The organism is Bacteroidia bacterium (assembly GCA_040880525.1).
In the GTDB taxonomy this organism is placed as follows: Bacteria; Bacteroidota; Bacteroidia; order CAILMK01; family JBBDIG01; genus JBBDIG01.
This window is the reverse complement of sequence record JBBDIG010000052.1, coordinates 1-57,671: the sequence shown is the minus strand read 5'-3', so window position 1 is coordinate 57,671 and position 57,671 is coordinate 1. Positions and strand designations below refer to the sequence as shown.

Sequence of the window (57,671 nt, the reverse complement as noted above, 5' to 3'; positions counted from 1 at the left end):
AGTGTCCATTTGACGTTGTTGCCTAAAGCACGGGCGGAATGGATGGATCCTGTATTGGAGAAGCAAATGGAACTGGCGCAGGAAATTTCCTCGCTCACCCTTTCGTTGCGGAAGCAGCAAAAGATCAGGGTGAGGCAGCCGCTGAACCGGATCATTATTCCGGTATTAAACCCTGAAAACCGCAGCCACATTGAACGGGTAAAGGATTTGATTTTGAACGAGGTAAATGTAAAGGACCTTGAATTTATTGATGATACTTCAGGTATAATTGTCAAAAAACTAAAGGCAGATTTTAAAAAACTGGGGCCGAAGTTTGGAAAACAAATGAAGGCTGTGCAGCAGGCTCTGCAGGAACTTTCGCAAAAGGAAATTGCACAGCTTGAGGTGGAAGGCTCCATTTCATTAGCGATAGAGGGTGATACAGCCGTGGTACGGTTGGATGAAGTAGAAATACTTTCGGATGAAATGCCGGGCTGGCTGATTGCCACCTCAGGTGGGCTCACCGTTGCACTTGACGTTACGTTGACGCCAGAATTGAAGAACGAGGGCCTTAGCCGCGAATTGGTAAACCGGATCCAGAATTTGAGAAAGGAAAAGGATTTTGATGTGACGGATCACATTAAGATAGAAATAAAGCAGCAGGAGCCATTGGCACAGGCGGTAAAACAGTATAACAGTTATATTTGCGCTGAAACACTGGCAGATTCCCTGGTGCTGACAGATAGCTCAAATGGCAGCGGGTTCGATACAGTCCAGGTTGAAGATTTGAACGTTTTAATTAAACTAAAAAAAGCTAAAAATGTCAGAACAGAATAAAGCATCAGACGCGGGAAAAGAGAAAACCCGCTATAGTGATCAGGAACTCCAGGAATTTAAGGGATTGATAAATAAAAAGCTTGATAAGGCCCGGAACGAGTTAAACTATCTCCAGGATTCTATTAAGAACTCAAACGAGAGCAACAATGAAGATGCGGGTGTGCAGAATATGATGGAGGAAGGCACTTCCACTTTTGAGAAAGAGCAGCAGAGCCAACTGGCAGAACGCCAGCGCAAATTCATAAAGAATCTGGAAGATGCACTCATGCGCATCGAGAATAAAACCTATGGCATTTGCCAGGTTACCGGAAAACTTATCAGTAAGGAAAGGCTGCGTGCGGTTCCCCACACCACCATGAGCATGGAAGCCAAAATGAGCCAAAAGAAATAACTTGAAATATCTGAAGCCGCTGCTGCTTGTTCTTCTTGTGCTTATTGCAGACCAGGTGTTAAAGGTCTGGGTAAAAACGCACATGTATGAGGGGCAGGACATTGTTATATTTAAAGATTGGTTCATCCTGCATTTTATTGAAAATAACGGGATAGCCTTTGGAATGGAATGGGGTGGGCGCACTGGAAAACTGTTTCTTACGCTTTTCCGTATTGCCGCTGTTTCCGTTATCGGTTATTTTATTATCAGACTAATTAAAAAGGAAAGTGCAATGGGGCTGGTACTGAGCGTGGCGCTGATTTTTGCCGGTGCGCTCGGAAATATCATTGACAGCGTATTTTATGGGCCTATTTTCGGATACGAGAATTTCTTTTACGGGAAAGTTGTAGATATGCTGTATTTCCCGGTTTACCATGACTTTTTACCGGAGTGGATTCCTTTTGTGGGTGGCGATTATTTTATCTTTTTTCGGCCGGTATTTAATATTGCGGATACGGCTATTACTACGGGGGTGTTTGCGATTCTATTGTTTTATCGTAAGCTTTTCTCTGAGTTATAGGGGCTTAGGCACGAGGGGCATTGAGTTTTAGACACAAAGACTCACTAAGATTATTTTTTGGGTGGGATTTAGACACAAAGGCACGAAGGCTCTAAGGATCACGAAGGTTAATGTTTTTATTTTATTTATTGCTATTAATAAATTATTAAGGTAATTGTGTGTTTTGTTAAAAACAATAATTTTACAAACATTTAATTTTTATTTAAATATTAAAATCCAGTTGAACTGTGAAGTGCTTTGCGGATGACGGGTTTTTCAATATTTTTCCGGTAATGGGAAGCTTTTTATATTCGGCACATGAATGCTGCTTATGTTGCGCTTGCTGCGCTGGTTTTGCTTGCACTGGGATACCGGTTTTATGGTCGCTTCCTGGCGCGCCATGTATACCGTACTGAAACCGGAGACGAGGAGCCGACTCCCGCTGAAGTTTATAATGACGGTACTGACTATGTTCCAACGCCCCGTGGAATTGTCTTTGGACATCACTTTTCATCAATAGCCGGGGCTGCTCCTATTCTTGGACCGGCCGTAGCCGTGGTATGGGGATGGCTGCCTGCGCTGCTCTGGGTGGTGCTTGGAACCATATTTATGGGAGCCGTACATGATTATGGTGCGCTCATTATTTCGGTTAAGCATAAGGGCCAAAGCATTGGTGCCGTTACAGAAAAGATCATCGGAGCGCGGTCGCGGATGCTGTTTCTCACGGTCATCTTCCTGCTGGTGTTTATTGTGATTGCCGTATTTGCCTACATTATTGCCAATCTGTTTATCCTGTACCCCGGTTCTGTTATCCCCATCAATTTTGAGATCATCATTGCCATTATTATCGGCTACTGGACGCACTACCGGAAGAAGAATTTGCTGCTGCCTTCTCTTGTTGCACTCTTGCTGCTCTACTTTATGATCTATGTTGGGTTTGAGTATCCTGTGAGGCTGCCGGAGTATTTATGGCTCTTCGGTTCCGAAATTATGAGTTGGATACTTTTCCTGATGATCTACGGATTTATTGCTGCTGTCTTACCGGTGTGGGTGCTGTTGCAACCGCGCGATTACATTAATTCGCACCAGCTCATTGCTGGGCTGGCGCTTATCTATGCAGCAATATTTATTTCCGGTCCGCAGATGGATGCTCCGGCTATTAATTCCGGTCCGGTGGATATGCAGTGGTTTCCCTTTTTATTCATCACGATAGCTTGTGGAGCTATTTCCGGATTTCATTCGCTGGTGGCCTCGGGCACTACCTCCAAGCAATTGGCAAAGGTGAAAGATGCGAGGCTTGTAGGCTATGGCGGAATGACGGGCGAAGCAACGCTGGCAGTGGCGGCAACTATCGCTGTGGCAGCAGGATTTTCCGGGTCGGAAGCCTGGCACCACCATTATGAAAATTTCAGTTATGCTTCAGGCCTGCAGGGTTCCTTACAGGCTTTCGTGGAAGGAACGGCAAGCTTTCTCTCCGCTATCGGGATCAACCAGACGATGACGGATGGGCAGGGAGCGCAGCAGTCGCTGGCTGCGGTGTTTGTGTCCGTGATCGTCATCAGCTTTGCAGCTACCTCGCTGGATACGGCAGTGCGCATTCAACGATACATTATAGGCGAAATAGGTGAGGCGGTGAACGGCAGGAAATTTTTCCAAAACCGTTACGTGGTTACCGCAGTGGCGGTGGGCCTGTCCTTCCTGCTGGTGATCACTGACGGCAGTGGCCGGGGCGGTTTGCGGTTGTGGCCTCTCTTCGGATCTACCAACCAAATGGTAGGATCACTGGCGCTGCTTGTCATCTCCGTGTGGCTTTTCAGGCTGGGCCGCAATATGTGGTTTACATTGCTGCCCATGATCATCATTACGCTTATTACATTTATTGCAACAGTCGCCAACTTCCTGCATTATTTAGATGAACAAAACCAGTTACTGGTATTTTTAGCTTTTGTGATCGGGATATGCCAGATCTGGATTATCGTGGAGGGTATAAGGATTTTCTTCGACCGCTCACCAGACACCGAACAAGATATATTATGAAAAACCTTTGGGTATTGTTATTACTGGTATTACCGATGCATGTTCTGGCCCAGGATGAGATCAAGCCCTTTTATGGCCAGGAACTGAGTTTTGGTATTAATTCGCCCGGTATTGATATACGGCTTGAATCTGATGAAAAAGTGCAGCAAGTGAGGGGTGAAGAGCTATTCTGGAATATTGCCTACAAGATTAAATTGACCCCGGAGCAGACGATGCGCATGGGCATTAACTTCAATATTCTTCCTGCTGCTTCGCAAAAGTATTGGGTGCGCGGGCTCAATGCCGGCTACCAGTATCAGTTCAATTCGCCCAGTATGCGCTGGCAATGGTTTATTGGTGGCGATGTTGTATTCTTATATGATGTTACTTACACAGGTGAAACTATTGACACCCTGAATCCTGTAGCCCTGGTAGAGCGGGAATGGGAGATCGGATTGGGTCCGGTAGCGGGCGTTCAGTTCCGCATTTCTCCGCGCTTCTCTGTTACCTCTGAGGTGGGTTGCTATGGTGCATTCCGCAACTCGCGCATCAGCACAGATGAAATACCACCTCTGGAGCAGAGCAGCAGCAATGATTTTACCTTCAACTTTCACCGTCTGTTCAGTGTAGGTTTCGGCTACCATTTTGGTGCCTTCACCCCTGCTCCGGCAAGGGACGAAGCCCCCGATGAACCGGATAATGAATGAGCGCGATGAAAGATCTTCCTGCGATAAACGTAAGCCAGGTGCGCAATGAGAAGGAGCGGGAGGAGGTTTTCATGATCCGGAGAAAAGTTTTCGTTGAAGAACAACAGGTGGCACCCGATGAAGAATATGATGAATTTGAGAATACCAGCACCCATTATATTGCAACGATAGATGATATGCCGGCAGGCACTGCCAGGTGGCGCGAAACCGGTTCAAAAGTCAAACTGGAGCGTTTCGCTGTTTTGAAGGAATACCGTGGCAAAGGCATCGGCAAGGCACTCGTCAATGCAGTCGTTTCAGATGCCGGCCGGTTGAACAAACCTGTTTATCTCCATGCTCAGTTGCCGGTTATTAAATTTTATGAGAAACATGGATTCAAGGCAGAGGGAAAAATTTTTGAAGAAGCAGGAATTCTCCACAGGATAATGTTCTTAGGCAGCCCGGCCGCACTGCGCTCTTCTCAAAGGACAGCTTTATAATCCTCTAACCTTCAGATTATCATATATTATTTCTTAGATTAGCTGATTCCAAAAGGATAAATCCTAACCTAAGAAAACAAGCATGGCATTTTTCCGGAGGGTGCCCATTCTCAAGGCTTTTCTGCCTTATCTGGCAGGATTGCTCAGCGCAGTTTACCTGGAACTGTTCACATTTCCGCTGGCCTTTGCAGGGGCTATTACGTTTGCTGTGGCCGGGCTCCTTTTCCATCTCGTTACGCTGCCGACAGGGATGGTCTGGCTCAAGGGTATTCCCCTGCAGGGATTCATGTTTTTCCTGGGCGGACTGATGATCCTGTTCAATACCGCACCATTACGTCCCGGTTTTTATGGCCATCATCTTAATGAAAAATATAGCCTGGCCCTTGTGAGCCTTGATGAGCCGCTGGCCCGGGGGGCTAAAACCTATAAAGCAAAGGCGAATGTCTTGGCGCTTCTCGGAAAGGAGGACTTGAAGCCGGTGAAAGGCAAGGTGCAGCTTTATCTCAAAGTTTCGGACACGGCCGGTTTACCGGCTTATGGCGAGGTGCTGGCCGTGAAACCATACTTCCGTGAAATACCGCCACCCATGAATCCCGGTGAGTTCAACTATCAGCAATACATGTATTTTAACCAGGTTTATTACCGGAGCTTCCTGAAGGAGAGTGACTGGCGGCTTACCGGCCTGCCGAATCAGAAAAACGCGTTAATGCAGCAAGTGGTCAGCATCCGGGAAACGCTGCTGTCATACCTCCGAAAGCATATCTCCGGGCAGGATGAATTTGCGGTGGCCTCTGCGCTACTCCTGGGCGTTAAAGATGAGATCAGCAACGAGGTAAGGCAAATGTATGCAGCTACCGGAGCCATGCATGTGCTGGCTGTATCGGGCTTGCATGTGGGGATTATCTATGTGTTTTTTCAAGGGTTGCTGGGATTTTTTAAAAAGGTGCGTTATGGCAATTACCTGCGGTTCGCTATTCTTATTGTTATTCTCTGGTCCTATGCTTTGTTGACGGGCCTTTCACCTTCCGTGATGCGGGCTGCCACCATGTTTACATTCGTAGCTTTCGGGCAAAACCTAAAACGCTACACCAGCATCTACAACTCCATCTTCACCTCGGCTCTGTTGCTGCTCCTCATCAATCCTTTTCTCATTATGCAGGTCGGATTTCAGCTTTCTTATGCGGCTGTGCTCGGCATCGTGCTTATTCAACCAAAACTTTATGCGCTTATTCCTTTCCCAGAAAAGGATAAAAGCATACCTGTTATTAATATCAACTGGAAGCTGTGGCTTCCGGAGAAGGTGTGGGCGATTACCACCGTTTCGATTGCCGCACAGATCGGCACATTCCCATTGGCACTGCTATATTTTAACCAGTTCCCGGTTTATTTCCTGCTCTCCAACCTGGTCGTTATTCCGGCAGCGTTCTTCGTCCTTTCTACCGGTTTTCCAATGCTCTTCTTTGAAGCGGTTAATTTTGCCCCACTGCTTTGGCTTTCTTCACTTTTGTTAAATGGCATCCTTTCCGGCCTTAATTCATTTATTGCCTGGGCCAATTACCTTCCGGGCGCACTCCTGAGCCAGTTGTACCTGAGCATTGCTGATACATTCCTCGTGTATTTTATAATTGCTTTTTGCGCTGCCGCTTTCTTTTTACGAAGCAGCCGGTACGTATTGGCCACATGCTTTTTTGCAATAATATTCCTGGCGAAGGAAACGGTGGCGAAATGGGAGGGAGTGCAGCAGCAGGAAGTAGTGGTGCATAACATTGGCGGGAGCACCGCTTTTAATTTCATCCAGCAGGGGGAAGGATGGTTTGTGGCCGATTCCGCACTGCTGGCGGAGGAGAGCAAACAGCAATTCCACATCATGCGGCATTTATGGAGCAACGGCATCAGGGGAAGCAACTGGCGCAAACAATGCCTGCACGAAAGTCCGTTGAACTACGGGCAACTTTGCATCGAATTTCCATTTATTCAATTCGGGGAAATATCATTTCTAATAGCCAACGAAAACCAACAAACCCCGGTAAATAAAGTGCGCGTGGATTATTTATTAATAAAAGGAGATGGTCCAAAAGATTTTTCCGGTTTTCTTAAAAAGGTGGATTGTCGGCAAATCCTCATAGATGGAAGCAGTAGCTATTATGCGCGCGAAAAATGGATGGCAAAACTAGAAGAAATGAACCGCCCCTACCGCAACCTCGCAGAGGAAGGAGCACTGGTACTACAAGCACAAGCAAATTAAAATAAACTTGAGTTATTTATTAATTTCAAGGATTAATGGTTAATGGTTATTATTATTATCTTAATTTTAAAACTTAGTGCCTAAAAACCTTTTCTCATTTTATAGTAAATAATCTTAGTGAAACTTTGTGTCCCTCGTGTCTTTGTGGCAAAAATCTCTAAATCCCCCTACCCAATAATTCAAACATAATAATTAAAAACTTAGTGAAGCTTTGTGCCTTCGAGCCTTAGTGTCTAACCCCCCCTAAACAAAACACACATTTATTTCCTTCACCTTTAACAACCAAAAAATCAGTATAAATGAAATATCTTATCCTACCCCTTATTTTATTCTTCTGGCAACCTGCTTTGTGCCAGAAGCAAACGATCACGGCTAAAGAGGGCACCATCACCATCACCCCGGTTTTTCATGGATCGCTGGTTTTTCAATGGAATGGAAAGACGATCTATATTGATCCCTACGGAGGCGCTGAACGCTACGAGGTCTTGCCGCCTCCTGACCTGGTGCTGATCACCCACACGCATGGCGACCACCTGGACCCCGGTACGCTCAATGAACTGGATCTTACTAATGCTGAATTGCTTGCACCCCAGACGGTAGTGGATGGATTGACCGGAGTTGAGTTTAAGCGGAAAACCGTCATCAGCAATGGGGAAGCTACAAATTGGAACGCGGTGAAAATAGAAGCGATCCCAATGTACAACCTCCCCGAAGGTGGGCGACACAAGAAAGGAGATGGAAACGGATATGTGCTGACAGTTGGGGACAAGCGCATTTATATCTCTGGGGATACGGAAGGCACACCGGAAATGCGGGGCCTGAAAAATATAGATGTGGCTTTTGTCTGCATGAATCTGCCATACACGATGGATGTGGAGCAGGCGGCTGACGCTGTGCTCGATTTTAAGCCCGCCATTGTTTACCCTTACCACTATCGCGGAGCCAACAACCGGTTCAGCGATGTGGAAAAGTTCAAAACCCTGGTGAGCGATGGGAGCAAAAAAATTGAGGTGCGGTTACTGAACTGGTATCCGGAAGTGGAAGATTAAAGCCCCGTCCCGGCCGCCATTGGAGAAGGCTTTCATCAATTGTCTTCTCCTCCGATTTTTACAACCTTGGTGAACCAGGTTTTTTCGCTGGAACTCAAACTCAGATAATAGACTGCGGGTGAAAGTCCGGAAAGATCAATCCGGATTTCTTCCGGGTTGCGAAAAGTTCTTCTTTGAATCACATTGCCGGTAACGCCATAAAGCACCATTTCGAATGACCGGTTTCCGGTAGCCGGAGGAACCAGATATACGAAATCTGTAGCAGGATTGGGGTAGACCAGCAGCGCATTTCCGGGCGTTTCCGCCTTATCTCCTATGCCTGTAATCAATGCCGTATCCCTGAAATGGGCAAGAAGAAGCTTGCCGTTGGAGCTGGATTCTGAAACGGGTACTGTGTCCAGGATGCCATCAACTAGGAGGTTGAAGGCAGCATATATATTTCCTTTCCCATCCGAGGCAACATCTTGCAGCCTGGGTTGAGGCTGCGAAAGGTTTTTCGCCCAGATGCCATATCCATTGCTATCAAGCTTTGCCAAAAAACTATTCTCAGCGGTTCCATACAGCAAAGCCCCATTCAGGCTCGCAAAAGTATGATAATGTCCCGCTACCAGTATGTTGTTATCATCATCTACAGCAATGTGCTCAAAAATCCCCGAATACTGATTGCCATAAGCATTCAGCCATTCCATTTCGCCATTGTCCTTAAAGGCAGCAATAAAGCGCAGTTGCGTGCCACTTGAGTCGGTACTGCGGATGGTGTCGTTCTCAAACACTACGAAAGCTGTGTCAGAAGAACCGATAGCACTGGTTATTGCACTGGCTAATAATATTCGGTTGCTCCGCGATTGGGTCAGGTAATAATTGCTCAGTCGCTTGTTTAGCGGAAAAGTGCTGAACCAATCAAAGCCCCCGCTACTGTTCAGCCGTGTTAAATAAGCCTCGTCATCATAAGCGGCATGGTGGGTATTGCCATTTATTTCCACACTATCCTGAAAATAGGAGAAGCTGTACCACCGGTGATCATTTCCATACAATAACCTCAGGTGCAGCGGGATATTTTTTGCCAGCAATAAGTTGCCCAGGGTATCCATCTTTATAATGAAATTTTCTCCATCCTTTTTGTGTACCGTAAAACTTCCTAAGACAGTACTATCCATAAAAAATGAAAATCCTCCATTTAAATAGAACCAATCCGATTCCAACAATACCTCATTCTGTGTATAGGAATGAAAACCAATGCCCTCGAAAGTTTTATACCACCGGAGCTTGCCTGTAGATGACAGCATCAGCAGGCCGCTGGTTAAAGTATGAGCACCTGCCCTGGCGATCCATACAGAATCCTGCCCGGAAAGAAAAAGGGCTGAATCAGCCGAAAAATGAAAGGAAAGGATAACTCCCTGTTTGGTCATCAAAAGGGTATTAAAAGAGGCACCGGTTGAAGAAGTGATTACTGCCCCCCAATCTAGCTCGTGCTCCGGCCCATACCTGGCGATAAAATAGCTTGAGGGCCCCCCGGAGAGCGTTGGATATATTGCCGGTTGCACACTCCAGGGATTCAGGTTTACAGGACCAAGATATTCGGCTAAAACGAAAAGGTTCCCCTGCCCGTCAGGCGCTGTCCGCATATTCTGAATATTCGATTCCCCTCCAATCGCAGTTATTTTATGCAGTTCCTGTGCATCAAGAGCGACCCAGGTTAGAAAAAGTAAAGACGGAAATAATATTTCTTTGATTGACATTTGGTTGTGGGTTATAGTTAGTTTGATACTTCAATAATAATAATAATAATAATAATAATACATGATTTTCATAAAATAAATTTCTACGTTTCAATATTTTAATCATTCATTCTTCCACAATTGAAGTAGCTGGTTCCTTCTCAGTTTCAACCACTTCATAGCCCATATTTTTCCCTTTTTCAATGGCCCGTATTCCTTCCTTCATCCAAACCGGCATTGGGGCATTTTTTAGATAATGATCAAAAAACTGCTGCATCCTGATGCTGAGGTCTTTCATGTTGGCGCGTTTCGTCAGGTTGTGGCCATCCCTATTATAGTTAAGCATCCACACCGGTGACTCCAGCCTGCGCAGCGCCATAAAAAGTTCTATGCCCTGATACCACGGCACGGCTCCGTCATTATCGTTGTGCATTATCAACAGCGGTGTCTTCACCCTGTCAGCCTTAAAAACGGGTGAATTCTCAATATACAGATATGGATTCTCCCAGAGTGTAGCCCCAATCCGGCTTTGGGTTTTTTCATATTGAAACTGCCGGCTGAGGCCACTTCCCCAGCGAATGCCGCCATAGGCACTGGTCATGTTGCTTACAGGTGCGCCAGCCATTGCCGCCCTGAACATGTTTGTCCGCGTAATCATGTAAGCGGTTTGATATCCGCCCCAGCTTTGCCCCTGCAATCCTATTTTATCAGCATCCACAAACCCTCGATTTATTATACTCATGGTTCCGCTCATGATGGCATCGTAGGCACTCTCTCCGGGGTAGCCCACCTTATAGCTTATATCCGGCATGAAGACGATATATCCATTGCTGGTGTAGTAACTAGGGTTAATGACTGATCGGCTGGGGCTGGGAACGTAGTGCCGGTGCAGGTTATCGCTCAGTCTCTCATAATAGTAAACGATCATCGGGTATTGTGTTGCGGAATCGAAATTGGCGGGCTTATAAAGAAGTCCTTCCATGTTGTCGCCATCGTTACTGCGCCAGGCTACCATTTCCGCTGATCCCCAGAGATACCGCGCTTGTTGCGGATTGGTTTCGCTTATTTTCTCCGGGTTTTCAAAATCCAAATGGCTCACCCACAGGTCAGGATATTCCTGAAAGCTGGAGCGGGTATACATGAGGCGGTTGCTGTTCCGGGCCTTTTGCAGGCCATTGAACATATAGTTGCCTCTGATGAGCAACTCGGGATCGTTGTTCCTGCCGTAAGCTATTTTAAAGTAACCATCGGATTTGTCAGCCTCATTAAATCCCGAAAGAATCAGCGGCTCAAAGGTAAGCAGAAACGGCACCTCCCGGTTCAGCTTGTGAAGGCGGAACCTTACCTGCTGGCTGCGGCCCATACGGTTTGTCAGGCTCCAGGGATCATCCTTCCCATCCGGATCTGTTACCCAAATATCGTAGCGGTCATATATCAGAAAAGCCTCGTCATCCTGCGTCCAGCCGGCTGCACCATAGCTCCACGGTTCCCTGGGTTGATCTATCAGCTCGTAATAAAATTTGGAATCAATGCCGCGTGTAAGGTTGGAAAGTTTCCCTGATTTTACGTGGTGTGCCAACCATTGCTGCGTGGCGGGTTCAAACCAATAAAGATATTTTCCACCGGGAGAGAGGGAGACATTGGCCTGCGTTTTTTCCTTTTCCAATTGCCTTTCACCGGTTCTAAGGTCTACGAGATACGCATCCTTATACCCCGGCCAGTCATAGGACAGCAGTTTCCGGTATGGCAGATCTGAAACGCCCACGGCCACTTCAGCATTGGCTTCAGGTGCCAGGCGGATGTCAGGCATATCATCCCGTGCAAGCTGTACAATCCGCTTTTTCCGTGGATCATAAACGGCCATATAGCTGCGCTTCTTTTCCTTCTCTACATTCAGCAACTGCTGCGGCTGGATGTAATCATCCTGCCAGCTCCATACGTCCACACGCACTTTCTCCTCGTCCAGCAGCGAATCTTCAGGCGCAGCGGGCGGAACTGCCGCAGTCCCGAAATACAGCTTGCTGCCATCCTCGCTGAAAAAGGTTTTGCCATGCTCAGTTACTGACCATCCATCCGGCATTTCCGGAGAAGCTGAATCGGCTGTTATTATGGCGCTGTCAGCCTTTTGTTGCCAATAATACAAGGCATAAACCCGCTGCTTTACTTCCCCCGTGTCTTTGTTTGCCACAAAGGCTACTTGCTCTCCGGCTTCATCTACAGCCAGTTGCTTGTATTCACCTTCACCTCCTGAGATTTTCTTCAAACCCTGTGAAAGGTTTCCGTTTCCATTTAAATTAAGAATGTACACTCCGGCAGGGTGCAGACTATCCTTGCCGGATGAAGAAAAAGCGAGCAGGGTTCCTTTTTTCGAGAAAAGATATTCCGTAATTCCCTGGTGGGAAAGCGTGTCGCCTGTGGCAAGATTTCTTATCACCAGCACCAGATTCTCCTTATCCTTTTTCGGCTTGGATGTTTTGCTTTTTGATTTCGCCTCCGGGACTGTTGTGGTATCACGTGCTGTATCTTTTTGCGACCCCGGCATTTTTTCTTCCAGTTGGTACGCCATCCAGCCGGCACCTTCCGCAGGTATTTTATAGCTTTTTACACGCGCCACTTTTTCCGTTTGTGCTGTATTTAAATTTACAATGAAGAGTGAATCAATCGGCATTTCCTCCTTTTTCACCTTTCTCCGTTTTGCAGCTTTCAGTGAATCATGCTGGGGTTTTACCATGAATATGGCAAATTCAGAATCGAAGGAAAACTGTCCTTTTGTGCCCCTTGCGAAAGTGATTTTCTGCGCTGTTTCCAGGTTTACCAAATACAGCTTTCCATCACCCTCCTGTGGCTCAATGGTATAAAGCGCCCAGAGGCCGTCATTGCTCAGAGTGCGGCTTTTGATTGACCGCCAGCTATCATACACGTCATGCGAGAGCGGGATTTTGTCAGATTGCTGGGCTGACAGTGCGGCAAAGGCAAATAAAAAGATTAAAAGGCAAGACGGGAAAAAACGCATAGAATTGAATTGATTGAGTTGGCGGGGCAAATTAAGAAATCAGCAAGAAGCGCACGGTACGGAAATAAGCCTCGGCCCAACCGTTTTACCTTTGTGGAATATTTAAATGGTAAACATGCGGGTCATTTGTTTTTTGTTTTAATTGAGTTTTTAATTTCTGAATAAAAAATATTTTAATGATTTCCCAACGGCAACTCTTTCTGCAAAACCTTGCGCAAACCAGCCCAACGCCTTTGATGATAGAAGTGGAACGCGCGGAAGGCTCCTGGATTTATGACGTGAAGGGAAAGAAATACCTCGACCTGATCTCTGGTATCAGCGTCAGTTCGCTCGGGCACCGGCACCCGAAAGTCATTGAAGCTATTCAGCAGCAACTGGAGAAATACCTGCATGTGATGGTATATGGCGAGTTTGTGCAAAGCCCGCAGGTGCAGCTTGCGCACCGGCTGACGGAATTTCTGCCGGTAAGCCTCAATGCCGTTTATTTTACGAATTCCGGGACGGAAGCTACAGAAGGGGCGATGAAGCTGGCAAAACGCATTACAGGCCGTTCTGGCGTTGTGTCGTTTGCCGGTGCGTACCACGGCAGCACCCAGGGTGCATTAAGCATTGCAGGTGGCACAAACTTTCAGCAGAAATACAGGCCGCTCATTCCCGGCTGCACAATGATCGAATATAATCAGGAGCAGCAACTGCAGGAAATCACCCGCGATACAGCTTGTGTTTTCGCAGAGATAGTTCGAGGTGAAGCAGGCGCACTGGTGCCGCAGCCGGAGTTTCTCCATCAACTTCGCAAACGGTGTGATGAGACGGGAGCACTGCTGGTGGTGGATGAAATCCAAACCGGGATGGGCCGCACGGGGAAGCTATTTGCCTTTGAGCATGAAGGGATTGTTCCGGATATTTTGCTGCTGGGCAAGGCCTTTGGCGGAGGAATGCCACTGGGTGCTTTCATAGCATCCCGCGAAATGATGGCGGCCCTCAGCGAAAACCCGGTCCTCGGCCACATCACCACGTTCGGTGGCCATCCGGTCTGTTGTGCTGCGGGTTTGGCGGCCCTGGAGGTATTAACGGGAAGCGACAACCTTATCCCGCAAATAGCAGAAAAAGAGCAGGTATTCAGGCAAAGACTCCGGCATCCGCTCATCGAAAAAGTAACGGGAAAGGGATTGCTGCTTGCCGTCCACCTGGCATCCTTTGAACAGGTGCAGCTTGTGATCAGCAAATGCTATGAGAGGGGCGTCATCACAGATTGGTTTCTCTTTAATGACCGGGCAATCCGGCTGGCCCCGCCCCTAACGATTACTTTGGATGAAATTGAATTTGCGTGCAATGTGCTCCTGGAGGGGCTGGAGGCGGTGGAATAGGAAGTGCCAAGAAATGGGGAAATGAGCATCAGTAGCCCTGTTCTTCAGGGCAGGGTAAAAAACGAACACTCCTTTGCTCAGGGCTTCAGCCCTTTTGTATCATCACGGGATTACCGGAAAGGGCTAAAGCCCTGCAAGCGGTTCGGAGCTTTTCATTTCCTCAGACCTGAAGGACGGAGCTACTGATGGAAGTTGAAACGCTGATCAGAATTACAAATTCAATTTCTGCCCGAAACTTTTAATAACTCTTGGGGCGCCAGCTTGATGCAGTTTGCCCGAACCGGTAATGTCAATACCCAAAAACTCCATTCCCTGGGATTCGGCTGATCGCAAATCATAAGCACGGTCGCCCACATAGATTCTCCTTGCAAATTCCTTTTGTCCATGTGCTTCCTTAGCCAGCCGCTCTGCTTCAGCGAGGATGCCGGGTTTTGTAGCAGCCAGATCAGCCGTAGCTAAAGGAACACCTGCCCGATTGAAATCAATGGCCGCAAGTTTTACCTCTGCCGAACCGTGCCAGCAACCGGTAGCAATGGCTACTGCCCAATCATGCTGAGACATCATTTTCCGGAAAAACAATTTGGCTCCGGCCACTTCGCGGAATGCTGCGGGATCCTTCCGGCTATGAAAATTCAGCAACTCCACCAGCCTCGATTTTACCTGCTCCACCTCATGCGTTGCGGGCAAACGCTTTAACACATTCTTAAAGATCAGTTGGGTCAACGCCTCATCCGTCACATTTTCATAACTATCCCAATCGGTGTTCAGCACTTTTTCCTCCATCACCTCTTCTATCGCCTGAACGTAGCATTGAGTGTCAATGCCGTCTGTCTGGCTCAATGTGCCGTCAATATCAAAAATGATCAGGTTCATTTCAGCGACTTCAGGTTCTCTGCCATCATCTGCGCAATTTCCTGTTTATACGGATCGGCTTCCTTGTTCAAAGCGGTAATTATATTTTGCTGATCGGCCAGCGAATGATCCTGACTGAGTTTAAAATTCGCTTCCAGATTCACTACGAGAATGGTGAAAACGACCAGCCTTTTCATCATCCCGCTCAAATAATCATCCGGCAGGGATTGATATTGCTGCACATACCCGGGATCAACAGCATGAATAATACGGCTCATGGCGGCTGCGGCTTCCGGGCCTTCGATGATCGCAGGATGGCCGTGCGCATGAATTGCCACATAATTCCAGGTGGGGACATTTAGCCGATCCTCATAATGCATTGGGGAAATGTAAGCATGAGGTTCCCGGAAAATAACCGTGACTTCTGCATCTGGTGTAAAGCTTTGCCATTGCGGGTTTCCGCGCGCCAAATGGCTGAGGAGATGCAGTTGATCTCCCTGCTTTTCTACAACAAACGGAAGATGACTTACCAGAGCTTTGTTATTCACAGCGGAAACGAGGGTAGCGAAATTGTGCGTCTCCATGAAATCCTGGATCCGCCTGGGATCTTGTTCTCTGTAATAAGAAGGAATGTACATTTTTGATCAGCAAGAATTTTGACAAATATCAGGATTGATTTTCTTGCTACGCTCAGGATACAGACAAAACCACAAGGATAGTTTTGATGAGCGGATCGAACGTTTACCGGATAAGCGTCACCGTTCCGTGCAACTGCCGCTCGGTCTGCGAGCAGCGTGCGCGGTAGGTTAGCAACCAATAATATCCGCCAGGAGGAGCAGGACGGCCATTGATGTTGCCATCCCAGGAATCTTCCGGGCCGCTGAATTCATATAAAATTTCTCCCCAGCGATTATAAATAGTCAGGCTCAGTTCCTTCAAATTCTCAGTGGGAAGCCGGTACCGATCATTATATCCATCATTATTTGGTGTAAATACATTGGGAATTTCTCCCAGTTCCTCCACTATTTGGTCTTTCACTTCCACAGTAGCAAGCAGCGGTTCACAAGCTTCAGGAAACCATGCTTCCACGCTGTACTCACCTGGCTCCGCTACCCTTATGCTGCGGCCCGATTCGCCAGTGCTCCACAAATAATTGGTGGCACCTGGCATGGCCTCCAGCGTTGCCTCCTCTTCCTCGCATTTCTCTATATCTTCTCCCAAAGAAAAGTCAATCATGCAGGTCTCCACGCTGTCGCCCCTTATTCCGCAGATATTTATGGAATAGAGATAATAGCAATACTTCCCGTCCGGTGGAAAATCCAGGTATTCCGTGGAGGAATCCTCAATCGTAGCAATGTCTTCGGCTTCTCCGTCTGCTGACTTTCTGCCCAGCACCACTGATTTTCCGTATTCACCATTGGTTGCCGGCTGCCAGGAGAGCCTCACTTCTCCATTATCATAATTTTCATAGCAAAGGAATTCAGGAGGATCAGCCGGTGGCGGAGGAACCACGACCAAATAGAAAATGGCCGTATCGGCTTTCGGGAAGGGACATCCATTATCAACCACCCGCACCCTGACCTCCAGCGTATCCCCGGTAACATGGTCACAAGTGGGCGTCCATTCCAGGTTGGTTACGGCATTCGTAAGTCCCGAAGCCGGAGAGGTAAAAGCATAAGGCGAATCAATTTTTCCCTGATCGTCAAATATATCTCCTGTTATAGACAGATATACTGAGTCGCCCTGGTTTGGGTCCTCCGTTTCTATTGCAAGGCGAAATGTATCAGACGGATGAACGGTGTACACCGTGCCCTTCACGTTTTGCGACAGCTCTGGTATCTGGTTCGTCTGGCAAACGCCAACCGTGTATTGTAATTCACGCCTCACTTCACCGAGCTTCACGCCATTCCGGTATTCTTCCACTTTAATGGCTACAACATAAATTCCCTGCTGCGTGGGCGTTACCGTCAATTGGCCTGTGGCGGAATCAATGGCCAGAGACGGATTTCCGTCCATAATATTTTGCAGGCTGTACCCCGGGCGCCATTGCGTCAGGCTGTAAGGCCCTGAATTGATGATGGGATAATTTATCTGGCCCGGATCATTTGGTGAATTGGCTGTGGTCGTTCCTTTCAGGGGCTGCACCAGCGAATACACCAGAGAATCTCCGTCCGTTTCTGTAACATTATAATTAAATGAAAAAGGATGATTTACGCAAAGAAAAGTAAGCGGTGGCGCTGCGAAAACGGGTGTGGAATTTTCCTGATTCAGCGGTGGAATTTCCATATAAAAGGTCATCCCGGTAATTGTCTCAATTCCATTCAGCACCTCTATGTTTCGGATAATGCGGTTACGGCAACAACGCTCCCAGCTAAAGTAATATCCGTTGCTGCTGTTGAAAACTGCCGAATCGAGCTCGATAACCCGCTGGTACAGCCCGATATGCGTACATTCTATGCCAAATGTATAGCAACTCCCGCCCTGGAATTCCAGCGTGTCATTGCTTAGGATCTGGTTGAATTTGAATGTATCCACCTTCGCATGTGTGCCTTTGTCATACATTCCCACATATAGCGGAAGGTTGAAATACGGTACTCCGTTTTTACAATCGCGGAAAACTTTCAGCGTCAGCAGATATTCATTCCCCTGAAGATGTTGCAGATTAAAATCCCCTCCCACGATATGCGTAGCACCGGCCGGTAACCGGCACAGGATAAGGAAGAATATTAATAGGTAAAGGAGTTTCATTTAATAAAATAATATCCAAAGTTATACTAAGGACGTAATATGTAGTTTTTAAGTTGCCGCAAAAAATGTGAGAACTAAGACTTTAATATTCTTTAATGATATTTTGCCCGGGCCGATATGCTTTTACATTCCTTTATCTTCCACACCTCCGCACGTCCTTCCATGCGGAGAATGCTATGCCCGCAGAAGATCCCCCACATTTGATCAGGAATAAGACTGAAATTGAAAAGCGTAAAAACACCCCTTAATCACATAGAGTTGCAGCGTTAATTCTTGCTTTGATTTTCTATTATAAAGTCTTCAGGCCATCTTTATAAAATCATTCATGTAAAATGAATTTACCTTCGCTTCCATGAAAATTCTCCATACATCTGACTGGCATCTGGGCAAATATTTAGGAAGTTTTTCGAGGCTCCCGGAGCAGCAGGAAGTAATGGCGGAAATTTGTGAAATAGCTGATGAGCATGAGCCGGATGCGGTATTGGTGGCAGGCGATCTTTTTGATACGTTCAACCCTTCAGCCGCAGCAGTAGACCTTTTTTACCAAACTTTGAAACGCCTCACAAACAATGGCAGGCGGCCGGTGGTGGCGATAGCTGGTAATCACGATTCTCCTGAACGCATCGAAAATCCTGATCCGCTGGCAAGAGAATGCGGCATTCATCTGCTGGGTTTTCCTCATTCTCATCCCCAGCCCTGCCGGCTGGATTGCGGGCTGGAAATAACCCGGTCCGCTCCGGGATTTATAGAGTTGAGCATCCCCGGTTGCGCAGATCCGCTGCGAATAATCGCAACGCCTTACGCCAGTGAATTCCGGTTGAAACGCTTTTTGGGCAATGAAGATCCTGAATTGCAGATGCGTGAAATCCTTCAAGAGCATTGGCTGGATCTTGCTCAGCAATTTTGCGATAACAAGGGCGTAAACGTATTGATGGCGCACCTGTACATGACCAGGCGCGGAGCAGAGGCCCCGCCTGAACCTGAAGATGAAAAGCCGATCTTACATGTGGGAGGCGCACAGCAAATTTTTACCGAAAGCATTCCTTATCAAATTCAATATGTGGCACTTGGCCATCTTCACGGCTTCTTCCCGGTGGATAAAAATCCATGCCCGGCAGTATATTGCTCAAGTCCGCTTTGTTACAGCTTTAGCGAAGCAGGCCAGCAAAAAAATGTAGTTCTGATAGATGTTGAACCTGGCAACGCAGCAAGCTATTCAGCGGTGCCGCTTTCAAGCGGGCGCCCGCTCTTGCGCAAGGCCTTTGAAGAAGTGGACCTGGCACTGCAATGGCTGAGGGAAAATCCCACAGCTTTGGTGGAATTGACACTATTTACAGATACCTATCTGAGCGGCAAAGACAAAAGAGCACTTCAGCAGGCGCATGACGGAATTGTGCAGATCATCCCCCGAATGACCGGAATTGCCACAGGTGCGGAAGATCATCACATCATCGAACTGAGCAAAGGGAGGACAGCGCTATTCTCCGATTATTTCCAGCACAAATACGGGCAGCAGCCTGGCGAGGAACTTCTGGCGCTATTCAGCGAAATGCTGGGAAAGGATGAGGATTAACGCCTGAACAGGTTGGGCAATCATCCTTGAATTTCTGAAGCGGTGTAATGCTCCGGCCATTCCTGTACTTTTTTCAAAGCGCCTGTTCCTTATTTTTGAAGCCTTTTCATAAAAACGCGAGCGAATGGAGTTATCAGAGGTAAAATTTGACTGCAGGCATTTCAGGGGAACCATTCCATGCAAGCCAAATAAGCTAAGAGGGAAAATATGCGAATGTGATGAGTATACGCCCATCAGCAAGCGCATTCTCATCATCAAACTGGGCGCAATGGGAGACGTAATCAGGACTACGCCTCTTGTGGTTCGGTACCGGCAACTTTTTCCTGATTGCCACATAAGCTGGATCACGCTTACCCCTCAGATCTTACCCCCTGACGAAATAGATGCGATATACAAATTCGATCATCTTTCTGTCTACTCTCTTCTCCATGAAGATTTTGACATCGCCATAAATCTTGACAAAGAAATAGAGGCATGCGGCCTGTTGCGGGATGTGCGGGCAAAGGAAAAGATCGGATTCATTGAGAAAAATGGGCATGTGGATATTGCAAATCCCGAAGCGAAACACAAGTTGATCACGGGATTATTTGATCAGATTTCCATTCAAAATAAGAAAAGTTATCTGGAAGAGATCTTTGAGATCTGCAAAATGAAATTCAACTACGAGCCGTACCTGATCAACCAAAACCGCGACCTGGTTGCGAAGTGGGAATCGCTCCGCGAAAAATCAGGTGGGAAACCGATTGTAGGCCTCAACACAGGTTGTGGCCAGCGCTGGCTCACACGCCTCTGGCCACAGGAATATTGGATTGCATTGATCACCCGCCTACAGAACGAGGGAATGTTCCCCATGGTCCTTGGTGGTCCGGATGAAGAACCGCAAAACCTGATATATGCGCAACGAACCGGCTGCTATTATCCCGGCACTTATTCGCTCCCGGAATTTATGGCCATCACTGCGAATTGTGATCTTGTGGTTACAGCCGTTTCCATGATGATGCATATTGCCATGGGATTGCAGAAGCCGCTGGTGTTGTTCAATAATATCTTTAATAAACACGAATTTGAGATGTACGGGCGGGGCGAGATCCTGGAGCCTCATACCGGCTGTGAAGATTTCTATGGAACCCGCTGCACGAGAGAACGCCACTGTATGCTGGACCTGCCCGTGGATGATGTATTTAATGCAATACAAAGGCATCTTCCTGTCATCAAATGAAAATAGGCTACCTATCCACCTTTTATCCCTACAGGGGCGGCATTGCCCAATACAATGCCCGGCTTTTTCGCGCTTTTGAAAAGAATCACGAGGTAAAGGCATTCAACTTTTCAAGGCAGTATCCTGAAATTCTTTTTCCCGGCTCCACACAGTTGGTAACTCCGGGCGACAAGGTGGATGAAATACCTAACCGGCAGGTGTTGGACAGCATCAACCCTTTTTCCTGGTATTCTGCTGCTAATAAAATAAACCGGTTTCAGCCTGCCATTCTTGTGGAGAAATTCTGGATGTCATTTTTCGGCCCCTCTCTGGGAACGGTGAATCGCAAGACCCATAAAAAAGGGGTGATCAATATTGCTATTCTTGATAACGTGATCCCGCATGAGCGCAGGTTCTATGATAAAGCATTTACCCAATACTACTTAAACAGTACGGATGGCTTCATCGTGATGAGCGAAACGGTAAAACGAGACCTGCTTTCGCTGAAGCCCGATGCAAAATATGTAATGCATCCCCACCCCGTTTATGATCATTTCGGAGAAAAACTGCCGGTGCGCCAGGCAAGGGAGAAGCTGAATATTCCTGCTGACAGAAGGGTGCTGCTCTTTTTTGGTCTGATAAGAAATTATAAAGGGCTGGATCTGCTCCTGAATGCTTTAGCAAATTTGCCGGGGAACTACCACCTCATAGTAGCCGGTGAGCCATATGGCGGTTTTGATAGCTACCAGCGCATTATAGATGAAAACCACCTGAGCAACCGGCTGACCTTGCTGACGAGATATATAAATGATGACGAAGTGCCCGCAATTTTCTCCGCTTCTGATGTTTGTATTTTGCCTTACAGATCGGCTACTCAAAGCGGCATTATGTACACGGCCTACCATTTTGAAACTCCGCTGATCGTTACTGATGTTGGAAGCCTCCGGGAGTTGGTCGCCCCTTTCGGTACTGGCTCCATCGTATCGCGGCCTGATGCTGTTCTTATCACAGAGGCCATTAAAGATTTTTATAATTCAGGTGATGGCCAAAACCATAAGGAGAATATCAGGGAATTTAAAAGCCAATTTTCCTGGGATAATCTGGCTGATAAAATTGTGGAACTGGGAGAAAGTATATTGGAGCGAAAGTCATAATACAGATGAGAAATGCAGCAGCGATCTGGTAGGTTGCCGGCTGCCAGGAATTAAACCAACCCTGAAGGCCCGCGTTATTTCTCCATGAAAAAGCATTTTGTAATAATATTATTATCCACGTTATTTTCCGGATGTGCCTTCGATAGTGTGGAAACGGTAAATACCGATAACATAAATTTCAATATTTCCGAAGGTGACCGCTTATTCTTTGATAATGTGGCCCGTGCAAGCTATGAAAAAGAGGACCTTGAGGATTCCCGAATTGACGTATATCGTCATCAGCACCGGATGAAAGATACCGTTGCTCCCTACATCAATGCCGCCATAGCGCTGAACGGGATGGACAATGAGGCATACATTTACATAGAACCCTCACCGGAAGTGAAATTCAACGATTCGCTGGAAGTTCTTTGGAGCGATTTCGGAACCCGCGAAAGTGGCTCAATCTGGCTAAACACGGAGGATTATCGCAGCCAGTTCGTTTTTGCTGCGGAACTTTTCAACCATATTGCGCATAAGCACGAACTCCACTACCGCAATACAACGCGCGAAAAAATCCCGATTTTCCGGAGCGAAATACAGCAAAAGATATTTATGCAAACCATGCGGGATTATTATAAACTGATCGGGGTTATGTAGCCCGGCAGATAGTGTTGCAGTTTAGATTATTCAATGAATAGTCTTTTTGAAACGATATCGCCATTATTCATTGTCAGATTCAGAATAAAGATTCCGCGCGGCAAATTCCCAACGTTTAGCTGCACATCTCCCACCGTGCCGGCCGTTTGTTCCAGCATAATCTGGCCGTGCATATTCAATACGCGTAATTGCGAAATCTCCTGACTTTCACTGCCACGAATCCATACAGCATCTTGCGCAGGATTAGGGAATACCCGGATCTGTGATTCATTTATTTCCGATATACCCACCGGGCCAACCTGAATATAATTTTCGCGCACAATCGTGTCCGTACACATTTCCTCGTTAGTAATTCGAAGTGTAACAGTATAGCTGCCATCCACCTGATAAATTTTCGAAGGATGCTCAATGTTCAGCGAAGAATCACCATCCCCAAAATACCAGACGTACGTTCCTGTGTCAGTTCCCATATTTACGTTCGAAGTGAAATCCACGCTCAAAGGCGCATCTCCGGAAGTAGGCGAAGCGGAAAAGCTGCCATCCGGAGCCGGTAGGATCGTGAATGTAACCGTATCCGAAGAAACCTGGCATGTATCGCTATGTTCAGTATATACGCCCACTCTGAAGGTGCCGTTCTGGCGTTCTGTGAGACTTGGAATATAAATGATTTCCGTGAGACCGGCATTTCCAAATGTTCCGTCTCCCTCGGTAAACCATACAAGCGTGGCTGCTTCCGTCAAGTCAGCAGATAGCAAAAGGCTGTCTGCTTCGCAAACCTCATCGGGAGTAGTTATGCTCACAACAGGGCAGGCAACTGCTGACGTGACTGTAAAGATAAAAAGGAGCGTAAAGAGCAGGAGCGTTTTCATATTTTCTCTTTTTAATTTAATATTAATTTCCATCTATTATTAATAATTTAAAATTGAATTGGTTTAAGAAAAATTGATAAAGATGAGCCGTTTATTCCATGATTCTATTTGTTTTAAATCTTAAATTTAATTAATTGTTTATTTCCCACAGAATACTTGAATAATAAAATGGAAATCCCGATTGGTAATTAATATCCTTATTTATTGGTTCCTGTCTGCTCAATAAAGCGCAATTACAAATCGCCAGAAACCTTCAGAAGCGAGGCAGAAGTTCTTTTGATCTGCTGTTTATTTTATCGCGAATCACGTCAACTAACTGCGAACTTTGCATCCTTAAACAGGATTGTCTTTTCAACCAAATGCTTCTGATTGCACTTGTAGAGAGTGAGCCAATTAAAATGAGGGATTTCAATATCTGATATGATCTTAAAGCAGGAAACGCTAAGCAATAATCAACCGGAGTTGGAGCTGAAATTTCGGCTGCCCGAAACTGATAAACCCAGGCTCGTGGTAATCGGGGGTGGATTCGCAGGATTAAACCTCATCCGGAAACTTAAAGATGCCGATCTCCAGATTGTGCTGATTGACCGCAATAATTATCACACTTTTATACCGCTTCTCTATCAGGTATCTACCGCAGGACTAGATCCTGATTCTATTGCCAGCCCATTTCGCAAAGTTCTGGCGGGACAGAAGAATGTCTTTTTTCGTGTAGCAGAGGTGGAGGAAATAAGGCCAGAGGAAAAGTCAGTCGTTACCCATGTTGGCGCACTCAGCTACGATTATCTTGTGATCGCCACCGGTTCCCGTACCAATTTCTTTGGGCTGGATGACGTAAGCCGTTATGCCATGCCGCTGAAGTCCGTGCCACAGGCATTGAACCTCCGCAGTCTGATTCTTCAAAACTTTGAGAAAGCCTTGATGGAAACGGATCCTGACGAATTTGAGCGGCTTTCTCATATTATAGTGGTGGGCGCTGGCCCCACAGGAGTTGAGCTTTGCGGAGCACTGGGCGAGCTGAAAAATTTTGTACTTCCCAAAGATTATCCTGAGCTTAATTTTGAGAAGTTATACATCCACCTGGTGGAGATGAAAGACCGTGTATTGCCAACAATGTCTCCGGAGGCATCGAAATATGCACACATTTATCTTGAGAATTTAACCGTGGATGTAAGGGTAAACCGCACCATTAAGTCGTATGATGGAAATGTGGTGGTTTTTAAGAACGGAGAGGAAATCCATACCAATACTGTGGTGTGGGCTGCCGGAGTAAAAGGAGCTTTGCTTAAAGGCATCCCGGAAGATCTGATTGAATTTGGGCGCTGCAAGGTGGATTCATTTAACCGGTTGCCCGGCTTCGAAGATCTGTTCGTGATAGGAGACCTCTCGAATTTCCGGACAGAGGATTATCCGAATGGCCTGCCCATGGTGGCTACGGTGGCCATCCAGCAGGGTTCGCATCTGGCCCATAACTTAAAGCGATTGCTCGCAGGCGGGGAAATGATACCCTATGAATATACCAACAAGGGTTATATGGCTACTATTGGCCGGAAAAAGGCCGTGGCTGATCTGCCCAATTTAAAGGTGCATGGGTTCTTTGCCTGGATCCTTTGGCTTGTGGTCCATATATATTATCTCATCGGTTTTCGGAATAAGATCTCCGTTTTCATTGACTGGACATATAATTACATGCGATATGAAATGGGTAACCGATTGATAATAAGACCTTTCCCGGACCCCAAGAGGAAGTTTTTTAAGGAACGGGCAGCGGGGCAGGAAAATGATTAGTGCGACTACTTGAACAAACAGGCATTTCTTCTCATTTTTGCACGGACCTTATAGACAGAACCATTATTATCAAAAGCTATTATTTTTTTGTACATAACGTAGATAATTTATCATGGCTAACACAAATTCCCGGTTGACAAAAATCGGGGTATTCTATGACGGCAACTATTTCATGCACGTCAGCAATTATTACTACTACAACCATCCGCGCAAGGCAAGAATTGATCTGGGAGGGCTCCATTATTTTATCCGGAACCGAGTAAGCGAAGAGCTGAAAACAGATTCGCGTCTGTGCCAGATTGTGGATGCGCATTATTTCAGAGGGCGGCTTAATGCCCAGGATGCTTACCAGAACAACAAGCTTTTCTACGATCGCATTTTTGACGATGTGCTGATGAATGAAGGCGTCATCACCCATTATTTCCCGCTGCGAAACAAAGGCGGCCGCAAGGAAGAAAAGGGCCTTGATGTATGGCTGGCGCTGGAGGCGTACGAGCTTGCCATGTACAAAAAGTTTGATGTGGTGGTGCTGGTAGGCTCCGATGGCGATTACGTCCCACTGGCGAGGAAGCTCAATACGCTGGGTGTAACGGTGATGGTTTTGTGCTGGGACTTTGAATTCACAGATGATTCAGGCCGGGAAATCGTAACGCGCACAAGCCAGCACCTGCTGGAGGAAGTGAGCTTTGCGGTGCCCATGCATGAGCTGATCAATAATAAGCTCAAACGCAGCGACCCGATGATCAACAATCTCTTCGTGCAGCAGGAGCAACAGCGCCCGATCGTGGTTGCGCGGCCCTACCAGGAATTAGGCGATGGAGAAAGAAAGCTAAGCCAGATATTCAGCCTGCACAATGGATTTGGCTTCATTGCATTTCCGCCAAACAATCTTTTCTTTCATTATTCTGATATGGAAGAAGGCGAGTTCAATGAACTTGAACCGGGAGATGAAGTGACTTTCAGGATTGACCAGAACGACCGGGGCGAAGACGTGGCGAAGCAGGTACGCAGGGAAGACGTAAGTCATCTTTCTCCAGAGGAAGATGAAGACGAAAAGGAACTTGATGAAGTAATGGAACCTGAGGACGAAGAGAACGAAGTGGAGTAAATCAACAAGTTTCCTTCATTCGGTTTCTTTAGCTAACCCTTCTTAACCTGTTCATTCCCGGCCTTATGGATACTGCCCGCATTCAGGATCTTGAATTTGATCTTTCCTCGCCCGTTGATATTACGATTCCCCTCCGGCAGGAGAATAACCCAAATGCTTTTTACCTGCCGAAGCCAAAATTTGAGGCTGCTGTGGCCGGAAGTTTTGTGGGAGACGTGAATCGTGGCGGAAGCTGCAATGTGAACAATATTTGTCTGAGTCCACACGGCAACGGGACGCATACAGAATGTGCCGGCCACATCAGCAATGAACGTCATTTTATTAAGGATGCACTGCGGCAGTTTCATTTTGTAGCCCTTCTTCTTTCTGTAGAACCTGCGGAAGCCGGACCTGATAAGATGGTGACATTGGGAGCCGTGCAGCAAACCTGGAACCGGCTGAATCCTGTGGCGACCCCGGCCGCGCTGGTCCTGCGCACCCTCCCGAATTCTGAGGAAAAGAAACAGCGGGTGTGGAGTGGCAGCAATCCCCCCCATCTGGAACCGGATCTCGTGCATTGGCTGAATAAGCAGTCCATCCGGCATCTGCTCCTTGACCTGCCGTCTGTTGACCGTGAAGATGATCCAAATCTAAGCGGCCATCATATTTTCTTTGGATATCCGCAACAGCCGGATTTGCATAAAACGATCACAGAAATGATCTACGTTCCGGATTCTGCAACTGATGGCTTGTACCTTCTTAACTTACAAGTGCTGGCACTGGAAAGTGATGCCAGCCCGAGCCACCCGGTACTTTTTCCGTTCATTAATCAATAAAACGCCACATGTTCAGCGGTATAATTGAAACGATGGGGAAATTGCAGCAAGTGGAATCGCATGGCGAAAATCTCCGATTTCTTATCAATTGTGTGCTTGTTCCTGAACTGAAGGTAGATCAAAGCATTGCACACAACGGGGTTTGCCTTACGGTAGAGGCTGTGCATTCTGATGTCTATCAGGTTACAGCAGTGGCGGAAACATTGCGGAAAACCAACCTGCATCTTCTTCAGCCTGGCCACCTTATCAACCTTGAACGCTCTGTGACTTTACAGACCCGCTTAGACGGCCATTTGGTGCAGGGACATGCGGACACGACCGCCCGCTGTACCGCCCTTACCGAAGCTGGAGGAAGCTGGGAATTCACCTTTGCCCATGAGCCTGGACCCACCCATCTTATTGTGGAAAAAGGTTCTGTTACCGTAAATGGCATCAGCCTTACTGCCTTCAATGTTTCTCCGGGGCAATTCTCAGTTGCCATTATTCCCTACACTTTTGAACATACCAACCTGCATCTTTTAAAACCGAAGGACTTGGTGAATATCGAATTTGATTTGATCGGGAAATATGTGGCAACCGTGCTCCAACGGCAGCGGTAGTCTGCAGCGCAGGTTTCCAGGTTCCAGCTATTCCGGAAATGCAATGTAGATCCGGGAACTTCCGGTGGAAGGAATTTCTGTCTTATTTCAGAATACGATCCAGTGCAGCCTGGTATTCCGGAAAATTCCTGAGATCATTATGGGAACCTCCGGTAACCGGCACAAGCTCAGCTTTTGAAGAAATGTGCTTCAGCAATTTTTCCGAGGATTTATAATACACGATTTCATCCTGGGTTCCGTGCAGCATCACTACCGGACATTTCACGGATTTGAGGTGCTGGTCGTTTGGAAAATGATAGCTCAGCATCCACATCGGCAACGCAGGATAAATGGACTGGATGAGATCCGCAAAATTGTAAAAGGGAGTTTCCAGGATAAGCTGCTTCGGGTTATTGTCCGCTGCAATTTTGGTGGCGATTCCCGTCCCCAAAGATCTCCCGAAAACGATGATGTGCTCTTCCTGATCTTCCCTGAGCAGCTCCTGGTAAATGAACTGCGCATCCTGGTATAAAGCGGTTTCACTGAGGCGGCCCTTGCTCTTGCCATAGGTACGGTAATCTATGATCAGCAAATCCCAGCCGCGCGGTACAAAATCTTCGGCTACCCAGCCCCAGGACTTCAGGCTGCCGGCATTGCCGTGCAGGTAAAAGATTACGCCCTTCGATTTTCCCTCCGTCCTGAAATGCAGTGCATTGATGCGTACACCCGGAGCCGTCTCAAAATTCTTCTCATCAAACTTCCACGGAAATTCAAAGCGGTAATCGTCCTGAATCCGGTCAGGGTAAAAAATGAGATTTTCCTGTATCATATATAATAGTAGTAAGCTCAGCAGCACCGCACCTGCTATTCCTGTCCCAATTCTAATGAAGCTGCTGATGGTTTTTCTCACAGATCAACTCTTTTATCGCAGTACAGTAGGCTGCACTGTAAGGCCGGAGCCGCATAATTGTTTAGAAAAAGAACCATCTCCGAACTTTTTTCGAATATAAAGAAGAATCTTTTCTGGTAATACGATTTTGTTTTGGGCTGCTAAAAAAGCGCAAGTTCGCTATTCATCGGTAATGACCAGGAATTCGCTAATCATCAGGATAATATAACATAGCCTTTAATTTTAATAAATCTGTCAGTTTAATATTTGTTAGCTCAAATTTTATTTTACTTTTATTCTGCTTTTTGTTAATCCCGAATCAAAAAAACCATGAATTGGCCTTACTTCAGAAACCGCTCTCAGCCCGCATTCCCTCTCTCCTTTTGCCAGCCAAATTTATTAGCAGCGCCCCTCCTCCATTATTGTTCTGCTTTTTCTGAAACCTGCGGATTGAGCAATTTCTCCCGGCACTTCCCTATTTATTTTCCGGGTTCAAATAGTTCAGCAAGCCACAAAAAGCAGTAACGCACCTGATCGTATTAGAATAGTCATATCACCATATTAACCTTAAAACAAGAAATGATGAAACATTTTACACTAACACATGCAGCGCTGCCTTTTCTGCTCTTATCAGTATTCATAATGGCTCCGAAAAACGGACAGGCACAACTGACTGTGGATAGCCTTGAAAAGAACTTTATTATAGATTTTGACAACACACTGAGCGGAGTGAACAATGGTCAATACACAGGTGCCGGATTTGCGCCAGCTCCCTCCACCGGGCAACTGGACGCGGGTGCATGGGCAACCACAGGTATGTCAGACGGCAATTCCGACTTTGGTGATACGGAGACCGCGGGTGATTTTGCAATTGGTAGCAGTTCCGGTGGTGTGGGTACGGGTGGATTCTATGCCTTTGAAGTATCAACCGATGATTATGCTTTTGGTGTGCAGCCAACAGGAACGGATTTTAACGGGGGAAATATAACCCTGAGAATTCTCAATTCCACGGGCAGCAGAATTGACAGCTTTGACATAGCCTATGATATATATGTTTATAATGATCAAGGTCGTTCCAACTACTGGGAACTTGCACATTCAGAGGATAATGGCAATTACCATAGGGAAAGCACTTTGGATTATAACTCACCGGAATCAGCGGATAGTCTACCTGAATGGCAACCCGTAAGCAGGTCCATTACCATCACCAATATTTCAGTTGCGAACAATGCCTATTTCTATATAAGATGGTTAACGGATAATTTCAGCGGAGGTGGCAGCCGGGATGAATTTGGCCTTGACAATATCTCGATTACGGCTTATGGAAATATCATAACTGGAACAAGCTTGCTGGAAGCCGGAGCAGGTACTTTAGCTGACAAGCTTTCTTCATTGGAAAGCACACACAATCCATCCATCTTGAACTTCGATTTCAAGGTGACCGATGACGGAGATACATCGTCTACAGATGCGCTGCCTCTGATACTTGAAGCCATCCAAATTGAACAAGGTCCCGCCAATGAAATTTCTGACTGGACAGCGGCCATAAAAGGTGCAAAGCTTTCAGATGGCACAAATCATTTTGATGCTACGGCCATTAATGCCGGCAACATTCAGTTCAGCGGAATTGACACGGCCCAGAGTCAATTGGGCCATATTGCAGACGATTCAGCCAAAACCTATCAACTCAGTATCTGGCTGAAATCAGAATTTGAAGGTGATCTGCCGGATTCAATAGACGGGAAGATTTTTGATTTTGAAGTATCCGAAAAAAGTTTTTCGCTCCCATCCGCAGGCAGCAGTGGACTTCTACCATCACAAAGCATTAATAGCGGAGCTGGCCAGAATGAAGTAGATGTGGTGGCTACTGAGATTCATTTTACGAAAGTCCCTTTCATTATTGCCATAAATGTGGACTTTGGTGTAGAGATCAAAGCAACCGATGTTAATGGGAATCTTGACCGGGATGAGCAGAGCAGCGTAACCCTTGAACGGGCCACCGGGACGGGGAGCCTCTCCAGAGGTACAGGATTAGCCGAGAACTTAATAAACGGCATTTATTCCTGGAGCAACCTCCTGTATGACTCTGTTGAAATATTTTCGATAACAACGCAATCCGATTCCCTTAATAATGCCACCTCAACAGATATTGAGGCAGTTAACCTTCTGTATACCGTTTTTGATGATTTTGACAGGAGCAATACCAATACAGTGGGGATTCCCTCTTCCGGGGGCAGCCAGGCATGGGAAGAAATTGAATGTGACACTTTTAATGGCAGAATTGGTATTGAAGGCAGTGCTTTGTTTCTGTCCAATTCCATAGATACCGGAAAGGGATGTGAGTCTTGCAGTACGGCTCCCGAGATTCTCTCTTATGATATGTCAGGAGAATACGCCACGCAGTTTCATCAGGCGGAGCATTTGCTCGTTTGGGCATTTAATATAAAGCAACCTCGTAATAATCCTAGCGGCTTTCGAGGCAATAATTATGGTGCAGCAGTGGTGCTTGGTTGCGATGAAGAAGATTTCAATTCATCAAGTGCTGATGGATATGCCGTGGTAATGGGAAACACAGGAGAAGATCCCTGGCGACTCGTTCATTTTTCAGGTGGACTGAGCTCACTCGGTACCGGGCAGGCCACAGATATAGCTTCTGTACCCACAGCAGGTGTGGAAGACAATTACTGGAGCATCAAAGTAACTTACGATCCTTGCGGTGGTAGCGGACACTGGAACCTGGCAGCCAGGGATGATGGCCAATCAGATTTTAACGATCCCGTAACGGTAAACGCCACGCCATCAATCGGAAGCAATAATCTTCATTCATTAAAGGACCTGAAATATTTCGGAGCAGCCTGGTATCACGCCACAGCTTGCGATCAGAAAATGTTAGTTGACAACATCAGCATTCCGGGAGCAATTGACATCGGGCAATCCACTTATGCATGGATCGGGGCAACGGGCCACGACTATCAGGACCCTGATAACTGGAGTCCTGCGCGGACGTGTATCAGGTTATCGGATATCTTATTGTTTAACAGCGGAGGCAATGATTCTATGGTAAATGTTCCTACACAAACACTTGCACAATTCCGGATAGATGATAACACGCGGGTGGTGCTTTGTAATACTTCCGGTAAGCTAACGCTGAATGGAAGAAACGATACCGCGCTTTATGTTTCATCGGGTAGCTCGCTCATTATAGACTCAGATAATGCTTTGGAGATTGAAATTTCACAAGGGGCAAATGCATTTTTGGAGGATAGCGTAATCTTCAGGAATTCAGATGGGACCGGGCGTGCTCATCGGATACAGGGATTGGATTCAGCCAGTGTTATTTTTAAGCACGGCTCCGTCTTTTTTGCACAGTCGCTCTCCGGTAGTCCTTTTGGAAATACCGGTCAGGTCAATACTACCATTTTTGAGGACGGAGCAACCTACATTTCAGAAGCAGGCGGAAATCCGTTTAGTCTCTCACAACCCAGTTCCAAAGTAGTTTTTCATTCTAACAGCCTTTACCGGCACCAGCAATCAGGCAACCGACTTTCTCTGTCAGGAAGAACCTATGGAAACGTAGAAATCAATTTCATCGTGAACAGTACATCCGGGAGCAAGGGGAACAAGGTTGTGATGCAAGATATAACTTTGAAATCAGGTGCTGAATGGAATTTGATATTTGCCCTGTTGTCCGATAGCGCACTGGACATAGAAATACTGGGAGATCTGACGATTGAAGCAGGCGCCTCCATTTCCTTTGACCCTAAAGATACCTCCTATTTGATTTTTGCAGGAACAGGAGAACAGGTTGTCTCTGGTGATAGCGCCATTACTTTTGGAGATAATGCAGGCGTCAGGATCAACAACCAGGACCGGGTAAGGATAGAACAGGACTGGGAACTAAACGGCTTTTTTGATCTGGCGAATGGAATTGCAGATATCGGCAGCCACGGCATTTCGTTAGGACCGGATATTCTGCTCACTGGCGGAGATTTAACTACATATTTTGCCACAAGCGAGACCGGAATGCTCAGGCGCGAAATAGCCGATACCACCGCACACCACTTCCCAATCGGCCATAATCCTTATTTGCCAATTGTGATCGAATGCGAAGATTGTGACGGAGGTGAAGCAATCAGCGCTCACGTGGAAGACGGCATCAACTCGCAGCCGGACGGAAATGGTAATGATGAAACCAACATGACTGTGCTCAAGACCTGGGTGATTGAAACACCTCCCGGTACCGATTCTAATACTTATACCATTACCGTTCAATGGAATAATACAGATCAGGAACCCAATCCGGGCGAGAGCAATGCCACCAACTATGTGGGTTTTGGATATGGCCTTTCCACTGATACTGAATGGAACAAGCAGGAAATTTCGCCTGCTGATAACCCGGCTTCGGGTATTTATGCCAAAACCCTTAGCGGGATTAGACTTGCTCCGGGAGAAACCTATGTATTTGGAATAGGTGATACGACTTCACCAGTGCCAGTGGAGCTCATTTCTTTTACAGGCCGCTTGCAACAGGATGATGTTCTCCTGGAATGGAAAACGGCATCTGAGCTGAATAACAGCCATTTCGTAATAGAGCGCTCAGCAGATGCGCAAACCTTTGAAGCCATTGATCGCGTGCCGGGAGCCGGAACTACTGCACAGCCCCGCTCCTATTCTTACCTTGACCTTGCGCCCAAAGGTGAGGTTCTCTACTACCGGCTTTTGCAGGCAGACTTTGATGGTCAGGTGGAATATTCCCCGGTTGTGGTGATTTCCCGGTCTGGCGAAGAAAGGGCTTCCTTAACCGTGCTCGCCAATCCTGTGCGCTCACAGTTACAGGTGAATGTTCAACTGTCGGATGATTCGCAAGTGAGAATGCAATTGGTGGATATGACCGGCCGGCAGCGCCTCACCCGAATGATTAACCTTAATAAAGGAAAGCATTTGTTGAATATAAACATGGATGATCTGCCTGCGGGTTTTTATCTGTTCAATGCTGAAATGGACGGAAAAATATATTCCCATAAAATCTTCAAACTGAATTAAGCTCAATGCCCTGCTCCGTAGCGTATGGTTTAAACCCTATGCTACGGAGCAAATATTGGCTTTAGCCAAACGGCCGGCAATTTTAGAAACTCAACATCTTACGTCATGTATAAAAATTGGGCTTTAATACTCTTGGCAATCTTTGCTTTAAACGGATGCTCTTGCAATGATTGCTTATTTATGCTCGTACAGCAGGTAAGGGTAGTGGATTCGCAAAACAACGACCTCGTATTTGGAGAACACCGGATCTATGATTATAAGGACATCCGTCTGTTAAATGAAGAACGGCTTCCCCTCCATCTGGACATATTCATTTCTGATGGGGATTCAATCATGGAATTCTCTCTTATGAATGATAACGAGGTGTTCTATCTGGAGCTTGATTCCGGAACAACCCATACATTGATATTAGATATTGAAGAAAGGGAAGACGGCAAATGCTGCGGTACCTATTATTTCTCGCAAGGTGTAAGCGCTGATGGCGTTGATTTAGGCGATCCGCAGTTAATCGTCATTAGACAGTAATCGTTTCTCCCCCATTTATTTACACGGACACTTTACTCCTTCATCCCAACTTGCTGCAAAGAATAAAGCTGCTTGTAGAGGCCGTCTTTGGCAATAAGCTCATTGTGCGTACCCTTTTCCACAATTCGGCCTCGGTCCATTGCAATGATGCAATCTGCATCCTGCACTGTGCTGAGCCGGTGGGCAATAACGAGGCTGGTCCGGTGCTGCATTAACCGGAACAAGGCGTCCTGAACGATCTTCTCAGACGCGGTATCCAGCGCTGAGGTAGCTTCGTCCAGGATAAGGATGGGTGGGTTTTTCAGAATAGCGCGGGCAATGCTGATGCGCTGCCGTTGTCCACCTGAGAGCAATGCTCCGCGGTCTCCGATCATTGTCCGGTAGCCATTCTCGGTTTCACTGATAAATCCGTGGGCGTTAGCAGCTTTTGCCGCTTCCATCACCTGGTCTTCCGTTACCGGATGCATTCCAAAGGCAATGTTATTATATATCGAATCATTAAAAAGAATGGGTTCCTGCGTTACGATTGCGATCAGTTCCCGGAGGTCTTTCACCTTCAGGTCACGAAGATCCGCCCCGTCCAGCGTCACGCTTCCTTCCACCGGATCATAAAACCGTGGAAGCATTTCCGCCAGCGTGGTTTTTCCACAACCGGACGGACCCACCAGTGCGTACATTTTACCCTTCGGAATTTCAAGATCAATATTCCGAAGCACATATTCATTTTTATAATAATAAAAACTGAGATTGTTGAATCGCAAGGATTGCTTAAAATCGCTCACTCCACTTGCCGCAGGTTTATCCTTAATGGTGACCTCCGTATCCATGAGGTTGAAAATTCGCTCCCCTGAAGCGATTCCTTTATAGATATGGCTAAGGGCACCCGACAGGGATTTGGCAGGTTTCAAAATTTGAATGAAAAAGAAAATATATACGATAAAACCCTCAGCATCCATAGTTCCCTGGAAAACGAGCTGGCCGCCAAACCATAGGATGAGCGCCACCGTCAGTACGCCCATGATCTCGGATATGGGAGGAGCCAGCATTCGCTTATGCCATTGCTTTCTGTGCAATTTTCCATACCCGCTGTTGTACCGGTGAAATATTCTGGAAATATAGTTTTCAGCATTAAATGCTTTGATGATCCTGATCCCGGACACTGTTTCGTCTATCAGGCTCATAATGCTGGAAAATACCTCCTGAGAGCGGAATGCATCCCGCTTGAGGCTGCGGGCTATAAAGCCGATAAGCACAGCCGAAAGAGGAAGCAACACGAAAATAAACAGCGTGAGTTTCCAGCTAAAATCAAACATGAGGTACATAAATGCAATGATTGTGAGCGGATCGCGCAAAACCGACTCGAAGGTTACCGCCACGGATGATTCGACTTCATTAACGTCTGAGGTGAGCCGCGTCATGATATCGCCTTTTTTGCCGGTTTCAAAATAACTCACCTGCAATCCTTTCAGCCGGTTGAACAGATCGCTGCGAATACCCTCTACCGTCCAGGTCCTGATATTTCCGATAAAGTAGACGCTGAAATAGCTGAAAACATTCCCAAGAATATTCAGCGTCACCACACTGCCGATGATGATCAGCAGCGCATTTGTACGGCTCTCAATGGTTCCGTCTTCCACCAGGTTTGCGATGCGGAAGTTGATATACTTCAGGAGGTATTTTACGCTGAACTCATATTCAGGCGCTCTGGCAGCAATATCAGTAAGATTCTCTCCGGAGAAAAGCAACTTGAGTACAGGCTGCAACATGGCAATTGAAAAACTGCCGAATATCACAGCAAGAACGGTAAATAAAGCATGCGTGGCTATCGCGCCCTTATATGGCCGCACGTATCGCAATATTCGCCAGTATATTCTCATAGGGAGGCAAAGGTAGCAATAGAAACAGCCGTGCGGCTTTCTGCTGCGGCTTGCGGGCGTTTCAGGATTTTGTGTTTAATCTGATTAACAACGTTATTTGCACTATGGAAAGCAGACGACAGGAAAAGCTCAGCCGCTTGCTCCAAAAGGAATTAGGGCAGATATTTCTCACTCAGGGGCAAAGCATGTTCGGCACTACATTTATTTCCGTGAGCAAAGTGCGCATTTCGGCAGATCTTGGATATGCCAGGGTTTATCTCAGCTTTTTAAATGTAAAGGAACCGATGCAACTTCTTGGCGAAGTGAAAATGCGCAATAAAGAAATCAGAACTAAACTCGCGGCCATCATCAAAAACCAGGTCAGGAAAATTCCGGAGCTTGAATTCTTTTATGACGATACGATGGATTACGTAGAGAAGATTGACAAACTATTTGAAGAAATCAAAAAAAAGGATAACCCTTCAGGGGAGGAAGACAAGTAGATGGAATACGATCCAATAAAAGATAAGCTGGGCTCCTTTTTCCGGAAATCGCCCGCATTACAAGTACTCTTTTTTAAGCTCCTGGACCTGCTGCTGCTTCGTGCCTGGCACATCCATAAAGAGATCCGCGACTGGGCAGCAACCCGTTCCGGTCGCCAGCATCTACTCGATGCCGGAACAGGATTCGGCCAGTATTCGTATTGGATACTCAACAATTATTCTTCATGGAGTGTGGAGGGCGTGGATGTAAATCCTACCCAGATTGGATCCTCCAATACGCTTTTCAGAAAACTCGGTTTTGAGAATGCTCACTTTAAAGTAGCTGACCTTACCCGCTATAAAAACCCGGAGACTTATGATCTCGCTGTTTGTGTAGACGTAATGGAACATATTCTGGAGGATGTAGCGGTTTTCCGGAATGTTTATGCCTCCCTGAAACCCGGAGGAATGATGCTTATTTCTACACCGTCTGACCAGGGAGGATCAGGCGTGCAGACTGATAGTGATGAGTCGTTTATAGGGGAGCACGTAAGGGATGGATATAACGTCAATGAATTAAAAGAAAAACTCGAAACAGGCGGATTTGAGCGTGTTGAAGTACGTTATCAGTACGGCACGCCCGGGCAGATCTCCTGGAAATTATCCATGAAATATCCGATGCAGATGCTGAATACCAGCTTTCTGTTTATTGTAATTCTTCCCTTTTGGTATTTGCTCTTCTTTCCGTTTTGCCTTCTGCTCAATTACCGTGACACCTATTCCACACATCGCACAGGAACCGGATTAATTGCGAAAGCGTACAAGGAACCGGAATAGCGGCAATAGGGTGATGACATTTCTCCTTTACAGCCTCTTTAAAATTATCCTCTAAATTTGTCAGGCTACATCCCAACCGATTTATTCTTTGGAAACCTCCATCTATCAACATATCCTGAGCTGCCGCAGCAACGGCAGAAAGCTCTTCGCGCTTCTCATTGATCCTGACAAACAAAATCCTGAAAGCCTGAGCCGTTTGATGGCAGCCACTACTGAAGCCCGGCCTGACCTGCTCTTCGTAGGAGGCAGCTTGCTCTCCAGGAATAACGTACGCGAAACGGTGGTGGCAATTAAGCAGAAAAGCAATATTCCTGTGGTTCTGTTTCCGGGAAGCACCATGCAGTTTACCGAAGAGGCCGATGCGCTTTTGTTTTTGTCGCTAATCTCTGGCCGCAACCCCGATCTCCTTATTGGCCGCCATGTTGAAATCGCTCCTATTTTGCGGCAAAGCAGCATTGAGGTACTGCCTACAGGCTATATGCTGATCGATTCCGGTATGCCTACCACAGCAAGCTATATCAGCAATTCTTCACCTATTCCTCACAACAAGGCTGATGTGGCCGCCTGTACGGCAATGGCCGGAGAACTCCTGGGTTTGCGGCTTATTTATCTGGATGCAGGGAGTGGCGCCAATCGGCCCGTTTCGCCTGAAATGATAGGCATGGTTCGCAACCATGTTCAGATTCCGGTGATCGTAGGTGGTGGCATCCGGAATGAATTGCAAATGGCAGAGGCTATGGAGGCAGGTGCTGACGTGGTGGTAGTAGGAAATGCGATAGAAACTGAACCTGATCTGATCCACCGGTTCAGTACAGCGATCAGGAGCTTTAATGAAAAACCACGGGTGGAGGCGTAAGGAGAATTGGCGCCTATCCGTAAATCCTGCTTAGTTCAGGCTCATCTCTGGAGTTACCTCAGGTTTGGTAATAGAAACCGGAAGTCTTCTATTACCCATCATTTGCTGGTATGCCTTTCTTACTTTTAAAGGAGTAGCCTGAAAGTGTTTCTTGAAACGCTTGTTAAAATAAGCCTGATCAATAAAGCCACTGTTAACGGCAACCTCGGATAACCGACTGCTGGTTAAGACCATTTCCCGGAAACCTCTGAGTACTCTTTGCCTGTCAATATACTGTTGCAGCACCAGGCCTGAATACCGTTTAAAGAATTGCCCCACATAATCAGGTGACAGATAGATTTGCTTGCTGAGCATAGTAAAGTTGAGTTCCTGATGCAGGTTGTTATGGATAAAAGCCAGGAGAGTACAAAGCCTTTTGTTTCCAATCCATTTCATACACTTATCGTAGGCGCCCGCGTCCTGCTCCTTCCAGTTTCTGACGAGCAATAAAAGCAACATGTGAATAGCGGATGTGAGCACCTCCTGTGAATACAGATTGTCCGAATTCAGTTCCCGCTCAATGAGGTTCAAAATGGTTTTGATGTCTTCCGATTCCTCCATGTGAACAGGGGTGCTTTTTATAAACACATGAAGCGGAATATTCTTGACCTTAACATCCACAAACAGGAGTTTAAGCGGTTGATCATCCAGCAGATCAAGCAATTCTTCACCCATGCACTGGGATTCCGCCAAATAAATGGACTTACATGTGCCGTTTACTGAAGAGATGAAGACATCTGAAAAGGCCGGGTATGTTAGCAGTGTCTCCTTTAGCTGCGCCTTTTCGGTGTTGACCAGGCAAAGTATGTTTGAACTAATGAAGCTTGAGTTATTGTAGCCGTTTTCCACATTTCTGAATATTTTGTCCACTAAGATAGTAAATGGAAGAATACCAGCCAAACTACAAAAAGAACCGGTAACAAAATCGGAATGGAATAACGAATAATATAACCTACAAAAGAAGGCATGCGAATGCCTGTTTGCTCAGCAATGGATTTCACCATAAAATTCGGTGCATTGCCAATGTAAGTAAAGGCTCCGAAGAACACCGCCCCAACCGAAATAGCGACCAATTCTGTGATCGCACGTTGCGAATATTCAAGAACTTCAAGCTTATTGTCTATGCTTAATCCCAACTTGCCCATACCAGCAGAAAGAAAGTTGAGGTAGGTAGGTGCGTTATCCAAAACGCCAGAAAGGGCCCCGGTAATCCAGTAGAGTGAATTCACCGTAACCAGCTTCTGTCCTTCACCTGACGCGGCAAATGAACCAATAAGAGCCAGGGCCGGCATCATGGTAGCAAATATTCCGATGAACAGGTAGGCGACTTCTTTTATTGGTTCAAAATCAAATTCATTCCCTTTAAGGCACTCCGGATTTGCCGTTTTGTAGGCTAAAAATGCAGTGGCAAGCATTATGACTTCCCGGATGTAGGAAAATTTAGTTCCGTCAATTACTATGGCCGGGATCCAGTCAACGACATTAGGATCCAGAAATACAGCTCCGATCACTACTGCAAGCCAGCCGATATTTTTTACACCCCGAATGCTGATCCGTCCACTGTACTTTACCGGCTCTACCGGTGTAAATTTCTGATATTGCCTTTTATCAATGACATAAAAGATGAGTCCGATTATCGCGATTCCTACAAACCAAAACGGCCAGATAAACTCTGCCGTCCAGAAGAAAGGAACGCCCTTGAGAAATCCCAGGAATAGTGGCGGATCACCGATAGGTGTGAGGCAACCGCCCACGTTGCTTACCATAAAAATGAAAAACACAATGTGATAAGGCTGAACTCTGCCTTTATTCAGCCGGATGAAGGGACGAATCAGAAGCATGGAGGCTCCGGTAGTACCAATTATATTGGCTACGGCTGCACCAAAGATCAGCAACAACAAATTCACCAGTGGTTTTCCTTCCTTGTCTACCTCAATCAGTATCCCGCCAGAGGCAACGAATAGCGATGCGATCAGTGCAATAAAGGAGACATATTCCGCGAGCGAATGAATAGGCTGATGGGCATTATGCAACACGAAGACATAATAGAGAATGACTATCAAACCCAGGCCGGCAGCGATTACCGGGTAGTACTTATGCCAAAAATGAGGATAGAATAGCGGGCCTGTGGCAATCATTGCCAGCAGCAGGATGAAAGGTATTACTGACCACGCTGCCGGTAAACCTCCATGGCTCTCCTCATTCTTTTCCCCGGCTTCTGTTTCCGGAGCTGTGGAAATTCCCTGCGGTGGTTCATCCGCCTGGAGCGTTTCATGCGGTGCCTTCTCAGGGTGGCGGGGCCGCGTAGTATCAATTGGTGCAACCGCAGCAACCGCATCAAAAGAACAGAGCAGGCTGCAGCAAAGCGTGAGAAAAATAAATCCTCTCGTCAATCTTTTATTCATTTTCTGTATTTATCATTTTTGTTTCGTCAAAGAGATGAAGGGTACGCGTGGGGAACGCAATACTTGATTGATGTTTTTCTACAATCTCCATCACCTTATAATTCACCTCTTCTCTTATTTTCAGATAACTGGCATATTCCAGATCGGTAATAAAATATATGAGCAAAATATTCAGAGAACTGTCCCCGAAGTCATGCAGCCTTACGATGCTATCCGGGTTGGTAGATTCATGGTCATCCAGAAACTGCTTTAATTCCGCATTGATCTCGTAAATCTGTTTCGGAGTGGTGCTGTAGGTCACGCCTACCGTCATGTTCACCCTTCTGAAGGTCCGCAAAGAAAGATTGTCCACCTTCCGGTCTACCAGCATTTTGTTTGGCAGCGTGAGATAGCTTTTATCCAGCGTGCGAATGCGCGAGCTTCTGAAGCCAACATGGGTAACCTCGCCTATAATATCGTCCACTTGTATCAGGTCTCCTACCTGAAAAGGCTTATCAAGGAAAATTGCAAATGACGCAAACAAATTAGCCAGTGTTTCCTGTGCTGCAAGGGCTATGGCCAGGCCGCCAATTCCAATGCCCGCAATAAGGGATGATACATTCAGGTGGAAAACCGCTCCCAGCATAAATATGAATGCGAGGATTGCAGCCACTATTTTGCTCATTTCCTTGAAAAATGGAACCAACTGATCGTCAAGCCGGGATTCGCTTAGTTCAGCCTTCTTAAAAAGTATGGTGGCTACCACATCAATTACTCGGAAAATGAGCCATACAAAAAGCACCAGCATGAATATCTGGAAAAGCACATCTGTAAATCGCGCAGACTTGCTCCAATATCCTTCTTCGGTCAACTCTACTGGTAAGCTCAGGGTTTGGAGCGCGATGTAGACCATCAGGATGAGGATCAGCATCTCAAGCGGTGGCCGAATCAGGTTTACATATTGATTGACATGCTCCTTGTCAAAAAAACGCTGAAATGCTTTAATCAGGATTTTGCTGATAAACCGGGCGCCAATCCGCTTAAAGAGGATTGCCAAAATAATCAGCCCCCCAAAAATTAAATATGCCCTAACTGAATTACCAAAAAACTCCTGTCCTAAAAACTCTTCCATTTATTGACCTATTTTTCGCAGCGCAATTTCAAATGCTGTCTCCACAAGATTTCTGCGCGATGGGTTCTCATCATGCACTTGTTTTATTGCTGCCTTTATGCTGTTGGAAACATCCTCAAAGATGAATTTGTCCTGCACTTTTACGCGCGATTGCATGAGGTAGGCAAACACGCGCGCCATGCCAGAATTGGCTATAAAATCAGGAATGATAGCAAACTGTCCGTCTGCCGCTTCCGTTACCTCACCAAAGAATATCCGCTTTTCATGAAAGGGGACGTTGGCTCCGCTGCTGATTACTTCCACGCCTGCCATCCTGAGTCGGTCGAGGTGCTCTTTATGCACCAGCCGCGAAGCCGCAGCCGGAATAAACACATCTGCCTTGATGTCCCAAATCCGTTGGTTCACCTCATCGAATGATAACATATCAGGTGCCTCAAGCTTGTTTCCGTTTTTGTCCAAAAAGAGCTTTTTTACCTGCTCCAATGAAAATCCACGCTCATTGATGAGGCCACCCTCTTTATCAATAATACCCACAATTGCAGCACCTTCTCTGGCCAGGTAGTAGGCCGCAGCCGCAGCCACATTTCCCCAGCCCTGGATAATTACCCTTTTGCCTTTCAGCTCTCCTCCATAAATATTGTAGAAATGCACCACCGATTCGCTCACACCATATCCGGTGATCAGATCGGCCACAGTGATTTTCTGCGAAACGTCTGGCGAGTATTCCTCAAGCTCCACCACCTTTTTTACGCCCTTTCTAAGCTGGGCTATCTTGTCTACCTTTTCCTCTTCGCCAGGATTGAAGTGGCCCATTAGTACGCCCTCCTGCGGGTGCAGCAGGCCGAGGTCTTCGGTAATGGGAATCACATCCTTAACTTCGTCAATATTGAGGTCGCCACCGGTTCCATAGTAGCTTTTCAGGAGCGGAAGCACGGCTTTGTACCAGCGCTCCAGCACCTCTTTTTTCCTGGGATCGCGCGGGTCGAAGTTGATTCCCGACTTGGCGCCACCAATGGGCGGCCCACAGAAGGAGAACTTCACCTCCATTGTCTTTGCCAGTGAAACGACCTCTTCCTTGTGCAGCCCTTTGCGCATCCGCGTTCCCCCGCCTGCGGCCCCGCCCCGCAATGAGTTGATCACAACCCAACCTTCCGCTTCCGTTTCGGCATCTTTCCACTCAAAAACTATTTCCGGTTGCTTGTTCTCGAACTTCTTAAGCAGCTCCCTCATATTCGGCAATAAAAATGTTTTTCGAAGAATTCCCGGGTTAGCTCCGGGAAAAACGCTGCAAATGTAGAAATTTTAGTAGCGGGATATAGCGGGGTTTTCCGGGCCAAAATGTGGTGTTATATCGCGACTGGGATAAAATTTTGAAATACAAACAAACCTTTCAACTATAAATTTCGAGATTACGGAATATCAGGAATTTCTTGTGCGTTAGCCCTTGCAAGGGTTTTATGGCTGCTTTACAGCCGGAAATTCCTTCATCGTCAAGGATTTATTTTCTGTCTTCTTATGTGCCGAAATTAGCTAAGTTCAAGACATCCAACATCCTCAAATTCCCTAGAGCTAAGAAACTCGTGTATGGCATCAAGGTTTTTTAAAAAGAAATTAACAAACACTTGCCTGGTCATATTTCCGGTTCGCAACCAAATGATTTTTGGCGGAAATCCCTTTATTATTTGCAACTCATAAAAATCAATATCAAACGTTACAATGGCGTAATTATTCAGGTGAGCAAAATCCCATATTCGGTAATCTTCGGCATTCAGCAGCCCAACAAATTTCAAATGAGTGATTTCAGGCACTGCAGGCTGCAGATAGCGAACTGTCCTAAAAGAAATATTCTGATCAAGTAAAAGCTTCATCAACTGGCGTATCTAAGCAACCCTGATATTGTGCTCCCTGTCCGCGGCATAGGCAAGACAAGCGTTAATATCCTCCTCTGTCAGTTCAGGAAAATCCTCGATAATGTCCTCTTTTGTCATGCCTTTTGAGAGCCATGCCAGTACATCGTAAACAGTTATTCTGGTGTCTCTCACACATGGTCTGCCGAAACGCTTAGCAGGATTTATTTTTATCAGGTCTTTATATAATTTCATAGCAGTAAACTTTTATTCTTCTCTGCTCCAAATATAGCAATATTGCTTCCTGAACAGTACAACCTGGATTCTAAAATGCAAGTCTGGATTTGCGGGTTAGGATTACCCCGGCAGATCCCCCCGTTGGCGCGCGTTTAGCGATAGCGTATGGGCAATAATAATCAAGCAAAATATCTTATTTAAGACAAAGGGAGAAGTAAATTGGATCTTTGAGATCTATTATCTTTCTCCTATGGAATTATTTGAATGGAACCCGATTTTTCTATCGTTTGATCATAAAAACCCTGAGCGCGGAATATGTAGTCAAAAGTTCCATTCAGCCTCTCTCCCTTATACGTACCATCCCACGGACCTTCTCCCTCATAAACCTTTTCCCCCGTCCGGCTGAAAATTTTGATTTCTGAATTGAATAGACCCGAAGAATACCAATAGAATTGATCGTTGATAAAATCTCCATTTGGAGAAAAGGCATTGGGAATATAAAGGGTATAATCAGACACGTTGATTTTTTTAGGTGCTATTAATATTGCTTCTGGCTTAAGAAATCCTGTTGCTTTGATTCCGGATTTTTGATGTATAGATATCATAGTTTCTGATTCGAAGAGCAAATCCTCATCGCGACTTGGATCTTCTAACGAAAACCATCCGAAACTTTTTGAGATAATATTTACCAGGTGAAAATCTTCATCCAACTCCAATAAATTATAGCCTTTAGGATTGGCCCCTGCAGCCGTTAGCTCTTTCTCCAGGGAGGTGTTGAGGTTCCCGGGGTTATACCCATAAAATGTGATGTAGTGTCCATTCTCAAGCCTGGTAAAAAACTTAAGTCGTTCCCTAAGTGCTGAAATGGGTTCTATCCTCACTGACCCGGCTGAAGAGAAACGGTAAATATTATAGGATTTGAGAGCAGGAACGGGTTTCCCATCAATAAGAAGGGGATAAGTATTTGAAATATTTCCCAACCCCATTTCTGAATTTAGGGCTGAATCATTGGAAAGAATACAAAACATCTGTTGACGTTGGTAATCCCAATGGCAGGAAAATTCCTGGAAGTTCGTGGTCAAAGCATGATACCAATTAAAGGCACCCGTACTCAAGTTTAAGGAGCCCAAAAGATATCGGGAAGTGTGATGGTCTAACGTATCCTTAAGAAGGGTTTCAGCGTTAATCCAAATACCATTATGCGTGTAGTCGTTCACGAAGAAGATTTTTCCATTTACCTCTTTGTGAATAAACCTGATTGAATGAGCCTGATCATAAAACGCCTGATCAGAATCTAAATAATTGTGCGACATGATTTTCAGCCATCGCAGTTTCATCCCAAAATCAAAGCTTACAATGAAGTTATTGAACAGACTTGGCTTGTCTCCAACAGGCAAGTATTTGGAATCCTGCAAGAGCAGGCTGTCCCGGAAGCCACCCGTAAATAGCGGTCCCTCCAACGTCATCTGGAAATCATGAAAGATAAGACCAGGAATTATCTTGAAATTATCAACTTGGCCATTGAATTTGATTTTGAAAAAGGCTGTAGCATAATCTGGTGTGGCATATTCCTGCCCTTCAAAAAAAAGGTAGTGCTGAAAAACAACTGCACAATAGATGTAACCGTTTAGAACTGAAATCCCGGCTTTCTTGAAATATTCCCCTGAACCGGATATAATCCAATCATTATTTATTGCATGGTCCTGAATTGTACTACTGATTATAGTGAAATACAACGAATCTTTCGATTGATGATTTAAAGCGAAGTTTTTGTCTCCTATTCTTATCTGCGAAGAATCACAAATGGCTACCACAAACAAACGTTTGCCTTCAACAGCAAAGTCTGTGATGCCATTAGCTGGAGACGTGGAGTATAGTTTCGGAGCACCTCCCGCTAACCCCTCGAATAAAAAAGTATCGGGTGGTATTCCAATATCCTGGGCATTTATTGGAACGCTTAATAGTAAAAAAAAGAAAATCTGGAACACCACCCGTATTAAAAACAGCATTTCAAAAAATGCCTTAGTCTTCATAGGTAAAATACTTATTGATTATGAGTGCAATTTAAGGGGAAATACCGGAGAATAATAAGGATTAGAGCTCCTCACCTATTTTTAGCATCAGAACATTGACGCGAGTTTATAAGTCAAGATCAACTGATAAGGAATTTTATTTTTCAGAAACTCAAGATTACCGATACAAATCTAAATATCGCTCAAAAGAATAATAACGACCACGCTGAGAACCGGAAATTTCTTTTAGAATTCCCATTTTCTCCAGATGCTCTATGAGGGTATATGAGGTTGGCAGCGATTTGCCGGTGACCTGTGACACGGCCTGGGCATCAATTAACGGCCGTTTGTATAAGTAATCGAGCACTTTTTGTGCATTCGCTGCACGTGGCCCAAGTTGCTGAATGTCCAGTTCCACCTGGTTCTTGAGTTCAAGAACGTGCTCAAAAGTGGTAATGGAATTCTTAGCGGTTTCGATTATGCCCGTAAGGAAGAACTTCAACCACCGCTTCATATCATGGTTTGTCCTCACCGCCATCAGGTTATCGTAATACTGCTGGCGGTGGCGTTCAAAGAAATCAGAGAGGTATAGAATCGGTTGTTTAAGAATATTCCTGCTCACCAGGTAAAGCGTAATCAATAACCTGCCTATTCTTCCATTGCCATCCAGAAATGGATGTATCGTTTCAAATTGGTAGTGAATGATGCCAATCCTGATAAGTTCCGGTACATATATCTTCTCATTGTGAACGAATTTCTCGAGGTCGCTCATGAGCTTAGGAACATCATGGTGCGGGGGAGGAATAAAGACAGCATCCTGCAAAGTCGCTCCACCAATCCAGTTTTGACTGGATCGGAACTCACCGGGCAAACGATGCTGCCCTCTTACGTCCTGCAGCAAAGTTTTATGGGCGAGCTTTATGAGCCGGGAACTGAAAGGAACCGAGGCAAGCTGGGGAATGGCCTTATGCATTGCTGCAATGTAATTCTGTACCTCCTCCCAATCGTCACGTTTTTCAATAGGAACCGCTTCCCTGGCCAAAAGTGCTTCCTCAATATTGGTTTGTGTCCCTTCAATTTTACTGGACTGTGTAGCCTCCTTGAGAACGTGCATGCTGATGAAGAGATCAATGTTAGGAACGTAATTGGAAAACATATCCAGCCTGCCCAAATGGCGATCTGCCAGGCTCAACATCTGTTGCATTTCAGGATCATGAAACTGCCACTCCCGGTTGATGAATGTGGGTTGGAAGCTATGATAACTGCCCTGGCTAACGTACGTACCTGCCTTGAAACGATCCATAGCTTTATTTAAGTGAACCTAAACAAAGGTACACGCTATTTAAGTTTTTCGGCAAATATTTAAATAAGGCGTGTGCTTAATTAAATTGGGGCGATGAAATTTAAACAAGCCCCATTGCTTGAAGTTATGCTGTCATCTGGCTTTAAGACTTGTATCGCTTGATATCGGCTTCTGAAGTGTGCAAACTATCTTCCCCAATATCGGTACGGTCCCTAAACATGAATCTGGTGGAAATGGATAACCGTTCGTAAGGTGCGGTTGTCGGCTGCATCGTAGGAGTAGTGGCCGGTTTGAGAACTTACTGAAAACAGGTTAGCGTATTTGTTTATGGATATGTGATTGTGTAGTTCTGTGCTTTTAAATCTTCTTCCCTCAGATCATACCTTTTAAGCACCATGTTTCTATTTCTGATTTCCTCCCATCCCACTAAGTCCACAGAATCAGCATTGAAAATATAGACACTCATTCTACTGCCATTTAATACTTCATTGTAAAATGAGGAAACTGTATATGTTGTAATGAGAATTTCACTGGTACCTATTTCTACTTCTCTAAGAAAAGGTTCAGTTTCAGACAAAGTTGTATCAGGAAATATATCAAGCCCACCATTTTGTGCTCCCATTCCTACTGATCCGTAAATGCGTAGAGTAGAGCTGTTTTTTAGCCAAACAACCTCTTCGCTTTTCATTACTGACTTTTCACATTCAGCAGAAAGCATAATCAAAGAAAACATCAAAATCATAATTGAATTCCTGTTCATAGCACTAATAAATTAATTTTATGGTCAGCGACCGTTTACGCGCGTTTAGCAATAGCGCAATGCCTGCCTCTTGCGTGCAACCGGCACCGCACGCGTTACTCTTCGCTAAACGCGCGCTAACGTAGGGAGTACAGTTGCCGGCTGCATCTTAGGTATAGTGTGCCATTTGGGAGAAAGTCCAAAAAGGAATTAATAAAATGCAAGTTACAACAATGTAGCTTTTCATAATTTTTTATTTTGGGTACATCTTTATACCTCTCATTGTGGAGTCAGGAGGATAAGTTAATGTATAATTTAGTTTCTCTAAATCCGTAAGGCTGACATCATATCGTTTCAAAATTTTGTAATCAGATTTAATGTCATTCCAGATAAATTTAGATACTGTATCGCTATGCAAGACAAAGAAAGATAAAGTATCCAAAGGAAACTGGGATGCAAATATTTGCGCCCAAGTTACATCTCCCCCTGCCACTGCATTTTTGCTACCAGGAAGGATTTCGATGCTAATTCTATCACTCACTTCCGGCAGTGAAGTGTCAGGATAATGCAAACCAAACTTTCCACCTTGGTTTATTATAGTTCTTACGGAATGATTTGATTGGTTTTTAAGAAATAAGGGATAATCCTTATCCATCGCAACCCTTTCACAACTAGTTACCAAGATAGATATTAAGAATATTTTGAGCATTTTCATTAAAATCATCTTCGCCTTCTTGGAAAATATGTCTCGTATGTTCCAACTCCCCATATAGTCGTGTTCCAATTTACCCCCCGTTGGCGCGCGTTTAGCGATAGCGCAACACGTGCCTCTTGCCGTAGGAAACGCACCACATCTCGCTCGAAGTATCATTGCAGAGAATCATTATTTTTATCATATTCTTAGTAATAATGCTTCAAGGATCAAAGTCCTTAAAGGGGAATGTGTATCGCCTGAAATCTCCACAGACCTCCTTATCCCCATGACAATTCAAGACCTTAAAAGTGTTTAAATTAATATCGTATAGATATACCCGAAAACTATGAAAATCAACCGAAGAACTCAGGGGTGGAAGATTATGAAGGTCAATTGGTTTTAAGTACAAGTTGAGGGAATCAATTTTTGATGGATCTTTATTGATAAATACAAAAACAAGTGAAGTGTCTATTTCCTTTACCCCATTAAAATCATACCACTCCAAATCATACCTGGAATACATTTTTTTAAGGCTAAACTCAATAAGGGTATCATTCCACTCGATTAATTTAATCCCTAAAAAACCTTCAATTCCAAGAAGGGAGTCGTGCCAGCGTTCGTAGTCTAAAATAGCTTTTTGCAGTATAATGTCTATCCCTTTATTCGGATTACTGAACGCCACTCCTACGTAATTAAACCCTTTATTTGACTGGCCAACAATGGAACAAGAGCCCATGAAGGCAAACACAGCAGTCAATATCAGAATAAAAGTAATCGTATTCGGTTTCATGTTAAAACGGGAATCGTAGTTTTAGACCATTAAAAATCATAACATATGTCACAACCCTGAATAATATCCCCCCGTTGGCGCGCGTTTAGCGATAGCGTAACGCGTGCCTCTTGTGTGAAACCGGCACCGCATGCCTTACGCTTCACTAAACGAAACGCGCACTAAGGTAAAGCTTTATCTTGTTAACATCACATTCCCCTTCCGCACCTCACCGACCGGGTAATTATAGGAGCGCTGCTGTAGGAGGTAAATGTATACCCCTTGCGGCATATCCTCCCCATTGTACTTCCCGTCCCAGGCTTCGGTGATCTGGTCGGTGGCAAATACCTCCTCGCCCCAGCGGGTGAAGATGCGCAGGCTGTAGTAGGTAATGGCACAATCAGAGAGGGCCTTGTACGCATCGTTGAAGCCATCACCGTTGGGTGAAAACGCGGTGGGAAACCAAAAGTCGCAGTCGCAATGCTGGAAGTCCACCAGAATGGTATCGTAGCCCACGCAGCCATCGCTTACCATCACGGAATAGCTACCAGAATCGCGTACCTCGATGCTGGCGGTGGTGGAGCCATCCTGCCACAGGTATTGCGCATTTCCTATGGAGGCATTCAGCATGAGGGTGTGGCCGTTACACATTACTGTGTCATTTCCAAGATCAACCAGTGGCAGCGAGCGGTATTGAACCTGAATGGAATCGCTGGCCTTGCACCGGCCTTTTGCTATTTCAATTGAATAAATTCCAGGATCTTTTACCAGATAAACCGAACCATTAGTGCTATCCTGCCACAAATAGGAAGCACCGGATGCATTGGCATTTAAAAGCAGCGTCTCATTTTCGCAGAGGGTGGTGTCGTTTCCTAAATCTGCGGACAATTGAATATAATCCACCTCAATGCTGTCGCGGCTTTTGCAGCCTTTTACCTCCGTCTCCAGCCAATAGGTGCCGGGAGCAGAAACCTCGTAGGTGGCCGAGGTAGCACTATCCTGCCACAGGTAATTGGCACCGGGCAGCGAGCCGTTTAATCCCAAGGTTTCGTCATTGCACAAGGTTGTATCGCTTCCCAGGTCAACTTCTGCGGAGACAACTTCTACCTCCTTCACGGTTTCCCATATTTCGCCTCTCCGGTAAAAGTGCATGGTAACGGTGTAAGTGCCGGGTTTGGAATAAAAATGATCCGCCTCCATAAGTGATGAATAATTTAAAGCTCCTGATTGCGGATCGCCAAAATCCCAGCGCACAGAATCGGCAGAGGGGGCGTAGGTGGAGAAGTGGGTGGTATCGCGGAAGCAGGTGTTTTGGTATTCGAACGTGGGTTTGAAAAAGATGGCACTGTTGAAGGTGGGGAGGCCACGCCTGTTTTCCCCCGACTTTAAGAATAAACCAGAGGTATTTAGGTCACAGGCAAGTCCCTTCTTATTAGGTTGATTTATGATCACCATTGAGTCCTGTATTTTAGTCTGCGCACCATAAATTTTATTATCAATTCCTATCTGCATAGCAGCTATACATTGCTGATAATCAGGCGTACGCCAAAGTTCTTTTTCTGAACCCACAATACTAAGTGTATTGAGATCATACTGAAGTACTCTCCTCTGCATGTTGAATTCAGCTACATATAAAAACCTACCATCCGGTGAAAACTCAATTCCATAAGGGTCGTCAAGATTTGAAAAAAGATGCTTTGGAGTTACTTTACCGGTTTGATTGTCTAAATAAAACAATTGAACAATCTCGAAATCATAGTATGAGGCAGCAAGATACATTCCATCTGGTGAAATTTTCATTATACCTATGCCGGCATAGTGAGGTGGTGAATTAAGAATTAAACGCCCTGTTTGAGATATTACTGGAATTGTATCCACCCCAATGGGAGTTAACAACCAGGCATAAATTTCATCACTATTCAATTTATGAGTAAATATCCAGTAATCGCGGTTATTGGCATGATTGAAAATCGCCAACTGCTCCGTTGAGGGTGTGAGTAGTTTTTTATTTTTCACATTGGTAACTTCGCCTAAACCATTATTTAGGTTCATATCAATAATAGAATAATGAATTCCATTGTAACCCGGCATGCCCCCTGACGTAAAAATGTAATATAAAGCATCGGATAGTGGTTTTTTTACAGCGGCTACAGACTGCGAGGAGGACCAGTGCCCAAGAAGATTATCACCATTAGACATCGTATCATGTTGGCTGTTCCAGATGGCCTCTCCGTTAGAATAAAATAAAAGTTTACCCTGGTCATCTGAAATTGATACCGATCCCTCACCTGTGAGCATCTTACTGTCTTCTATTGGTGTTGGTGGTACCGTAGAAAAATCTAAACCTGCTTTATCACCAAAGTACCAGATATTGGCTTCTTTTTGGGCATAGAGAGAGTAGCTGCTTACAAGGCAGAAGAAAAAGAGCAAGAAAATTATGTAACCACTTTTACTCAATGCTTAATGATCTGCCATTCTGCTTTAAAGCCTTCTGCCTGTATCCGAAGAATGTATTGACCCGCAGCCCCTGACATATTGAAGTCTATATTAGGGTCATTTATCTGCCTTTGCTCCATAAGCTTGCCCTGCATATCGTAGAAACTCGCTTGCTTTCGAGGCAAATCCAAAAAGGCATCTTCAAACACAATCCTGAGTTGCCCCTGGGTAGGGTTTGGATAAATTGAAAAGGCATACTTTCCTTTGCGGCTGGACACATGATCCGAAGAAAATGCATTGGTTGATTCAGCATCGGTTTCGGCAGTACTCAAATCACCCTCCCTAAAATCGGCCATTCCTGTGTCCGGCCCATCATTATTAGGAACCTGGTGGTAATGGATCACATCTCGCAGGATACAATTACCTGCATCATCATAGGTGTAGTGGGCGGTTTGTGTCTTAGCGATTGAGGTACATATAATTGTTGCGAAAAATATAACTACTGTTTTGGCTGTCATTTTCTTTGCTTTAATAGGTTAGGTAGAACTGTTAAATAAACGTCTCATAGGATAAAACCTACTCAACAAAAAGCTCAAATCCATCTTCGGCATAGTAAATATTTCTATGGGTATCTAAATCTACGCTATCTATATAGCTTAACCTAAATTGATGATAGCGTTTCTCACCGCTTTGAATGTAATATAGTTCTAATGCCCCGTCATTCTTAACATTTAAGAATACTATATGCCTTAGCTGTCCAAGAGGTGCAAAAGCGACCTTATTACTTGATTTGTAACAATTGCAAGAATCACGATAAATGAAATCTTCGTCCAAATGTGCCTCTTTTCCGAAACGATACTTGACCAATAAGGTATCATAATTTATACTATCAATGCGCAAAGCAAGTAATGGGTACACGTGACTATAATCAACCTCTCGATTTGAAAACAATTCTTTTGCTATATATACCCCACCTTTTATCGGCTTCTGTGTCGGTGATGTGCATGCATAGCAAAAGATAGCAATCACTAATTCTAAAAGTATTAGTCTCATTAGGAATATTTTAATAACCGTTTAATATAAAATGCCAGAACCAAATGACTTTAGTAGGATAGAACTTACTCCCTATACTACCTCCAGATATGACATCAATGTGCTGAGGCCCCGTACCCCCTCTACCCGGAGGAACAAAATAAATAATACCAGCCTTATGGCTAAAATCGTCAAATGACCAATAACCCGTAGGATGATTATAGATTGTGGGGGAACCTAATTTAATAGTAAGATAATCAGCCAAAGCTGCGGCACTTGGCTGATGGATGATACCATTATGAATATGTGTTTCTCTGAAAATGTTAGAACCTGATAAATCTACACCACTTCTAGAAAGAGCAATACTCATCCGAATTGCACATTCGTCAGAAGCCTGATTACAATATTCTCCAACAGCAGGATAGTTGGACAGAATGGTTTTCGGGTTGGGAAAGCCAGGCTCTTGATAAGCTACTCCTGCGTAAGGATCAGCGGAAGCCACTAAGGACATATCAATGTTGCCATACCCCTGTGGGGGCGGTTCATATCCACTAATAAAGCCATATATTCCACCTGCAACAGTCCCGATTCCAAACCCAATACTTCCGTAGAACATTCCGCTTTTATGGGCATAGTTCCAATTGCCATCACTGACTAACATACCTGTTCCAAAACCTGTTAAATATCCAGCAGCCCCCCCAGAAGCGGCCCCAACAATGCTGTAGGCTGCTACAGTTCCACTTGTTCCAAAATTAGAGAAAAAGCCAGTTCCCGCCAGTGCTGGGCCACCTGCATAGACCGCTGCTCCAGCAAATGCACCTGTGACAATTCCCATTCCTATTCCAAGGTAGGTGTTTCCTGAGTTCCAATCCCATTTGATTGGATTGATTTGATGGTCATTAGCTGCCACTCCACCTATGTAGCCAAAAAATGCTGCTCCAATTGCCGCAGCAATAAAGATTGGATTTTCTCCATCTGGATCAGAATATTTAAGAGGATTGTTTAATGCGTAGCTATATCTATTAAATGCTTGGGTATAGGCGGGATCTACAACAAAATTATCCACCGCCATCATCCTTCCCACCACCGGATCATACATCCTGTTATTCATGTTGATAAGGGAAATGGCTTCAGGCAAATGCTCATGGCCGGTAAAGCCGCGTTTTAGCCAGGGCAGCCGTGCAGATATGTTGTCATAGGTCCAATCATCAGGGTTGCGATAGCGGCCCCAGGCATCAAAGCTTTGCTTGCCACCGGCTACTATATTGCCCTGGTCATCGGTTACAGTGAGAATGGAGCCGAGGTAATCAGAGTAAGCATAGTACATGGTGCCGGTGCCGTTTTCCTTCACGTATATAGCGGCAAGGCCATCTCCACCGGAGATGTAATGCACTTCATATGTGGTAGTTGTGCCGTCATCTATTTCCATCTTCTCATAGCTGCCGGAGTAGTGGGTGGTAGTTGTTATTCCGTTATATACTTCAACCGCTTTTTTTCGATTTTGGTCATGACCGTAAAAATAATCAACTTGGAAATTATCACTACTCTGGGTTACGCTTGCAGTGCGGTCAAAAGGGGTATAGGAGATGTTTTGGGTAGTGGTGATGGGTGATTGTGGCCCCTGAATTTGAGTATAGTTAATTTCCTGAACAGCATTACGTTTTGAGGAATGATAACTATAATCCCCGGCATCAAATTTAAAGTTGATATTTCCGTTGGACTCGTAATTTATATCGTAACTGCTGCCTTCAAACTCAATATTCTCCAGCCGGTTCAACAAGGGATCATAGTTAAAATACTCTGTCACGTTCACGTTAGGCACATTGTCTTGCCGCCAGTCAAGGTTCCCGCTACTAGGATCAAAACTATATTCCATGCTAAAAACATCGCCTGTTTCTTCTTCAATTTTCTTAGGCAAGCCGAATTGGTCATAAGTGCGGGTTGTGGTCAATCCATTGCCCAGGTCATATTGGGTGTATTGCCCCAGTGCATTCACTTCAGGTGCAGAAAAGATGTTGCTGCCGTTTAGCTCTTTCACAGTGGTAAGATAACCATTGTTGTCGTAAATATGCTCAATAGCAAAACCCGATGGGTAGGTTTGGGTGATAAGCCTGTCGTATTGGTCGTAGGAATAGCTGGTGGTAAAAGTTTCAGCGCCTGCAACTTCTTTTACCTGGGTAGGGCGGCTGTATTGGTCGTAGATAAATTCTTGGTAATAGCCATTTGGAGCAGTTGATTTCTTGAGTTGGTTCAGGCCATACCCGCTGGTAATATATTCATAGGTGTAGGTGCCATGCATCGTGGTGCCGGTTTTACTTGATTTTTCAGTCATTCTACCTACCGCATCATATAAAAGATCATAAAACTCATTGCCCTCTGCATCTTCCTGGGAAATTAACTGCCCATAGGCATTATAATCATAAGTCGTTGTGCCTGCATTTTTATCCCAAAGCTCCGTTTGATACCCATAATTGGCATCATATTTCATTTCAGTTTGGAGGTAAATATGAACGGGCGAAGTCTTTAACCAAACTTCACGAAGATTACCTGCACTGTTATATCTATAGGAAAGCGTTCCGCCTCCGTCAGTGGCGCTTATTAATTTTCCGGCCGCATCGCTAACTCTTGTAACCGTCTGCTGAGCCGGGTTGGTGATGGCTACCGTTGCCTGTCCACCCGAGCCGCTATATTCATACGCTGTGGTTCGGGTCCCATCAGAAATATCTTCAATTCTATTGTAATCGTCCTCATAACTGTATGTAGTCCATAAGGGCTGTTCGTTTTCAAAGTAAGGTGCGGATTCAGCAGAAAGATTTCCGCGTGAATCATAGGATTTCTCAATAAAAATTTTGTTTTGATTCATCCCATCAAGTTCTGATACCACCTCACGTCCCAGCAAATCATACCATGTTTTTACATCCGGCTTCCCCGGATGCTGAACAGCAGTATAATACAACTTGTTTTCATTTGGTACTATATCCCAACCGTAGGTGCTGTTAATAACCACACCATTAGGCGAGGTGTTCTTGATCAACCGGCCAAACCCGTCATATTGATTGGTGGTGATGAGCCCGTCTATCCCTGTTACAGACAGAGGCTTTCCCCAGCGAGAATCAAAGGTGCTTTTCGTAACCTGCCCCAATGCGTTGGTTATCTTGGTTGGAAACCGGCCAAAAAGATCATATTCATATTGCTCGGTTTTCGTTGGCAGGCCAGAGGAAGATACTGTGATGTCTTTCACTAAGCCCCAAGAATTGTATGAATAATCTGTAGTCACATTATTCGTAAGGCCAGGAAATACAACCTCTTGGATTATTTTGCCATTGCCATTGTAAGTATATTCAACGGTTCTACTGAATGGGGCCTCATTGGTCGCTTTTCTCTCTTTAGTCACGGTAACTGTACCAGGGCTCGCTGGTATCCAACTTCCATAGGCCGCAAAGTTTGAGCTTGTAGTAACTGCACTTTCTACCTCTTGTGTTAAATCCAGGTCAGCATATATTACACTTGTAGCTGATTCAACATTACCGTAATTATCATCATCGTAATCTATCGTGCTCTTTGTTGCAGCCCCGGTAAGATAATCCTTTGTAATAGATTCAGTAGTTTGGAACCAATAGATCTCGGACCCGCGATCAACAAACGAATAGGTATTCTCTGTTTCTGAAATTAATGATGAATTGGAAGATAATATGGTTTTATGGTTGGCAAGATAAGGGTGGTGGTAAGTTGGATTGATTGAAAATTCCTGAACCGACTTTACTCCTGATGTCACATTGCTGGAAGTGACCTTTGAAAATCCAAGAAAACCCCTCCCCTGCCGATGAATAATGGCACCCTCATAAGAAAAGTTAACAGTTGTTAGACCGCCAAGGCCATTGTCGGTAGAAAGTGTACTTACCACAGGTATGGGTGCTTGAATATCCGTCAATGGATAGGTCGAAGTTGATCCCTTGATATAATTAGTGGCTTTTGACAGCCAGGAGTAGTCGAAAATAGTTGACTGGTTAAGACCATTTGAAATTCTTTGCAATCTTAGATCTTGCCCATCCCTATTGAAGTAGAGCATTTTACAAGGGTCACCAGAATCAAACCGATCAACTTCTTCAACTCGTCCATCTCCGTTAAAATCGCCTGAACCTAATGTATTTGTAAAATGAACAAAATAATTTAGCACAAAAGTCTCAGCAGCAAAAGTATTTCCCTCAGACAAGTGAAAGTTCAAATAAGATTTCCAATCATTTTGATTATTTTGAACATGTAAGATATCACATTTCCCATCACCATTGTAATCTCCAGTTCTCACATAATCTGTATTATCAGTGTAGTTCGTAAATGAAATGCCACTTAGGCTGAACGCCTTCCCTGTGGAATAGGCTATTTCCCATACATCGCTCATTACCAATAAATCCGTTTTGCCATCACCGTTGAAATCCCCGGGATATTTTTTGTCCCACTGATGATTTCCAGAATATAGTTGAGTTGCTGTTACTGTATAGTTGCTTTGGTTATATGTCGTTTCATAAATGTAAAGTGTACTGCCGTTTTGACAAAGGATGTCGGTTTTGCCATCTCCGTTAAACTCCAAGGAGGTTAATTCTGTGGTGGCAAGCCCATTAACTCGGTAGGAGTAACTGGATGAGCCATTGTTTTTATGCACTCTAGGGTGGGTAATTCTAGTTTTGTACTTAGGAGATGTGTAGTTCCACTCATACCCAATAAACATAAAGTCGGAAGCACCATCCCCATCATAGTCGCCAATCTGAAAAAATTCCGATTGAAGATTAATCTTATTAGAGTCCACATAGGTGTACCAATCCGGTGTGCCGGTGGCAAAGGATGTACTGTCTTAGCCCCCTAATAAGCTGGAGTAAAATCACATTTTAATTTAGGTCTGC

Annotated in this window: 45 protein-coding genes (1 of these 45 running past the window's edge); 22 read left to right on the top strand and 23 right to left on the bottom strand. The window is 45.4% G+C overall.

The genetic code is table 11. From position 1 onward, the window contains the following. The 8 genes from ileS to WD077_14820 form a co-directional block, all read left to right on the top strand. Positions 1 to 816: the end of an isoleucine--tRNA ligase gene (ileS, locus tag WD077_14855; protein MEX0968509.1), read on the top strand. It extends 2,568 nt beyond the left edge of the window; the window shows 816 of its 3,384 coding nt (coding positions 2,569-3,384); its start codon lies off the left edge, out of view; it ends in the stop codon at positions 814 to 816. After that, positions 800 to 1,207 (top strand): TraR/DksA C4-type zinc finger protein, encoded by a 408-nt coding sequence (locus WD077_14850; GenBank protein ID MEX0968508.1) that lies wholly within the window; start codon positions 800 to 802, stop codon positions 1,205 to 1,207. The genes ileS and WD077_14850 overlap by 17 nt, the downstream gene beginning before the upstream one ends. A gap of 1 nt (position 1,208) precedes the next feature. Further along, complete coding sequence (locus tag WD077_14845; GenBank protein ID MEX0968507.1) at positions 1,209 to 1,766, top strand: lipoprotein signal peptidase; 558 nt, start codon at positions 1,209 to 1,211, stop codon at positions 1,764 to 1,766. 297 nt (positions 1,767 to 2,063) lie between these two features. Beyond that, a complete protein-coding gene (locus tag WD077_14840) occupies positions 2,064 to 3,782 on the top strand; it encodes a carbon starvation protein A (GenBank protein MEX0968506.1) in 1,719 nt (572 codons plus the stop codon). Further along, the gene (locus WD077_14835; GenBank protein ID MEX0968505.1) at positions 3,779 to 4,468 is read left to right on the top strand and encodes a hypothetical protein; all 690 of its coding nucleotides are present in this window, start codon (positions 3,779 to 3,781) and stop codon (positions 4,466 to 4,468) included. The genes WD077_14840 and WD077_14835 overlap by 4 nt, the downstream gene beginning before the upstream one ends. Further along, positions 4,465 to 4,947, top strand: a complete 483-nt coding sequence (locus WD077_14830) for a GNAT family N-acetyltransferase (GenBank protein MEX0968504.1) — start codon at positions 4,465 to 4,467, stop codon at positions 4,945 to 4,947. Before WD077_14835 ends, WD077_14830 begins: the two co-directional genes overlap by 4 nt. Positions 4,948 to 5,029: 82 nt before the next feature. Next, complete coding sequence (locus WD077_14825; GenBank protein ID MEX0968503.1) at positions 5,030 to 7,192, top strand: ComEC/Rec2 family competence protein; 2,163 nt, start codon at positions 5,030 to 5,032, stop codon at positions 7,190 to 7,192. Positions 7,193 to 7,491: 299 nt separating this feature from the next. Beyond that, positions 7,492 to 8,241: an MBL fold metallo-hydrolase gene (locus WD077_14820; GenBank protein MEX0968502.1), complete on the top strand. Its 750-nt coding sequence runs from the start codon at positions 7,492 to 7,494 to the stop codon at positions 8,239 to 8,241. A gap of 35 nt (positions 8,242 to 8,276) precedes the next feature. On the opposite strand, the gene WD077_14815 is transcribed toward WD077_14820, so the two are convergent. Both WD077_14815 and WD077_14810 read right to left on the bottom strand, forming a co-directional pair. Continuing rightward, positions 8,277 to 9,980: a T9SS type A sorting domain-containing protein gene (locus WD077_14815; protein MEX0968501.1), complete on the bottom strand. Its 1,704-nt coding sequence runs from the start codon at positions 9,978 to 9,980 to the stop codon at positions 8,277 to 8,279. 106 nt (positions 9,981 to 10,086) lie between these two features. Continuing rightward, positions 10,087 to 12,972, bottom strand: coding sequence for a prolyl oligopeptidase family serine peptidase (locus WD077_14810; protein MEX0968500.1), 2,886 nt, complete (start codon positions 12,970 to 12,972; stop codon positions 10,087 to 10,089). 176 nt (positions 12,973 to 13,148) lie between these two features. On the opposite strand from WD077_14810, the gene WD077_14805 reads away from it, so the two are divergent. Continuing rightward, a complete protein-coding gene (locus WD077_14805; protein ID MEX0968499.1) occupies positions 13,149 to 14,339 on the top strand; it encodes an aspartate aminotransferase family protein in 1,191 nt (396 codons plus the stop codon). A 210-nt stretch (positions 14,340 to 14,549) separates the two neighbouring features. Here WD077_14805 and WD077_14800 read toward each other — a convergent pair whose 3' ends face one another. The 3 genes from WD077_14800 to WD077_14790 all read right to left on the bottom strand — a co-directional run bounded on the left by WD077_14800 (position 14,550) and on the right by WD077_14790 (position 17,939). Beyond that, on the bottom strand, positions 14,550 to 15,212 hold the full coding sequence (locus tag WD077_14800) for an HAD hydrolase-like protein (GenBank protein ID MEX0968498.1): 663 nt from the start codon (positions 15,210 to 15,212) through the stop codon (positions 14,550 to 14,552). Beyond that, entirely contained in the window at positions 15,209 to 15,829 is a 621-nt protein-coding gene (locus WD077_14795; protein ID MEX0968497.1) for an FMN-binding negative transcriptional regulator, read from the bottom strand. Before WD077_14795 ends, WD077_14800 begins: the two co-directional genes overlap by 4 nt. A gap of 103 nt (positions 15,830 to 15,932) precedes the next feature. Beyond that, positions 15,933 to 17,939, bottom strand: coding sequence for a gliding motility-associated C-terminal domain-containing protein (locus WD077_14790; protein MEX0968496.1), 2,007 nt, complete (start codon positions 17,937 to 17,939; stop codon positions 15,933 to 15,935). Positions 17,940 to 18,291: 352 nt separating this feature from the next. Between WD077_14790 and sbcD the strand changes: the two genes are divergently transcribed. The 4 genes from sbcD (at position 18,292) to WD077_14770 (ending at position 22,503) form a co-directional block, all read left to right on the top strand. Then, positions 18,292 to 19,512, top strand: a complete 1,221-nt coding sequence (sbcD, locus tag WD077_14785) for an exonuclease subunit SbcD (protein MEX0968495.1) — start codon at positions 18,292 to 18,294, stop codon at positions 19,510 to 19,512. Between the two features lie 124 nt (positions 19,513 to 19,636). Beyond that, positions 19,637 to 20,731, top strand: coding sequence for a glycosyltransferase family 9 protein (locus WD077_14780; protein MEX0968494.1), 1,095 nt, complete (start codon positions 19,637 to 19,639; stop codon positions 20,729 to 20,731). After that, positions 20,728 to 21,864: a glycosyltransferase gene (locus WD077_14775; protein MEX0968493.1), complete on the top strand. Its 1,137-nt coding sequence runs from the start codon at positions 20,728 to 20,730 to the stop codon at positions 21,862 to 21,864. The genes WD077_14780 and WD077_14775 overlap by 4 nt, the downstream gene beginning before the upstream one ends. An 84-nt stretch (positions 21,865 to 21,948) precedes the next feature. Further along, positions 21,949 to 22,503, top strand: a complete 555-nt coding sequence (locus WD077_14770) for a hypothetical protein (protein MEX0968492.1) — start codon at positions 21,949 to 21,951, stop codon at positions 22,501 to 22,503. A 26-nt stretch (positions 22,504 to 22,529) separates the two neighbouring features. Here the strand turns inward: WD077_14770 and WD077_14765 are convergent, their stop codons facing one another. Then, complete coding sequence (locus WD077_14765) at positions 22,530 to 23,372, bottom strand: PKD domain-containing protein (protein MEX0968491.1); 843 nt, start codon at positions 23,370 to 23,372, stop codon at positions 22,530 to 22,532. 420 nt (positions 23,373 to 23,792) lie between these two features. Between WD077_14765 and WD077_14760 the strand changes: the two genes are divergently transcribed. From WD077_14760 to WD077_14745, 4 genes are all read left to right on the top strand, one after another. Next, positions 23,793 to 25,160 carry an NAD(P)/FAD-dependent oxidoreductase gene (locus WD077_14760; protein MEX0968490.1) on the top strand — a complete coding sequence of 456 codons (1,368 nt, stop codon included), beginning with the start codon at positions 23,793 to 23,795 and terminating at the stop codon, positions 25,158 to 25,160. A 112-nt stretch (positions 25,161 to 25,272) separates the two neighbouring features. Beyond that, the gene (locus tag WD077_14755; GenBank protein MEX0968489.1) at positions 25,273 to 26,268 is read left to right on the top strand and encodes an NYN domain-containing protein; all 996 of its coding nucleotides are present in this window, start codon (positions 25,273 to 25,275) and stop codon (positions 26,266 to 26,268) included. A gap of 65 nt (positions 26,269 to 26,333) precedes the next feature. Beyond that, a complete protein-coding gene (locus tag WD077_14750; protein MEX0968488.1) occupies positions 26,334 to 27,083 on the top strand; it encodes a cyclase family protein in 750 nt (249 codons plus the stop codon). 8 nt (positions 27,084 to 27,091) lie between these two features. Beyond that, positions 27,092 to 27,682: a riboflavin synthase gene (locus WD077_14745; GenBank protein ID MEX0968487.1), complete on the top strand. Its 591-nt coding sequence runs from the start codon at positions 27,092 to 27,094 to the stop codon at positions 27,680 to 27,682. 82 nt (positions 27,683 to 27,764) lie between these two features. Here WD077_14745 and WD077_14740 read toward each other — a convergent pair whose 3' ends face one another. Then, on the bottom strand, positions 27,765 to 28,571 hold the full coding sequence (locus WD077_14740) for an alpha/beta hydrolase (GenBank protein ID MEX0968486.1): 807 nt from the start codon (positions 28,569 to 28,571) through the stop codon (positions 27,765 to 27,767). Between the two features lie 558 nt (positions 28,572 to 29,129). Here WD077_14740 and WD077_14735 point away from each other — a divergent pair. Then, positions 29,130 to 33,593, top strand: coding sequence for a T9SS type A sorting domain-containing protein (locus WD077_14735; protein ID MEX0968485.1), 4,464 nt, complete (start codon positions 29,130 to 29,132; stop codon positions 33,591 to 33,593). 180 nt (positions 33,594 to 33,773) lie between these two features. Further along, complete coding sequence (locus WD077_14730; protein MEX0968484.1) at positions 33,774 to 34,118, top strand: hypothetical protein; 345 nt, start codon at positions 33,774 to 33,776, stop codon at positions 34,116 to 34,118. 32 nt (positions 34,119 to 34,150) lie between these two features. On the opposite strand, the gene WD077_14725 is transcribed toward WD077_14730, so the two are convergent. Further along, the gene (locus tag WD077_14725) at positions 34,151 to 35,995 is read right to left on the bottom strand and encodes an ABC transporter ATP-binding protein (protein ID MEX0968483.1); all 1,845 of its coding nucleotides are present in this window, start codon (positions 35,993 to 35,995) and stop codon (positions 34,151 to 34,153) included. A gap of 104 nt (positions 35,996 to 36,099) precedes the next feature. Between WD077_14725 and rbfA the strand changes: the two genes are divergently transcribed. The 3 genes from rbfA (at position 36,100) to WD077_14710 (ending at position 38,149) form a co-directional block, all read left to right on the top strand. Then, the gene (rbfA, locus tag WD077_14720) at positions 36,100 to 36,477 is read left to right on the top strand and encodes a 30S ribosome-binding factor RbfA (GenBank protein MEX0968482.1); all 378 of its coding nucleotides are present in this window, start codon (positions 36,100 to 36,102) and stop codon (positions 36,475 to 36,477) included. Continuing rightward, positions 36,478 to 37,293 (top strand): class I SAM-dependent methyltransferase, encoded by an 816-nt coding sequence (locus WD077_14715; GenBank protein ID MEX0968481.1) that lies wholly within the window; start codon positions 36,478 to 36,480, stop codon positions 37,291 to 37,293. 88 nt (positions 37,294 to 37,381) lie between these two features. Next, the gene (locus WD077_14710) at positions 37,382 to 38,149 is read left to right on the top strand and encodes a geranylgeranylglyceryl/heptaprenylglyceryl phosphate synthase (GenBank protein ID MEX0968480.1); all 768 of its coding nucleotides are present in this window, start codon (positions 37,382 to 37,384) and stop codon (positions 38,147 to 38,149) included. A gap of 30 nt (positions 38,150 to 38,179) precedes the next feature. Here WD077_14710 and WD077_14705 read toward each other — a convergent pair whose 3' ends face one another. From WD077_14705 to WD077_14635, 15 genes are all read right to left on the bottom strand, one after another. Continuing rightward, entirely contained in the window at positions 38,180 to 39,058 is an 879-nt protein-coding gene (locus WD077_14705; protein MEX0968479.1) for an AraC family transcriptional regulator, read from the bottom strand. Then, positions 39,058 to 40,593, bottom strand: a complete 1,536-nt coding sequence (locus WD077_14700) for a sodium:proton antiporter (protein MEX0968478.1) — start codon at positions 40,591 to 40,593, stop codon at positions 39,058 to 39,060. The genes WD077_14705 and WD077_14700 overlap by 1 nt, the downstream gene beginning before the upstream one ends. Then, a complete protein-coding gene (locus WD077_14695; GenBank protein MEX0968477.1) occupies positions 40,586 to 41,704 on the bottom strand; it encodes a mechanosensitive ion channel family protein in 1,119 nt (372 codons plus the stop codon). Before WD077_14695 ends, WD077_14700 begins: the two co-directional genes overlap by 8 nt. Next, positions 41,705 to 42,934 carry a Glu/Leu/Phe/Val dehydrogenase dimerization domain-containing protein gene (locus WD077_14690; GenBank protein ID MEX0968476.1) on the bottom strand — a complete coding sequence of 410 codons (1,230 nt, stop codon included), beginning with the start codon at positions 42,932 to 42,934 and terminating at the stop codon, positions 41,705 to 41,707. 296 nt (positions 42,935 to 43,230) lie between these two features. Beyond that, entirely contained in the window at positions 43,231 to 43,572 is a 342-nt protein-coding gene (locus WD077_14685) for a DUF5615 family PIN-like protein (GenBank protein ID MEX0968475.1), read from the bottom strand. Between the two features lie 12 nt (positions 43,573 to 43,584). Further along, complete coding sequence (locus WD077_14680; protein MEX0968474.1) at positions 43,585 to 43,806, bottom strand: DUF433 domain-containing protein; 222 nt, start codon at positions 43,804 to 43,806, stop codon at positions 43,585 to 43,587. A gap of 230 nt (positions 43,807 to 44,036) precedes the next feature. Next, positions 44,037 to 45,821, bottom strand: coding sequence for a gliding motility-associated C-terminal domain-containing protein (locus WD077_14675; GenBank protein ID MEX0968473.1), 1,785 nt, complete (start codon positions 45,819 to 45,821; stop codon positions 44,037 to 44,039). Between the two features lie 157 nt (positions 45,822 to 45,978). Further along, a complete protein-coding gene (locus tag WD077_14670) occupies positions 45,979 to 47,103 on the bottom strand; it encodes a Fic family protein (GenBank protein ID MEX0968472.1) in 1,125 nt (374 codons plus the stop codon). 325 nt (positions 47,104 to 47,428) lie between these two features. Then, a complete protein-coding gene (locus WD077_14665; GenBank protein ID MEX0968471.1) occupies positions 47,429 to 47,863 on the bottom strand; it encodes a hypothetical protein in 435 nt (144 codons plus the stop codon). A gap of 232 nt (positions 47,864 to 48,095) precedes the next feature. Further along, positions 48,096 to 48,557 (bottom strand): hypothetical protein, encoded by a 462-nt coding sequence (locus WD077_14660; protein ID MEX0968470.1) that lies wholly within the window; start codon positions 48,555 to 48,557, stop codon positions 48,096 to 48,098. Positions 48,558 to 48,756: 199 nt separating this feature from the next. Then, positions 48,757 to 49,326 carry a hypothetical protein gene (locus WD077_14655; GenBank protein ID MEX0968469.1) on the bottom strand — a complete coding sequence of 190 codons (570 nt, stop codon included), beginning with the start codon at positions 49,324 to 49,326 and terminating at the stop codon, positions 48,757 to 48,759. 174 nt (positions 49,327 to 49,500) lie between these two features. Further along, the gene (locus WD077_14650) at positions 49,501 to 51,735 is read right to left on the bottom strand and encodes a gliding motility-associated C-terminal domain-containing protein (protein MEX0968468.1); all 2,235 of its coding nucleotides are present in this window, start codon (positions 51,733 to 51,735) and stop codon (positions 49,501 to 49,503) included. 23 nt (positions 51,736 to 51,758) lie between these two features. After that, entirely contained in the window at positions 51,759 to 52,259 is a 501-nt protein-coding gene (locus tag WD077_14645; protein MEX0968467.1) for a T9SS type A sorting domain-containing protein, read from the bottom strand. A 58-nt stretch (positions 52,260 to 52,317) separates the two neighbouring features. Continuing rightward, on the bottom strand, positions 52,318 to 52,794 hold the full coding sequence (locus WD077_14640) for a hypothetical protein (GenBank protein ID MEX0968466.1): 477 nt from the start codon (positions 52,792 to 52,794) through the stop codon (positions 52,318 to 52,320). A gap of 10 nt (positions 52,795 to 52,804) precedes the next feature. Continuing rightward, complete coding sequence (locus tag WD077_14635) at positions 52,805 to 57,577, bottom strand: T6SS effector amidase Tae4 family protein (GenBank protein ID MEX0968465.1); 4,773 nt, start codon at positions 57,575 to 57,577, stop codon at positions 52,805 to 52,807. Positions 57,578 to 57,671: the final 94 nt, after the last annotated feature.

Coding starts and splice junctions, on each gene's coding strand:
- WD077_14850 (MEX0968508.1), top strand. CDS start 800: ATGTCAGAACAGAATAAAGCATCAGACGCGGGAAAAGAGAAAACCCGC.
- WD077_14840 (MEX0968506.1), top strand. CDS start 2,064: ATGAATGCTGCTTATGTTGCGCTTGCTGCGCTGGTTTTGCTTGCACTG.
- WD077_14835 (MEX0968505.1), top strand. CDS start 3,779: ATGAAAAACCTTTGGGTATTGTTATTACTGGTATTACCGATGCATGTT.
- WD077_14830 (MEX0968504.1), top strand. CDS start 4,465: ATGAGCGCGATGAAAGATCTTCCTGCGATAAACGTAAGCCAGGTGCGC.
- WD077_14825 (MEX0968503.1), top strand. CDS start 5,030: ATGGCATTTTTCCGGAGGGTGCCCATTCTCAAGGCTTTTCTGCCTTAT.
- WD077_14820 (MEX0968502.1), top strand. CDS start 7,492: ATGAAATATCTTATCCTACCCCTTATTTTATTCTTCTGGCAACCTGCT.
- WD077_14815 (MEX0968501.1), bottom strand. CDS start 9,980: ATGTCAATCAAAGAAATATTATTTCCGTCTTTACTTTTTCTAACCTGG.
- WD077_14810 (MEX0968500.1), bottom strand. CDS start 12,972: ATGCGTTTTTTCCCGTCTTGCCTTTTAATCTTTTTATTTGCCTTTGCC.
- WD077_14805 (MEX0968499.1), top strand. CDS start 13,149: ATGATTTCCCAACGGCAACTCTTTCTGCAAAACCTTGCGCAAACCAGC.
- WD077_14800 (MEX0968498.1), bottom strand. CDS start 15,212: ATGAACCTGATCATTTTTGATATTGACGGCACATTGAGCCAGACAGAC.
- WD077_14795 (MEX0968497.1), bottom strand. CDS start 15,829: ATGTACATTCCTTCTTATTACAGAGAACAAGATCCCAGGCGGATCCAG.
- WD077_14790 (MEX0968496.1), bottom strand. CDS start 17,939: ATGAAACTCCTTTACCTATTAATATTCTTCCTTATCCTGTGCCGGTTA.
- sbcD (MEX0968495.1), top strand. CDS start 18,292: ATGAAAATTCTCCATACATCTGACTGGCATCTGGGCAAATATTTAGGA.
- WD077_14780 (MEX0968494.1), top strand. CDS start 19,637: ATGGAGTTATCAGAGGTAAAATTTGACTGCAGGCATTTCAGGGGAACC.
- WD077_14775 (MEX0968493.1), top strand. CDS start 20,728: ATGAAAATAGGCTACCTATCCACCTTTTATCCCTACAGGGGCGGCATT.
- WD077_14770 (MEX0968492.1), top strand. CDS start 21,949: ATGAAAAAGCATTTTGTAATAATATTATTATCCACGTTATTTTCCGGA.
- WD077_14765 (MEX0968491.1), bottom strand. CDS start 23,372: ATGAAAACGCTCCTGCTCTTTACGCTCCTTTTTATCTTTACAGTCACG.
- WD077_14760 (MEX0968490.1), top strand. CDS start 23,793: ATGATCTTAAAGCAGGAAACGCTAAGCAATAATCAACCGGAGTTGGAG.
- WD077_14755 (MEX0968489.1), top strand. CDS start 25,273: ATGGCTAACACAAATTCCCGGTTGACAAAAATCGGGGTATTCTATGAC.
- WD077_14750 (MEX0968488.1), top strand. CDS start 26,334: ATGGATACTGCCCGCATTCAGGATCTTGAATTTGATCTTTCCTCGCCC.
- WD077_14745 (MEX0968487.1), top strand. CDS start 27,092: ATGTTCAGCGGTATAATTGAAACGATGGGGAAATTGCAGCAAGTGGAA.
- WD077_14735 (MEX0968485.1), top strand. CDS start 29,130: ATGATGAAACATTTTACACTAACACATGCAGCGCTGCCTTTTCTGCTC.
- WD077_14730 (MEX0968484.1), top strand. CDS start 33,774: ATGCTCGTACAGCAGGTAAGGGTAGTGGATTCGCAAAACAACGACCTC.
- WD077_14725 (MEX0968483.1), bottom strand. CDS start 35,995: ATGAGAATATACTGGCGAATATTGCGATACGTGCGGCCATATAAGGGC.
- rbfA (MEX0968482.1), top strand. CDS start 36,100: ATGGAAAGCAGACGACAGGAAAAGCTCAGCCGCTTGCTCCAAAAGGAA.
- WD077_14715 (MEX0968481.1), top strand. CDS start 36,478: ATGGAATACGATCCAATAAAAGATAAGCTGGGCTCCTTTTTCCGGAAA.
- WD077_14700 (MEX0968478.1), bottom strand. CDS start 40,593: ATGAATAAAAGATTGACGAGAGGATTTATTTTTCTCACGCTTTGCTGC.
- WD077_14695 (MEX0968477.1), bottom strand. CDS start 41,704: ATGGAAGAGTTTTTAGGACAGGAGTTTTTTGGTAATTCAGTTAGGGCA.
- WD077_14690 (MEX0968476.1), bottom strand. CDS start 42,934: ATGAGGGAGCTGCTTAAGAAGTTCGAGAACAAGCAACCGGAAATAGTT.
- WD077_14685 (MEX0968475.1), bottom strand. CDS start 43,572: ATGAAGCTTTTACTTGATCAGAATATTTCTTTTAGGACAGTTCGCTAT.
- WD077_14680 (MEX0968474.1), bottom strand. CDS start 43,806: ATGAAATTATATAAAGACCTGATAAAAATAAATCCTGCTAAGCGTTTC.
- WD077_14675 (MEX0968473.1), bottom strand. CDS start 45,821: ATGAAGACTAAGGCATTTTTTGAAATGCTGTTTTTAATACGGGTGGTG.
- WD077_14670 (MEX0968472.1), bottom strand. CDS start 47,103: ATGGATCGTTTCAAGGCAGGTACGTACGTTAGCCAGGGCAGTTATCAT.
- WD077_14665 (MEX0968471.1), bottom strand. CDS start 47,863: ATGAACAGGAATTCAATTATGATTTTGATGTTTTCTTTGATTATGCTT.
- WD077_14660 (MEX0968470.1), bottom strand. CDS start 48,557: ATGAAAATGCTCAAAATATTCTTAATATCTATCTTGGTAACTAGTTGT.
- WD077_14655 (MEX0968469.1), bottom strand. CDS start 49,326: ATGAAACCGAATACGATTACTTTTATTCTGATATTGACTGCTGTGTTT.
- WD077_14645 (MEX0968467.1), bottom strand. CDS start 52,259: ATGACAGCCAAAACAGTAGTTATATTTTTCGCAACAATTATATGTACC.
- WD077_14640 (MEX0968466.1), bottom strand. CDS start 52,794: ATGAGACTAATACTTTTAGAATTAGTGATTGCTATCTTTTGCTATGCA.